The organism is Bifidobacterium sp. UTBIF-78, assembly GCF_006408945.1.
Classification (GTDB): domain Bacteria; phylum Actinomycetota; class Actinomycetes; order Actinomycetales; family Bifidobacteriaceae; genus Bifidobacterium; species Bifidobacterium myosotis.
Genome location: NZ_JFAO01000018.1, coordinates 1 through 57,671, shown reverse-complemented (window position 1 = coordinate 57,671; position 57,671 = coordinate 1). Strand labels below are relative to the sequence as shown.

The window sequence follows — 57,671 nt, the reverse complement described above, 5'->3', positions numbered from 1 at the left end:
TGTCGCTGGCCGCCCGCCGGGATAAGGCTCTGGCACAGGTCAAGGGGCTTGCCTCGCAACTGACCGAGTTGGATGCGCAGGTGACCGATGCGATGTCCGCCTGTGATGAGGCCGCGCGTGTGGTGGACCGGGAATCGGCCAAACGCACGGAAGCCCGGCTGAAGGCCCAGCAGGCGGCGAAATCACTGGAAGCCGCCACGCAGCGGGTCTCCTCTATCGCACGCCAGATCGAGCAGCTGGACGGGCGCATTGCCTCCGTGAAGGAGGAAGGCGACGCGCATCGGCTCAAACTCGACGATCTGACCCGTTCCCTCGACGCGACGCACGGCGGCGAGAACGCCGATGCCGGCTTCGACGAACTGGACGGGCGCGAGCATACGTTGGAACGGGAATTGGGTGAGGCGCGCGACCGTGAGGTCACGGCGAAGATCGCATGGAACGAGGCGAACCGCAAGTCCGAATCGTTGCATCGTCAGGCCGGACTCCTGCGTGACAACGCCAAGGAGGCAGGCGAGAGACGGGCGCGCATCGAAGCGCTCAATGCGCGGCGTCGCGCCGAAATCGATCGATTGCGGCAGGTGCGCGACGATGCCCAGGCGGTGGCGGATATGGTGGGGCGTTCGCTGGCGGCGGTGGAGTCGGAACGCGACCGGTTGCAGGCCGAGGCATCCGGGCATGACGAGGAACTCAGGGCCTTGCGCGCCCGGCGTGACGCCATCGATCCGCAGGTCACCGATCTGACCGGCCGTGAGCATGCGCTGGATGTCAACCGCGAACGATTGGCCACGGAAGCCGGTCAGCTCACCCAGAAGGTGTCCGACGAGTTGGGACTGGGCCTTGATGAGCTGGTTCGCGATTATGGTCCGGATCAGCCGGTGCCCGTGCTGGACGAGAACGGCGAGCCCATGCCTCTGGATGAAGACGGGTCCGCCGCCGAAACCACTGCCGATGGCGCTCCCTCGGCCGGCGTATCAGCGCAGGCTCCCACGCCGCGTATACGGACTGTGCCCTATGACCGCACGGAGCAGAAGAAGCGACTGGAAAAGGCCAAACGTGATCTGGCGGCGCTCGGCAAGGTCAATCCGCTGGCCACCGAGGAGTTCGACGCGCTTGAGGAGCGCAACCGCTACCTCAACGACCAACGCAACGACGTGGCCCAGTCGCGCGATGATCTGATGACCCTCATCAAGGACCTCGATTCCACGATGGTTGAGGTGTTCCGGTCCGCCTTCGAGGACACGGCGGCGGCGTTCGAGCAGGTGTTCGCCACGCTGTTCCCCGGCGGCACAGGGCGGCTGCGTCTTGAGAACCCGGACGATCTGCTCACCACCGGCGTACTGGTGGAGGCCAGCCCCGCCGGCAAGCGGGTCAAGCAGCTGAGCCTGCTGTCCGGCGGCGAACGCTCGCTGACCGCCCTGGCGCTGCTGTTCGCGATCTTCACCGCACGCCCGAGCCCGTTCTATGTGATGGACGAGGTCGAGGCGGCACTGGACGACGTGAACCTCACCCGGCTCATCAATGCGCTCAATGAGCTGCGCGAGCACGCCCAGCTCATCATCATCACCCACCAGCAGCGCACGATGGCCATCGCCGACGCTCTCTATGGCGTGACGATGCGGGCCGACGGCGTCACCGCGGTGATCAGCCAGAAAATGAAGTAGGGACTGGGTTGGCTTGGCGCTTTGCGACGGATTGAGGCCAGTTGTTCGGCGCTTCCTTCGATCAGCTTCTCGGCTCCCCTCAGTCAGCTTCGCTGACAGCTCCCCTCAGAGAAGGGAACCACGGTTGGGGCTTACTTGCGGAGGGCTTTGCGGAGGGACTGGGCGGTGGTCAGCGCCCAGTAGAAGGCCTTCTTGATCGGTACGTCGCGTGCGGGCGGCACCGGGGTGACCTCTTCGGTGAACTTGGTCTTGAACTCGTTGAGACCCTTCAGGGACGGCGCGAAATCGGAGCCGATGCCCATGAGATCGTAGTCGGTGATGCCCTGGGCGCCGAGAATGCAGCACTCGGAATACAGCAGCTTGTCGGTCACATGCAGACGCATCACCTCGTTGCGCATGCCGGCGTAATAGCGCACGGCGCGCGTACCGTTCACCGTCACGATTGACCAGGCCACCACGCGGCCTTCGATGCGCGCGGCGAACACACGGCAATGCTCGGCGCCCAGCGCCTTGATCATATCGGAGTAATCGCTCATCGGCGCCGGACGGAAGCCGTCGCGCTCGCCGGTCTCGACCATCACATCGTAGTATTCGGAGAAGTCGTCGAGCGCCTGCGCGGTCTCGTCGGCCACCTCGGCCGGGCACTCGCGCAGCGACTTGCGCACGTCACGGCGTCCACGCCGCTTCATACGGCCCAGAATCGCCTCGTCGCCGCCGGTCACGTCGATGACCACGGTGAAGTCGTACGGCACGGTGGACAGCACCGGGTGCGTGCCGGCCTCGAACCATGTGTCGATGCGCAGGAACGCCACCTTGCCGTCGGCGCGGCGGACCATGGCGGCAATCGCCTCGATCACCTCGCGCTCCTCGGCCTCGGTGGGCTTGGCCGCCCAGGCGGGGCCATGCACCGAGCGCAGGTAGTGGTAGCCATGGGTCTCGTAATCGGTGAACGAAATCACGGCCACGACCGAGCCGTCGCGCCTGATGAGGAAGTCGCCCCACGGGGTGCGGCCGTCGATGTCCGCTTGGAAATCGGACCAGACCTTGGTCTGCTCGATCGGCAGGGTGATGCCCGCCTCCGCCGCCTCGGCCTCGAGCGTCAGTCCGTCAACTTTGTCCAACGTGATCATTGCAGTTCCTTTATGTTCGTGAAATCCAAGTGTTCGCAATCGCAGGGTGAGTGGTGTCCGGTGTGCCGGGTGCCGGCGGCGTTCCGGGCGCGGACGCCGCCGGGGATCATACGCGGCCACCGCTAGTCATCTCTCAGTTATTGCGGCCGCCAACCCGCAGCCGCCGGCCTTCAACCGTCGGCCCTCAGCCGAAGGGCATGCTGGTGGGGCGGTGCGTCAGCGCGAGGCCGGCTCGCCGATGCCGAGCAGCCGCCGGATGACGTGCCCGTCGCCCTCGTACGGGGCGTGCCGGCCGTCAACCTTGATCCACTGCTCCTCGCCCTTGCCGATGATGAGCAGCACCGTGAGCCGGTCCGCATGGGCGCGGGCGTCCGCGACGGCCTCCTCGATGGCCTTGGCGCGGTCGAGCTCGATGCTGGTGGAGACCTGCGGATTGGTCACGTACCCTTGCATCTCGTGGAGGATGTCGATCATCCGCTCCTTGACCGTGTCCTCCGAGGTCAGGATGATGCGGTCGGCGTACGGCTCGACCCCCCTGATGATGCCTTCGCGCCGGTCGATGGCCTTGTCGCCCACCGACCCGGTGACGACCACGATGCGCGGATCGCGGTCGCGGTACTTGTCCAGCACGAATTCCGACAGCGTCTTCGAACTCACGTAGTTGTGGGCGTAGTCCACGTACGCCACGATGTTACCGGCCTCGAAATGCTCCATGCGGCCGGAGATGCGCACCTGCGCCAACGCCTCGAACGCCGGTTCGCCGACCGTGCCGCCGACCGAGTCGATCAGCGCGATGGCCGCGGCGGCGTTGGCGGCGTTGAACTCGCCCTCCATCGTGAGCCCGCACGCGCCGAGCGTGGTGCCGCGCTTGCTGAAGACGTAACGGGACGGGGCCTCGGGGTCGGCGGTCGCCAGAAAGTCGGCCGTGGCGACCTCGGACACGGACTGGTCCGTCGCGAACGTGACGACCGGCACGCCGGCCAGCGCGGCGTCCTCGCGCAGCAGATCGGCGTGCGCGCAGTCGGCGCCGAGCACCAGCGACTTCGTATGGGCGATGAGCTGACGCTTGCAGTAGAGGTAGTCCTCGAACGTCGGATGCTCGATCGGGCTGATGTGATCGGGGGAGATGTTGAGGAAGGCGGCCGCGTCGAAGTCGAGCCCGTAGACGCGGTCCACCTTGTACGCCTGAGAGGAGACCTCCATGACCAGATACCGCATGCCGTTATCCACGGCCTCGCGCATCATGCGGAAGGCGTCCATCGATTCGGGCGTGGTCAGGTCGGACTCCACGTACGTGCGACCGTCCAGGCAGTTGTCGACCGAGGAGAACAGCGCGGCCCTGCCTCCCGAGATCGCGCCCAGCATCGCCTGCGTGAAGTAGGCGGTGGTGGTCTTGCCCTTGGTGCCGGTGATGCCGATGAGCGTCAGCTCGTCCTGTGGCCGGCCGTAGAATTCGGCGGACAGCAGGCTCATGGCCTTGCGCGAGTCGTTGACGATCAGACCGGGGGCGCGGGTCACCGAGGAGTAATCGGTTTCGGCCATGTAGGCCTGAAGGCCCTTGGCGTCGATGTCGTCCAGATACTCGGCCTTGAACCGGCCCTTGCAGCACAGCAACGTGCCCTCGGCGACCTTGCGGGTGTCGTATGTGATCGCCTCGAACGGGACGTCGGCGGCGTCGATGCGCGAGGCGTCATCGGTCCACATGTCCCCTTGGATGATCTCACGCAGCAGATGGTGTTCCCTGAGCAGCGCGGCGGCGGAAGCCAAAGTCAAAGCCATGAATCGTCTCTCCCTGTTGTTAGCCGATTAGCCATTCTACAGGCGGGGCGACTTATGGCGGGACTCACACGATATCGGCCACGATATGGGCACATGAGCTGGCTAGAATGGGCAGACGTGACGACAAGCGAAACGATCGAGCAATCCGGTGAACCCATGGCGGCCGCCCCCGCGGCGGGGGCAGGCGAGTCCCTGCCGGCCAGGCGCGCCCGGTTCGAGAAGCTCGCCATGCCCGCCGTCAACGCCCTGTACCGGCAGGCGATGAAGCTGACCAACAATCCGGAGGACGCGCAGGACCTCGTGCAGGACACGTTCGAGCGCGGCTTCAAGGCGTTCGACTCGTTCGAGGAGGGGTCCAACTTCGAGGCGTGGATGACCACCATCGAGCGCAACGCCTACTTCAACCAATACGCCAAGGCCAAGCGCCGCCCGCAACGCGCGAACGATTCGACCGGCGAATACGACGACTGGGACATCTACGATGCCGCCGAGCACACCTCCGACGGGCTTAAATCCGCCGAGGAGGAGTATCTTGACGCCTTCGCGCCCGAGGAGATCATGAACGCGCTCGCCAAGCTTTCGCCGGAACGCCGTCAGGTGTTCATCGACGCGGCGATCGACGGCAAGTCCTACCAGCAGGTGGCGGACGAGCAGGGCGTCAAGATCGGCACGGTGATGAGCCGGCTCAACCGCGCCCGCACGCAGCTCAAACGCGAGCTGGCGTCGTACGCACGCGAACGTGGGTATCTGCCGCAGGACGGGGACCGGGCGCGGCAGGGGGAGACCGCGACGCAGCCCGCGCGAAAAGCCTCGGATGTGCCGGGTTCACCATCCGCGAAGTCGGGCGAAAACGGTTCGCGCGGCGAGCGATTCGGCCATAATGGGAATGGTGGGATGGCCGCTGTCGACGACGATGTGCGGTCCGGACAGTCCGGAACGAGCGAATCACAGTCCGCCGCCCCACGACGTGTCGTAGACAATGCCGCGGAACGCACCCATCGCAGGCGAGACCATGCGGGAAAGGAGAACCGATGAACGGTCAGTCCATGGAACATACCCGTCATATCTCCATCACCCGCACCTCGGACGACGGTTCGATTACCAGAACCGAAGTGCATATCACGGAGGTCAGCCATGCGACGGTCGAAGCGGACGGCGGCATGGCGGTGTTTGCGGCCGTGGGCCAAGTGGGTGCCGGTGCTGGCGCTGGTCGCCGTGTTGGTGCCGCGAATGACGGTGCCGAGGAATCCGATATGGGCGGCATGTCCGGCGGAGACGATGCCGGGGATACCGTCGATGCCGCCGATACCGGCAAGTGTTTCGACCCGACCAGCTGTTGCAGTGCACGGGAGCAGGCGATGATCGCCGCATTGCGCGCCTATCTGCGCCCCGAGGTCGCCCCGGAGTGCCTGATGGCCAAGCTCAAGGCCACGCTCGACCACTGCTGCGGCGAGGACGGGAAGAGGTAGACGTTAGGCGGCGCCGCGCTGCGTGGACGTTGGGCCATCGCCATGCGGTGCCTGCCGGTATGGGATGGCCCATGATGTAGGGATTTGCCCACGGTGTAGGGAATTTCACACGATGTAGGGAATCCCCCATGATGTAGGGACGCAAAACGGCGGAATTCCGCCAATCGTACAAATCCGCTCCCTACATGGTGGGGGATTCCCTACATGGTGGGTACTTCCCTACACCGTGGGGCCCGAGGAAAGTGGCCCGGAGATATGAGAAAAGCCCACCCGAATTGAACGGGTGGGCTTTTGACATTCCGAAATACGCCAGGATCAGGTGTTCGGGCGCTTGCCGTGGTTGGCAGCCTTCTTGCGACGATCCCTGCGCTTACGTCCGCGCATGCCCATGATGGACTCCTTTGCTAAATAAAAAATTGAGCATTCGGCATTATGACACAATCCCCGGACCCAGTGCAACACGAGTGTCATTTCCATCTGCAAGAGAGAATGACACCCGTGTGAGGTTGCCGGCATCATGCGGGCTTTCCGCAACGTGGTGGGAAAGGCTCACATGATGCCGGCAACAGAGCATCTGATCCGGGCCGGGGATGAATCTCAGTGCTGCTCGGCCTTGATGAACAGCTTGGTGGTGCTGGAAGCGCCGGGCTTGAGCACGATGAGGTCCTTGCCGGTGTTGAAGGCGTTGGCGTACGCGGTCTGCGGCTCGACGGCGGTGCCTGCCGGGTGCATGAACGCCGGGAAGCCGGTGCCCGTGCACACCTGGAACGAGGTGACGGTCTCGTCGCCGCCGACCTTGATCACCAGACCGTCGGGGCGGGTGAAGGTGGCGGTCACGGAACCGTCGGCATCGCGCTTCAGATCGGTCCAGGCGTCGTCGAACGGCTGCTCGGTGAGCAGCGGGTTGTCGTTGAGATCGTACTTCGTGCCGGCCACCGGTTCGGTGCCGGTCGGGATGAGGTTCTCGTCGACGGTCACATGGGTTTCGGCGGGCACGGTCAGATGGCACTGGGCGTTGTGGCCGTCAATCTCGTCGCCGTAGCCGTTGAAGCCGTTGTCGAGCCACGGGTGGATGGCCAGCGCCCACGGGGCGTCCACGTCGCCGTCGTTCTGGGCGGTCACGGTGATGTGCAGGCCATCCGCGTCCAGCTCGTGCGTGGCGGTCACGGTCACGTCGAACGGGTAGCCGAGCAGGAACGGCGCACGCCAGGACTGGGTCACGGAGGTCTCGGTCAGGGACTCGAGCTTCCAGAACGAGCGGTAGCCGTATCCGTGGATGGCGGTGTTGCGGTCGTGCTCGTCAATCGGCAGCGTGTAGGTCTTGCCTTCGAATTCGTAGGTGCCGCCGGCGATGCGGTTCGGGAACGGCACCAGCAGCTGGCCGTGGCAGCAGGTGACCGGGTCGTCCGGTCCGAGCGGCACGATCACGTTCTTGCCCTGATAGGTGACCTTGCGCATGGTGGCGCCCAGCTCGGTGATCACGGCGGCGTAATCGCCATAGGAAATGCTGTACTGCTGGCCGGTGCGCGGCGTCTTGTTCGTCATAGAATCACTCCCGTAGTGAGATGTGTAATGGGTCGGCAACCGATTGTTACCGCTAACGCACCAGTCTAGCGTGACTTGGGTGCATTTGCGCCGGGTTGCATGGCCGTTTCCCGAATCGGTCTCACGCCGCGTCTTCCGTCCGCGGATTCGTCCGTATGCCATGGATTCACTCCATGGATTCCTGCCATAAGATTCATGCCATAGACTGGAGGCCGGCACGAACGATAAGGAGACCTGATGACCAAATGTGTGGTGCTGGCGGACCCGCGCGGGTTCTGCGCGGGCGTGGACCGGGCGATCCTCACGGTCCGGACGATTCTCAGGGCCGCGGAATCGGCCGGGAAGCTGCATCGCGGCGACGGACTGCCGCCCGTCTACGTGCGCCGTCAGATCGTGCACAACCGGCATGTGGTCGAGGACCTGGCCGCCCAGGGCGCCGTATTCGTGCAGGAGTTGGGGGAGATTCCGGACGAGGCGGCCGCGGCCGGTATTCCGGTGGTGTTTTCCGCCCACGGCGTATCGCCCGAGGTCAAGCGGGAGGCCGACCGCCGGGGCATGTACGTGGTGGATGCCACCTGCCCGCTGGTGGGCAAGGTGCATCGTGAGGTGCTGCGGTTCGTGCGCGAGGGATACGAGATCGTCTACATCGGCCATCGCGGTCACGACGAGGCGGTCGGCGTGGTGGGGGAGAGCCCCGAACATGTGCATCTCATCGAACACGAATCGGATGTGGATTCGCTGGACTTCACCCCGGACACGAAACTGGTGCTGCTTTCCCAGACCACGTTGAGCGTGGACGAGACGGCCGGTACGATCGCCGCGCTCAAGGCCCGGTTCCCCTGGATTGAGGAGCCGCCGAGCTCGGACATCTGCTATGCCACGTCGAACCGTCAGGCCGCGGTCAAGCTGGTGGCGCAGCGGTCGGACTGCGTCGTCATCGTCGGCTCGGCGAACTCGTCGAACTCCGTGCGGCTGATGGAGGTGGCCCAGGAGGGATTGGGCGGTCGTGGCCGCGCCTACCGGGTCGATGACGCCGGTGAGCTGGATCGCGCATGGTTCGAGGGTGTCGAGGCGGTGGGCGTCTCGTCCGGCGCCTCGGTTCCCGACGAATTGGTGTCGGGCGTCATCGAGACGCTGCATGGATGGGGATTCACCGGCGTGGAATCGGTCGAGACCATCAAGGAGACGATGCATTTCGTGCTGCCGCCGCAGGTGCGTGCACTCGCCAAGGCCGAGCGAGGGGACTAATGAAGGCTAATAAGGCTGATCGATAGGCCGGATGCCATATAGGTCGGATGGTTGGCCGGATAATCGCGTTCGTTTCGGTCGTCGCCGCATTTCGGGGTGCCTCCCGCGCTACGATAGTTGATGAGAAGACGGGCGATCATCGGGAGGGATGAGGCGTATGCGATTCTGCACCAATTGCGGGGCGAGGCTTGGCGACGGCGATCGGTTCTGTGTGCAATGCGGGCAGGAGCGTGACGACTGGCCCGTACAGGGTGCCGATCAGGCCGTGCAGCCGGTTCCGGCAACGCAGGCGGCGCAATTCGGACCGTCCGCGCAGGTTGCCGCACCGTCCGTCGCACAGGCAGGAGAGTCCGCACGGTCCGGCTCCGGTGATTTGGCTTCACAGCCCACGATGATTGATGCCTCGGCCATGCAGACGATTGCCCCGCCGGTGGTCCCGCAGACAGCGGTTCCCCAGCCGGCCGTCGCGGCCCTGCCCTCGGCGGTGCAGTCCGGATACGGCGCATCCTCCGCACTTCCGGCACCCCAGCCGATTTCCGGTGCTGCGGGTTCCGGCAATCCGGCTTCCGGGGCCTCAGCTCCGGGCACGAAGGACGGCAAAGGCAACAAGGGACTCATCATCGCAATCATCGTCGCCGCAGTTGTTGCCGTGGCGCTCATCGGCGCATTGCTGTGGGTGCTGGTGATTCATCCGCGTACGGCTACCGGCGTCGGCGGCGAGGTGCAATCCTCCGCGCAGACGCAGGCCGGCGCGGACGGCCAGCAGGGTGACACGGAGGAATCCAAGGTCTGCGACAAGGTGCCTGATTTCGCCATCACATCGCATACCATGCATGACACTGATCTGGTGGTCAAACTCACGGTCACGGCATCTTGCGGGACCGACAGCGCGCTCAAGCTCGACAACGACGCCGTGCGTATCACCGTGAAGGACGGCGATGACACCTACGCCGATGCGGTCTACGATTTCTCGAGCGATCCGGTGAGCGCGAAGGCGGGGGAGGATGGCGAGGCCACAATCACCTTCGTCAAGTCCCAATACTGGTTCATACCGGATCAGGCCAGCTGGTCCGATCTGACCGTGACCGGCGAGCTCGACGCCGAAGCACAGGGCGGCAAGGCCAGCGCCGGGAACGCTGATGATGTCACCGGTGCGGACGCCATGGACCAGAACGACCGCGAACAGGTCGCCAAGGCCGCCATCGACCGGCAGATCGCGCACGACAAGTCGGCGGTGAGCGATCTGGGCAGCTCCTACACCACGCAGCTGTCCAGTAAGCAGCTCAACATGCAGGCGGACGGCAAGACCTGGACCTATCAGGACATCTGGCAGCAGTTCGCCGATCTCAAGGCCAAGTGGTCCAACGCGTTGTTCCTGTGGTCTGGCGACTGGTCCAAGTACCAGAGCAGCGGCACCGCCGACTACTACGTGATTCTCTCCGGCGAACGCTTTGGCAGCGTGGACGACGGCTGGAACTGGTGCAGCGCCAACAACTTCGGCAAGAACGACTGCATGCCCATCAGCGTGCAGTGACTTTGCGGATGTGCGAGCCGCATCCATAGAGATCGATAACAGTGGTGGTCTGTTTCGTAATTGGTTGAGTGGTGCTGGACCTTCTCTGACGAGGGGTTGTCAGCGGAAGTTGACTGGGGGAGAGACAGGAGCGGAGACCCCAATTATTTATGAGACGGACCACTAAGCGCCGGACCGGTCGACATGGGGCCGCTACCGACCAAAACCGACCCCTTAGTTCTACATTCTCCTTGGCAGGAACCTCTCGCACCTCACCACGTACCGATCGGGGCGGCGACGGCGTTCAACACCTTGAGCAGATCCTGCGGGTGCACGCCGACGGACAGGCCGCGCTTGCCGCCGGAGACCAGGATCTCGTCGAACTGCAGCGCGCTCTCGTCCAGCACGGTCTTATGCCTGGTCTTCTGGCCGAGCGGCGAGATGCCGCCCACCACGTACCCGGATTCGCGCATGGCCACCTTCGGATCGGCCATCGCGGCCTTTTTGGCGCCTACCGCGGCCGCCAAGGCCTTGAGGTCCATGTGTCCGCTCACCGGGACCACGCCCACCACGCGCTCCGAGCCGGTGTCCGCCATCAGCGTCTTGAACACCTGATGCTCGTCGAAGCCGAGCTTGGTGGCGGCCTCCACGCCGTAGCCGTCATCCATGTGATCGTTCGAGTGCTCGTACTCGTAGACGTGGAATTCCACGCCGGCCTTCTCCAACTGCACGGTCGCCGGAGTGGAACCCGCGCCCTTGTCATGCTTGCTTTTCTTTGCCATGGTCTCTGTTCTACTACGAAACGGTCATAACGGGCGAATAACGGCACGGTTGGTGGATGCCGCGCGCGGCGCATCCGTACGTGCAGAACGAGCTGACGCGTGAAGCGAGTAAATTCGTCAACGAAATTCTGATGCGGCGTACTACCTGGTCCGTGAAGCGGGCCTAAGGGATAGTCGTTTTGTCAACACGAATACCGGGGCAGGCCGCCGGAAACGTCCACATACGAGGAAACCCCCGCACGAGGCGGGGGTTTCATGCATTTCAGGGTTCGTCAGGAACCTTCAGCACTGCCGTTCGGCGAGGCTCACTCGGAGATCTCGGCGAAGTACAGCAGGGTACGGATCATGTTGGAGGTGAAGCCGTACTCGTTGTCGTAGAAGGAGACGGTGCGAGCCAGGGTCAGGCCGTCGATGTTGTTCACGTCGGTCTGGGTCGGGTCGAACACGCCACCGTGGGTGTCGCCGAGGATGTCGGAGGACACGATGCCCTCATCGTTGTAGCCGTAGTAGTCGGTGTTGGAGAAGGCTTCCTTGAAGGCGGCGTTGATCTCGTCAGCGGTGACTTCCTTCTCGAGGACGGTGGTCAGCTCGGTGACGGAGCCATCCGGAACCTGAACGCGCTGGGCGTGGCCCTGCAGCTTGCCGTTCACGGACGGAACGACCTTGCCGATGGCCTTGGCGGCGCCGGTGGAGTGGGCGATGGTGTTGATGCCAGCGGCGCGCAGGTTGCGGCCGGACTTGGTGCCACGCGGGCCATCCAGCAGCATCTGGGTGCCGGTGTAGGCGTGGATGGTGGTCATGAAGCCGGCGCGGATGCCGAACTTTTCGTCCAGCAGCTTGACCATGGCAGCCATGGAGTTGGTGGTGCAGGAGCCGGCGGACACGATGTTGTCGGAGGCCTTGAGAATGTCGTGGTTCACACCGAACACGACGGTCGGGGTGGTGTCGTCCTTGGCCGGGGCGGAGATGAGGACCTTCTTGGCGCCGGCGTTCAGGTGGGCCTGGGACTTCTCGGCGGAGGTGTAGAAGCCGGTGCACTCGAGCACGAACTCGACACCGTCGTTCTTGACCCACGGGATGTTGTTGGCGTCCTTCTCGGCGTAGACCTTGTATTCCTTGCCGTCAACCACGATGGAGTCCTCGGTGGCCTTGACGTCGACCGGGGTGCCGTCGTCGTGGCGGAAGGTGCCGTGGGTGGAGTCGTACTTCAGCAGGTAAGCCAGGGTGGCCGGGGTGGTCAGATCGTTGATGGCGGCAACCTCGATGTCACCAGCCTGGCCGCCGCGAGCCTGCAGCTCGAAGATGCGACGGAAGGCGAGACGACCAATGCGACCGAAGCCGTTGATACCAATCTTAACTGTCATGTAATTCTCCCTTGTAGGGTGGCCATGGTGCATTCGCACACACCGGGCCATTGTTTACCAACGCTTGTTACTTTAATGCCTTGTCTGTACACAAGGCAACGTTTTCACCTGCGTTTTGGGTAAAAATGTCCGATTTTCTGTGAGCGTTCACAATCCGTTACTCCGAAGGCCGAATGATGGTCGCCTTCGCAGCGGTCTCACCTCACCAGCAGTGCTGACACCTCGGTGTCCAGTTCGCCGATGCCCTCGGCCTCCTCGCGCGTGAAGGAGCGGAACCGACTCATCTGCGGCGCCGGGACCTCGGAGGGGAAGGTGACGACCAGCGTGCCGTCTCCCACCGACACCGAGGACGCCACGCCGTCGCGGAACTCGTTGCTGAGGCCCAGCGCCATCGCGTTGGTGAGCGTGCCGTGCAGGAGCTCGTACTTGAGTCCCGGTTCGTTCACGTCGCGGGAGACGTCGGAATGGGAGAAGACCGAAATCATATGGCCGGCCTCCGGCACCGGGTGCGCCGCGAACGACAGCTCGCCGTCGCAGATCGCGGTGATGACCGTGCCGTCGCCGTGCAGGTAGCCGATGGCGCCGTGCCGTGCCAGCAGGGCCATGAGCTGGATGTTCGCCAGCGTATGGTCCATGCGTCCGCCGAGCCCGCCCCAGATGTGGAATTCGCGGTATCCCGCCGCCCAGCCGATCTTCAGGGCGGAGAGCATGTCCGGGTCGTCCTTGAGCGGCGGCAGCGTCACCGTGCGCGTGCCGGCGTCGGGCCGTCCGCCTTCGAGCGAGTCGAAATCGCCCACCACCACGTCGGGCGTGAGGCCCAACGCACGGACATGGTCCAAGCCGCCGTCCGCTGCCACCACATACGCGCCGGCCGATACCGCCAACGCTCGGGCCACGTCGCCGTAGTATTCGCCGGCGCCGAACACGGCGCAGACCTTCCCATTGCCACTTGCTGCTGTTTCGTTCGATGTTTCGCTCATACGGCCACTGTAGCCGTCGGTGGTGCGAATCGAATACCTCCCGGTGGCCTGTTTCGTGCCTTCATGGGCCGCTACGGCGTTTTCTCGTTGTCGGAAGTCGGGAAAATAACCGGCTAGGCCGGTTGAGGGATTTCTCATGCAAGCCGTCGAGACAAGAGCGTGGCGGGAGGAATGCTGATAGGCTTTCCCCTCAGAACAGTTGTCGTGAGGCAGGGGGGGAGCGGAGTATGGCGCACATCACCGAGGCAAGCGAGAGGCCGATTCTCAAGTCGAAGGTCTTCCTGTATGTCACCGAGTTCTTCTCCGGCATGTCCGTGATGGCCGCCGAACTGGGCGCCTCGCGCCTGCTCGCGCCATATTTCTCCAGCTCGCAGATCGTCTGGACCATCATCATCGGCACCATCATGATCGCGCTCGCCCTAGGCGCGGTGTTCGGCGGCCGTTGGGCGGATCGCGACCCGAACCCGGACAAGCTCTACATGCGCATCATGGTGGCGGCCGTGTGGATCGCGCTGATCCCACTGGTGGGCAAGTACCTGATCCTGCTGATCTCCGGCCTACTCATCGTCACGGTCTCCACGAACTTCCTCATCATCGCCGCGTTCATCTCCTGCGCCATCATCTTCGTGCCGCCGCTGTTCCTGCTGGGCACGGTGACCGCCGGGCTCAACAAGTTCGCCACGACCTCGCTCGAGGACAACGCCTCCGTGGTGGGCAGACTGTCCGCGTGCAACACCATCGGCTCGATCCTGGGCACCTTCCTGCCGACCTTCGTGACGATTCCCGCCGTGGGCACGTTCGTGAGCTTCCTCATCTTCTCCGGCGTGCTGCTGGTCATCCCGATCGTGTACTTCATCTCCATCCGGGCCCGCCGCGTGGCGTGCGCGGTGTCGGCCGTGATTTTCGTGGCCACGAGCTGCGTCTCGCCGCTGACCGGCTTCGCGTTCTGGGAGACCAACCTCGCTTATGAGGGAGAGTCCATCTACAACTACCTGCAGGTCAAGAACCTTTCCGACCGCACCATCCTGTCCACCAACGTGCTGTTCGGCGTGCAATCCGTCACGATGAAGGACAAGGGGCTGACCGGCATGTACTACGACACCGCGCTCGCCGCGCCGGCGCTCGCGGACAAAGCCGATTCCGCGCTGATCCTCGGCATGGGCACAGGCACCTACGCACGGCAGCTGAGGCAGTACTACCCCGATATGAAGGTCACCGGGGTGGAGATTGACCAGAAGATCACCGACCTGGCGGTCCGCTATTTCGACGAGCCGGGCGATGTGCCCGTCTCCACCTATGACGGTCGCGCATGGCTCGCCGCCTCGCGCGAGAAGTACGACGTGATCATGGTCGATGCATATCAGGACATCACTATCCCCTTCCAGATGAGTTCGGACGAGTTCTTCTCGATGGTGCGCGAGCACCTCAATCCGGGCGGTGTGATGGTGGTCAACATGAACATGGTCTCGGACGGCGCGGGTTCAATCAATGAGTCGTTGCAGACCACGATCGCCAACACGTTCAATGGCGACTGCAGGGTCGGCACCACGTATACGGCTGACGTGCCGAACACCACGAACCGCGAGCTGTTCGCCAAGGCGCCCACCGCCAACGAGCTTGCGCAGTATGGGGATTGCAGCGATGCGTCGCGCGGGACGGGAGCGATCGGCGGCTCCTCCAAGCCGATCCGCAGCACCATGCACGAGGACATGAGCGCCGATTCGCTGCGGGCAGCCACATGGAACCGCACGAACGATGGCGCGCTCGCCGCCTACATGTCCGAAGTGGCGGGCCGGATGACGCCGGTGGCCGATCCGGTGGCCGGCAGTACCGATGGCTCGCTGATTCTCACGGACGACAAGGCGCCCGTCGAGGTGCTGGGCATGCGCGCCATCGACCAGATCATCGCCGAGGAGGCCGGTCCGTACCGCGAGATTCTGCGCACAGAAGGCTTGGGCGGTCTGCTGCGCGCGGTGCAGTGAGCCGTCGAGACGGACTGCGATTTCATGCGCCTGTCGGGCTATCGCGGGCTACGGCGAGTTACTATCGTGCATTGAGGATGGATGGGATGCGGATTGCGACACGCGGCATACAACAGTCCGGCCTTATGGTAGACTTCTCATTTGGCTTGAGAAATCAAGAAAGCGGGGCAACCCCACCTGGAAGCCTTTCACGGCTTCGGGTTCAAGGCAACAGCCTACCGATTGCTAGTGATGTCTTGCGATATCGCAGTCGGATGTGATTCATGATGAATCGCGAATGACATGAAGCGGACGCCGATGGCGTTGGCTTGCGTTTGCCGTGAACCTGATGCATGGAAGACTCCCACTGGAAGCCTCGTGAGGAACAGTAGAGGATTGGAGTCATCATCAGCGACGAACCACGCATTAACGACGAGATTCGCGTCCCGCAGGTACGCCTGATCGGCCCTAAGGGTGAGCAGGTTGGCGTCATCGCGACCACCGTCGCGCTGAACCTGGCCAAGGAGGCAAACCTCGATCTCGTCGAGGTGGCCCCGAACGCGAAGCCTCCGGTCGCCAAGCTCATCGATTACGGCAAGTTCAAGTACAACGAGAAGATCAAGGCTCGCGAAGCCCGCCGCAACCAGAGCACCGCGGAAATCAAGGAGATTCGTTTCCGCCTCAAGATCGACGACCACGATTTCGACGTGAAGAAGGGTCATGTGACCCGATTCCTCAGCGGCGGAGACAAGGTCAAGGTCACTATCATGCTGCGAGGCCGCGAGATCTCCCGCCCGATCGGCGGTGTGGAACTGCTGCAGCGTCTGGCCGACGATGTGGCGGAATTCGGCACCATCGAGTCCAAGCCGAAGCAGGAGGGTCGCAACATCATCATGACCCTCGCGCCGAAGGGCAAGAAGGTGCACACCCAGTCCGAGCAGCGCCGTCGCGGTGCGGAATCCCGCGCCGAACGTCAGGCCCGCCAGGCCGCGCGCCTGGCCGCCAAGCAGGAGGCGCAGGCCCAAGCCCAGGCCGCGGCCAAGGCCTCGGTTTCCCCGAACACTTCCGATTTGAAGAAGCAAACCAGCAAGGAGGGCAGCAATGCCGAAGATGAAAACTAATTCCGCCGCTTCCAAGCGCGCCAAGATCACCGGCACCGGCAAGGTGAAGCACGTCGGTTCCGCCATGCGCCACAACCTTGAGCACAAGTCCGCTCGCCAGCGTCGCGCCCTGTCCGCCGACGACGTCCTGCGCGGTGGCCAGACCAAGAAGATCAAGACGCTGCTGGCCAAGTGAGCTTAGGGCCCACACGGAAACAACAAGACTTTAGAAAGCTGAGGAAATAGATTATGGCACGTGTCAAGCGCGCAGTGAACGCCCACAAGAAGCGTCGCGTCGTTCTCGAGAGGGCTTCCGGTTACCGCGGCCAGCGCTCCCGTCTGTACCGCAAGGCCAAGGAGCAGCTGCTTCACTCCTTTAACTACAACTTCCGCGACCGCAAGGCTCGCAAGGGCGACTTCCGCAAGCTGTGGATCCAGCGTATCAACGCCGCCGTCCGCGCTGAGGGCATCACCTACAACCGCTTCATCCAGGGCCTGAAGCTGGCCGGCATCGAGCTGGACCGCCGCGCTCTCGCCGAGCTGGCCGTCTCCGATCCGGACACCTTCAAGACCATCGTGGACGCCGCCAAGGCCGCCCTGCCTGAGGACGTCAACGCTCCTGCCGAGGCGTGAAACGAACAGTCCAGTGGACTGCATCTTTGACAGAAACCCCGTCATTTGGCGGGGTTTCGTCGTATGTATTCCCATATACCATTAAGCATCATGACCGCCAGCTTCGACAGACTCACCGAACAGTTCCTCGTCCACATCGGTGTGGAACGCGGGCTCGCTGCAGCCACGGTGGCGGCGTACAAGGCCGATATCGCCAGATACGTGGCATGGCTGGAGGCGAGCGGAGTCGAGGAGCCGGATGCCATCACCACGCAGGATGTGGAGGACTATGTCGCCACGTTGGATGCGGCGGGGGAGTCGGCCCGCTCGAAGGCGCGTCGGCTTGCATCGCTGCACGAGTTCCACAGGTTCGCGCTGACGCAGCATATGGTCTCGGATGACGTATCCGCATCGGTCAAGGCCCCCAAAGGAGCATCCACGCTGCCGGATGTACTGAGCGTCGATGAGGTGGCGCGGCTGCTGGACGCGGTCACGCCACCTGAAGGCACCGACGATCCGGTGCAGTTGCGCGACAAGGCGCTGCTCGAGTTCATGTACGCCACCGGATGCCGTGTCTCCGAGGCGGCCGGCGCGAATCTCGACGACATCGATCTGGACGCCCGTGTGGTCCGGCTCATGGGCAAAGGCTCCAAACAACGACTCGTACCCGTCGGCAGCTACGCCTGCGAAGCCCTGAACCGCTATCTCAGCATGGGCCGCGGTGAGCTGGAGCGCCGCTCGAGCGCCAAAGCCCCCGAACGCCGGGCCCTGTTCCTCAACAAACGCGGCCGTCGCATCTCCCGCCAATCGATATGGGAGGTGGTCAAGGCGGCGGGGGGGCGCGCCGGCATCACCCGGCCGCTTCATCCGCATACGTTGCGTCATTCGTTCGCCACGCACCTGATTCAGGGTGGCGCGGACGTCCGCACCGTGCAGGAACTGCTCGGCCATGCCAGTGTGACCACCACGCAGATCTACACGCATGTGAGCCCGGAGCATCTCATCGAGGCGTACATCATGGCCCACCCCCGGGCGCGGTAGCGCGATAGCGGGACGGCGGGCGAGCCCGGCGAGTAGGCTAGGAGAGGCTGAGGTTCTTCCGGTGAAGGGGACAGTGACGATGGGCGATTGGCGTGACGATCGGGGCAGGGATTTCCGTCAGGGCACGCTGCCGATGGCTGGAACGTATGTCGTTGCCAGACAAGATGAGGAGGATATTGATAAGGTGGACGATATGCCTACCGATCTGCTTGGACGTGAATACGAGACCTTCCCCGCACCCCTACCGCTGCAGCAGCATGGCCCGGCCAGGGTCATCGCCATGTGCAACCAGAAGGGCGGCGTAGGCAAAACCACCAGCTCCATCAACATCGCCGGCGCGTTGGCCCAGTACGGCCGCCGCGTGCTCATCGTCGACTTCGACCCGCAGGGCGCCGCCACCGTGGGCCTCGGCATCAACGCGAACACCGTGGAGAACACCATCTACACCGCCCTGTTCGACATCTCCGTGGACCCGCACGATGTGATCCAGCACACCGCCTTCGAGAACATCGACATCATCCCGGCGAACATCGACCTGTCCGCCGCCGAGGTACAGCTGGTCACCGAGGTCGGGCGCGAGCAGATCCTCAACGGCGTGCTGCGTAAGGTCAAGGCCGAATACGACCTCATCATCGTGGATTGCCAGCCGTCGCTCGGCCTGCTTACGGTCAACGCGCTGACCGCCGCGGACGGGGTGATCATCCCCGTGGCCGCCGAGTTCTTCGCCCTGCGCGGCGTGGCCCTGCTCATGCAGTCCATCGAAAAGGTGCAGAGCCGCATCAACCCCGCACTCGAGGTGTACGGGGTACTGGTGACCATGTACACCAAGACCCTCCACTGCGAGGAGGTCTGCCAGCGCATCTACGAGGCGTTCAAGGACAAGGTCTTCCACACGTTCATCTCCCGGTCCATCAAGCTGCCGGATTCCAACGTGGCCGCCGCCCCGGTGACCGTGTACGCGCCCGAGCATAAGACCGCCAAGGAATACCGGGCCGTGGCGCGGGAACTGGTCGCGCGCGGTATCGTGGCGTGAACGTCGCCGTGGATTCCCCAGACGTCCGCTCTTCCGATACCGCCTCCATGGCGTTCGCGAATGCCGAGGGCCAGAATGCCGCGGGTCATGTGGAGGCTTCGGGCGTAACAAGTGAGGTGGGTATGACGGCTCGGCGGGAATCCACGGATGACTCGGATTCCCCGGCACCCGGGATTCTGCCTGCGGCCGGCTTCCAAGTGAATCTGGCCGTCTACTCCGGTCCGTTCGACGCGTTGCTCGGCATGATCGCGAACAATCGGCTCGAATTGACGGAGGTCTCGCTTTCGGCCATCACCGAGGAATTTCTCGCCTACGTGCGCGGACTCGACTTCGCCAGTAACATGGACGAGGCCAGCGCCTTTCTGGACGTCGCCTCGATTCTGGTGGAGGCCAAAAGCGCCGCACTGCTGCCATCCGACGATGAGGGACACCGAGACGAACAGAGTCTCGAGGCACTGCGTGAACGGGATCTGCTGTTCGCCAGACTGCTGCAATACCGGGCCTACAAACAGGCGGCCGCAGACTTCCGCGCGCATCTGGCCGCCAATGCGGGCCGGTTCCCCCATCCAGCCTCGGTGAACGAACATATCGCGGCCCTGCTGCCTGAACTGGTCTGGACGGTCACGCTGGACGATCTGGCGCGTCTCGCCGCGCGGGTGATCGCCAACGCGCCCGCCGATGAGGTGTCCGTGCACCAGCTGCATGTGCCGTTGGTCGATTTGCGTGCGCAATCGATGCTGGTGCGAGACCGTCTCCGTGCGGCACTGCGGCGGGGGAGCGACGATGATGACGCCGACGCCGGTTCGCTCTCCTTCCGCGAACTCATTGCGGACTGCGCCACGCGCATCGAAGTGGTGGCCCGGTTCATGGCTGTGCTGCTGTTCTTCAAACAAGGGTCGTTGCAATATCGACAGGACGGGCCGTTCGCGGAGCTGCATCTGCGCTGGGTGCCCGGTGCAGACGACGATGACGGCAGCGGCACGACGATAAGCGAAAGGGATTTCATCTGATGGCAATGGCGACAACGGCTTTTGACGGTTTCGCCCGCGACTTTCCGGGCGGCCTGCCGGCCTGCTTGGAGGCGATACTGATGGCTGCTGACCAGCCGCAGACCGCCGCCGATCTGGCCCGTGTGCTCGAAGCCGATGAGGACTCAGTGACGAGGGCACTCGAGTCTCTTCAGACGGAATACGAGGGCGACCCTTCCCGTGGAATTCGTCCGCGCGGGTTCGAGCTGCGTCGCAGCGCGCGCGGGTGGTGGTTCGCCAGTCGAGGTGAGTATGAGCCGGTGGTCTCCGCCTTCGTCACCGACGGACAGACCGCGCGGCTGAGCCAGGCGGCGTTGGAGGCGCTCGCCATCGTGGCCTACCGCCAGCCGGTCACTCGAGCCCAGGTGGCGGCCATCCGTGGTGTCAATTCGGATGGCGTAATCCGTTCGCTCACCGTGCGCGGCCTGATTCGCGAGGAGGGCGTCGATCCGGAATCCCGCGCTGCGCTGCTCGTCACCTCCGCGATGTTCTTGGAGAAGATGGGTCTTGATTCGCTGGATGACCTGCCATCTCTCGCCCCGTTCCTGCCGTCGGAGGGTGAAGCGGCCACGCTTGCCGAGCAGTGATAGCTCGAGTGTCGCGGCGTGGCGAGAGCGTCAGCAGCCGTGTTGAATCATGCCGAAACGGGTTCTGATTCGTCGTATACTCACATCTCGAACTATTTATAGTCACAACGACTATAAATAGTGCTATGCTGATGGGCAAGCGATTCGTTCCTCCATCGTAAGACGGGTCCGATTCCCCGCGGAAGGGGACCGGCCATTTCTTCGATGACGGGATGAATCGGGCAATCATCCATCAGGGAAGCGAGGCGTGATATGGGATTCGGCAATGTTTCCGAGCGTCGCAGCGCGCCGCCGCAGGTCGGCGTGTCCGTGGTGATTCTCGCGCTCGGCCCCCATGACCGGGCGGGCGGTCCGTCACGTCTGTGGCTGCCGCTCGTCAGGCGTGTCCGTCAGCCGTTCCTCGGCGCATGGGCGCTGCCCGGCGGCGACCTGCGGGCCGACCGGTCGCTGGAACAGTCGGCCTATGCCGCGCTTGACTCCACCACCTCGCTGCATCCGCGCTATCTCGAGCAGCTGTACACCTTCGGCGACCCCGCTCGGTCGCGCGGCGGCCTGCCGATGGTATCCATCGTGTACTGGGCGCTCGTGGGCCACAGCGAAGCGGCCGTTTTCGGCAACGGCGACGCCGATGATATCGACGGCGACGCTGAGGCGGTCGACAACGTGCGCTGGTTCCCCGAAGATGATCTGCCTCCACTTGCCTTCGACCATCGCGCGATCATCGAGTACGCGATGACGCGCCTGCGCTCCAAGGTCGAATACTCCGACGTCGCCACCCGGTTGCTCGGCCCCACGTTCACCCTGCGCCAACTGCACAGCGTCTACGAGGCCCTCGCCGGCCAGAGCATCGATCTGGCGAACTTCCGTCGCAAGATGCTTGCCTCCGGTGATCTCGAGGACACCGGTGAGAAGGTGCGGGAGGGCCGCCAGCGGCCTGCGACCATCTACCGCTACGTGCCGCATGATTCCGGCAATGCGGGCGTGCCGGCCCACGAGGGTAGCGCAGCGTCTGTGGCGTCGGAATCGGCGGTTTCGGTGGGTGTTCCGGATTCGGCGAATTCAGTGGCGTCGTCGGGGTTGCTGGCAGTGCCGGCCGCCTCCGAAACCGGAAGCGCATTGTCCTTCGTAGACGATGCGCTCTCTCCGCTGGTCCCTTCTGCCCACGGGTGAGCCCGTCATACCGGCGCCCCTCTGGGATGGGAGCTGTCCGCAAAGCGGACTGAGGGGAGTGGCCGGAACAGTCCGGTCCGTGAAGTCTCCCCTCAGTCCTACCTCGTTCGACGGTTCCCCTCGGGGAGGAGAGCCGGAACAACTCAAAGAACAACACACAAGATAAGAAGAAGGTTCACATATGAGTGACGCCAAGGAGAAGGGCTCCGCGCTTTCCGTGGAGGAACAGGGCATCGACACCATCGCCGAGTCCGACCGTCACGGCAGCCCGAAGGATCTGTTCTGGCCATGGTTCGCCGCCAACATCTCGGTGCTGGCCATGTCCTACGGCGCATGGGCGCTCGGCTTCGGCATCTCGTTCTGGCAGGCGACCCTCGCCGCCATCATCGGCATCGTGGTCTCGTTCCTGCTCGTGGGCGTGGTCTCGATCGCCGGCAAGCGCGCCAACGCGCCGACCATGGTCATTACCCGAGCCACCTTCGGCGTCGAAGGCGCCAAGGTGCCATCCGTGCTGAGCTGGATCGCCACGCTTGGCTGGGAGATTTCGCTGACCACCACCGCCGTGCTCGCGCTCGCTTCCACGCTGCAGCGCCTCGGCTGGGGGTCCGGTGCCGCGCCGAAGATCATCTCCACGATCGTCGTGGTCGGTCTTGTGGTGGTCGCCGGCATCTTCGGCTATGACCTCATCATGAAGGCCCAACAGGCCATCACCGTCATCAGCGGCATCGTGACCGTCGGCTTCCTCATCCTCGGCTGGTCTCACATCGATTTCTCCGCCGTTGGCTCCGCGCAGAACGGCTCGCTGCCGGCCATGCTCGGTGCGCTCCTGTTCGTCATGTCCGGCTTCGGTCTGGGCTGGGTGAACCTGGCCGCCGACTACTCCCGGTACCTGCCGCGCAAGGCCTCCAACTCCGGCGTGGTGTTCTGGACCACGTTTGGCGCCTCACTGGCCCCGGTGCTGCTCGTCGTCTACGGCGGACTGCTGGCCGTATCCAACAAGGACCTCGCCGACGCCGTGGGCAACGACCCGATCGGCGCCATGGGCTCCATCCTGCCCACCTGGTACCTCGTGCCGTTCACCATCGTGGCCGTGCTCGGCCTCATGTCCGGCGCCATCATGGACAACTACTCCAACGGCTTGGCGCTGCTGAGCTTCGGCATCAAGCTGCCGCGCGTGGCCGCCGCCGCCCTGACCGCAGCGCTCACCGTGCTTGGTGTGGTGTACGTGACGTTCTTCTCCGACACCTTCATCGGCCCGTTCCAGGGCTTCCTCATCACCCTCGGCGTGCCGATGGCCGTGTGGACCGGACTGTTCGTGGCCGACGTGCTGCTGCGCCGCAAGGACTACGACACCGACGACCTCTACAAGCCCGCCGGACGCTACGGTGCATGGAACGTCAAATCGCTGGTGATCCTCGCCGTCGGCACGCTGGTCGGCTGGGGCCTTGTGGTCAACTCCTACGCCAGCTGGCTGGAGTGGCAAGGCTACTTCCTCGCGCCCTTCGGCGGCAAGGAGGGTGCCTGGGCGTCTGCCAACCTCGGCGTGATCGTGGCGCTCGTCATTGGCTTCGTCGGCGCGCTCCTCTTCCAGCGCGGCGACATCGCCAAGCAGGAGCAGGACTGAATCAACGGATTGACAATCCAAGGAGCATCGCATATGACTATCCCATCTGATGAGTGGCTGGTCGTCATCGACCGCCAGAAGGTGTTCGCCGAATCCGACTGGTCCGACTGGGCCTGCCCGGACGGTTCGTTCCACACCACCGACGCCGCATTCGAGGCCCTCGCCAAGGCCTACGGTGACCGGGTCGTCTACACCCGTTACATCGCACCCACGCCCGCCAAGGACGCCTGGGTGGAGTACTTCAAGGACTGGCCGCAGTTCCTCGTGCCGCCGGACGACCCTATGTACGACCTGACCGAAGACACCGCGGCGCTCGCCGCCGGGCACCCGGTGGTCAGCCGTGACACCTTCGGCAAGTGGGGGAGCGAACTGGCCGAGGCAATCGGCGGTGCCAGGAAGATCGCCCTGTGCGGCGTGGCCACCGACTGCTGCGTGATCACCACGGCGCTTGCCGCCGCCGACGCCGGCGTGGCGGTACGTGTGGCCACCGACGCCTGCGCCGGCTCCAGCACGGAGAATCACCAGCGCGCCCTCGACACGATGGCCTTGTTCGCGCCGCTCATCACCATCACCGACTCCGCCGCCATCCTCGGCTGAGCGGTCTCTCGCCTGATCTGCGCCCGAGTTCGTTCCTACTGATTCGGCGTGCCCGCCGCTGTCCTCCAGAGTTTGGTTTATCCCATCCGCCCCTTCCCATCCGCTTCCCCTCCCAACGTCCGTTGTCTGTCGGCGTCAGTTCCTTGCTGACAGACAACGGACGCTATTGAGTGTTGTAGCGTCCGGATTCTATCAGTCCGGGTTAGTGGCGGCCGTGCTCTGGCACTAAGCGGACGCGCCTCCCGGCTCTTAGCGTCCGGACTCTGTCAGGAATCCGTTGGTTCTGACCATAAACGGACGCTAAGAGGAGGTTTTGCGTCCGATTATGGTCAGTAGGCACTCGCTCCTGACCAAAACCGGACGCAATTTACCGGTTTTGCGTCCGATTATGGTCAGTAGCGGATGCCTGCTGACAGAAACCGGACGCTGAAGGACGGTGGAAGAGGGGGCATCGCCTTTCGGAGACGATGCCCGATGGCGGATGGCAGCCGGAGACGGACTTCGTATGGGTCGGACCGGCGGCATGGTCAAGGTATGTCGGTAATATCGTTGCGGTTTGTGTGTAAGTACAGGTAAAACCCAATAAACAAGTACCGAACGGTTACGCAAAAGAATCGATATTAAGAGAGGTTTCGATGGCGGTTCGTGGAGATATCCGTAATGTGGCGATCGTGGCACACGTTGACCACGGCAAGACCACGCTGGTCAATGCCATGCTTCAGCAGTCCCATGTGTTCAACGAGCGCGAGGAAGTGCCGGATCGTGTGATGGATTCCAACGATCTCGAGCGCGAGAAGGGCATCACCATCCTCGCCAAGAACACGGCCGTCGAGTACACCGGCCCGCTGGCCGCCAAGTACGGCCACCCGGAAGGCATCACCCTTAACATCATCGACACCCCTGGCCACGCCGACTTCGGCGGCGAGGTGGAGCGCGGCATCTCCATGGTCGACGGCGTCGTCCTGCTCGTGGACGCCTCCGAAGGCCCGCTGCCGCAGACTCGTTTCGTGCTGCGCAAGGCCCTCGAGGCCAAGCTGCCGGTCATCCTGTGCGTGAACAAGGTGGACCGCCCCGATGCCCGCATCGAGGAGGTCGTCGGCGAGACTTCCGACCTGCTGCTCGGTCTCGCGGATGACGTCCAGCACGAAGGCATCGACCTGAACCTCGACCAGCTGCTCGAAATGCCGGTCATCTACTGCGCCGCCAAGGCGGGCTACGCCTCCACCAACCAGCCGGCGGACGGCGGCATGCCGGACAACGACAACCTCGAGCCGCTCTTCGAGGCCATCATCTCCAACATCCCGGCCCCCGAATACGAGGAGGGCGCCCCGTTGCAGGCCCATGTGGCCAACATCGACTCCTCCGACTTCCTCGGACGACTCGGTCTGGTCCGCATCTACAACGGCACCTTGGAGAAGGGCAAGACCTACGGCCTGTCCCGTGTGGATGGCTCCCTGGAGAACTTCCGCGTCTCCGAGCTGCTGCGCACCCAGGGCCTTGAGCGTATCCCGGTGGCCTCGGCAGGCCCCGGCGACATCGTGGCCGTCGCCGGCGTCAACGACATCATGATCGGTGAGACCATCGTCGATCCGAACGATCCAAAGCCGCTGCCGCTCATCCATGTGGATGACCCGGCCATCTCCATGACCTTCGGCGTCAACGACTCCCCGCTGGCCGGCACCGAAGGCAAGGACCACAAGCTCACCGCCCGCATGATCAAGGACCGTCTTGACCGCGAGCTCATCGGCAACGTGTCCATCAAGGTGCTGCCCACCGACCGTCCGGACGCCTGGGAGGTGCAGGGCCGTGGCGAGCTGGCGCTGGCCGTCCTCGCCGAGCAGATGCGCCGCGAAGGCTACGAGCTGACCGTCGGCCGCCCGCAGGTGGTCACCAAGAAGATTGACGGCGTGATCAACGAGCCGATGGAGAACACCACCATCGACGTGCCCGAGGAGTACATGGGCACCGTCACTCAGCTCATGGCCGACCGCAAGGGCCGTATGGACGGCATGACCAACCACGGCTCCGGCTGGGTGCGTCTGCAGTTCACTGTGCCGTCCCGCGGCCTCATCGGCTTCCGCACCGCGCTGCTGTCCGCCACGCGCGGTACCGGCATCTCCTCGTCCATCTCTGCCGGCTACGCGCCGTGGGCCGGTGAAATCACCATCCGCCAGAACGGCTCCATGGTCTCCGACCGTCAGGGCGTGGCCACCCCGTACGCCATGCAGCGTCTGCAGGCCCGTGGCAACTTCTTCGTCGAACCGCAGTCCCCGGTGTACGAGGGCCAGGTCGTCGGCGTGAACAACAAGCCGGATGAGCTGGACGTGAACATCACGCTCGCCAAGCACATGACCAACATGCGTTCCTCCACCGCCGACGTGCTCGAGACCCTGACCCCGCCGATCAAGATGAGCCTCGAGGAGTCCCTGGACTTCGCCAACGAGGACGAGTGCGTGGAGGTCACCCCGGAATCCATCCGCGTGCGCAAGATCATCCTCGGCCGCGAGGATTGGTACAAGTGGCGCGCCAAGCAGCGCCGTCAGAACGCCGCTACCAAGTAGCGTCATTCTGACAACGCTGCCTTCGCGGGGTGCCTATGATGCACCCCGCTCACCTCGGCTACAGACAGTCCACCGGACTGTCTGTTTAACGCCTCGGCATCGTCAGAACGCTGCTACTAAGTAGCGTCGTTCTGACGACCTTCGCAGACGCTTGTGGTGCGCCTGCTCACTTCGCCTACGGGAAGCACACTGTGCTTCCCGTTTTACGGCTCAGCAGAATGCCGCTACCAAGTAGCGCCATCAAATAGTGCCATTCAGTGAGGCTCCCTTCTGGTTGAGGGGAGCCTCACTGGTATGGACGCACCTATACTGAAACGCATGGATATGAGGAATCGCAGTACCGCATCGTTGCCGTGGTCGCACCGGCAGAACGCATTGGTCAAAGGACTCGTGACGCTACTGGCCGGCGCGTTCGCCGCGTTCGTCGGCACGTTCTCGCACCGGATGGGAGCCTCGGCCAACATCCCCTATGGATTGGCGCTGGCGTTCCTTCTCATCATCCTGTCCACTTGGTGCGCCCGCTCCCGGCTTGGCGTGGTCGGTCTCGCCCTCCATCTCATCGCCTCGTCAGGCACGGCCTGGGGACTCGCATTGACCACCAGCTCGGGCAACGCCCTGATCGTGGCGGGCTTCCAAGGCGACATGCCGTATTTCTCGCAGCATGCCGGCTATATCTGGCTATACGGCATCGTGCTCGTGCAGGTGGTGATGCTCGTCCTTCCCGCCCGTTGGTTCGCCATTCCAGTGCAATCGATGCCGTCGAACTGACGCACTGCGGGTCTGCCGCTGGCATGGCGCTGCCGTTGACACGCCGCCGACACTGACATGACGTCGGCTCGATAGCGACATACTGACATTTCGCATGTCGCGCGCCCCTGCCCCCACTACGATGGAACGTTATGGCGCGAATGAAACTTTTCTATCTGGGGCCCGAAGGCACCTTCACCCATCAGGCGGCGATGATGGCCGCCGAACGATTCACCCCGCTCGGCGATTTCGACCTTGTGGCCTTGCCGGACGTGCCCGCCATCATGCAGGCGGTGCAGCATGGCGACGGCTGGGGCGTCATCGCATGGGAGAACAACGTGGAAGGCTACGTTGTGCCGAACCTCGACGCGCTCATCGATGCCGACGACGCGGCCGGATTCGCCCGGGTCAGCGTCGATGTGGCCTTCAACGCCTTTACCGTGCACGGTCAGGATGTCCGAGACCTCGACGGTGCGCAGGTCAGCGCCCACCCGCACGGCCTCGCACAGTGCAAACGGTTCATTGCCGACCATGGGCTCAGGCCCACGCCGGCCTCCTCGAACGCCGCCGCCTGTCGCGACCTCAAGCCCGGTCAGGTGGCGCTCGGCCCCGGCATCTGCGGCGAACTGTACGGTCTGGATGTGCTGGATGAACATGTACAGGACTTCGAGGGGGCACATACCGAATTCCTCATCATCGCGCCCCGCCACGAGGTGCAGGACCTCAGCGCGATGGCGCGTCGCGACTCGGACGGCGAATTCGAGACCATCGTCATTTTCATCCTGCTCGCCACAGGCCCAGGCGTGCTCGCCGACATGCTCGACGTCCTGCGCGACGCCGGCCTCAACATGACCAGTTTCATCTCCCGCCCCGTCAAAGGTCATGACGGCACCTACAGCTTCATCGCCACCTTCGACGCCGCGCCGTGGGAGCCTCGATTCCGCGACGCGTTGAGCCAGATCATCGGCAACGGCGACTGGATCAAGACGCTGGCCGTCTATCCGCGCCGCGAACGACCGAACCCGCCGGTGGATGCATGGATGCTGCCGAAGGGCGGCGTGCACATCGACCCCCGATTGGCAGACGACCGTAACGGGCTCGATACCGGTGACGATTATGACAATCCCGGGAATTCCGCCGCGCACGCGGATAATGGTGCATCGGATCATGATTCCTCGGACAACGGCCAGGATTGGCGTCAGAGGGAATGCGTCAGGAGGGAACTGCTGTGGTAGGAACAATTGGCATCGTCGGACTTGGTCTGATCGGCGGGTCGCTGGCCCGTCGTCTGGCGGGACGCGGGGTGCGTGTGGTGGCGTGGAACCATCGCCCGCACCCGTACGCCCAAGCGGAGGCCGACGGCATCTCCTGCAAGGCCACGCTGGCCGAACTGGTGGACGCGGCACCGGATGCACTGGTGCTGTGCAACCCGCTCAAGGCCATGCCCGACATCCTCGCCGGACTCAGGCCATTGCTCGAGCATCGGCCCGACATCACGCTTACGGACGTCGGTTCGGTCAAGGGCATGGTCCGCGATCAGGTCAAGGCCGCCGGACTGGGGGATAGGTACGTGGGAGCCCACCCGATGGCCGGCAACGAACTGTCCGGCTGGCAGGCCGCCGACCCCACCCTGTATGACGACGCCCTATGGGCCGTGACCGTGGACGAATCGACCGATTACCGCCGGTTCCTCACCGTGGCCTCGCTCATCACCGATGGCGTGGGCAACCGAATCATCGTGCTGGACGACGAGACGCACGACAAGGCCGCGGCCATGATCTCCCACATGCCGCATGTGGTCTCCACCGCGCTCATCAACGAGCTGACGGCCAACCCCGACCGTAATGTGGCTGCGGCGCTCGCGGCCGGATGCTGGCGCGACATGACCCGCGTATCACTCACCGATCCGGACCGCACGCGCGCGATGGTCGAGGAGGACGCGCTGAACGTGGAGGTGCTGCTGAGGCGCATGGCCGCACGCCTGACGGACGTGGCGGATTACCTGCACGACGGCGACGCGTCCGCGGTCAGGGCGTTTTTCGCCGCCGGCAATCCGTTCCGGACGTATCGGGCGGAGACGAAGGCCGCGACCGGATTCACGCGCGCCGAACTGGAGATTCCCGAAACTGGCTGGCAGCAGACGCTACTGTTCTCCGCGCGTAGGGGTGAGGCCATCACTGCTTTCATCCATCCGCGTCAGGCCGTCATCGAGCTGCGCCCTGCCATGTAACACAGCCCCTCATCAGTGAGAGGGCCAACCTACTCAAATAATTACAGGACAAATCACTATAGCCTCCCTCTGATGAGGGAGGTGTCAGCGCGCCAGCGATGACGGAGGGAGAGACAGCCAGCCTGATGCGTGGCCTCCCCATCAATGGGGGAGGACCACATCACGCCAACGCTGGCAAGGGCACTACGGCCGTGCCGGAGCCTTCGGACGCTCGGGAACGGGCTTGAGCGTGGCGATCTGCTCCTGATGGATGGTGATGTTCTGGGCCGGCCGCGAGCCGTTGGCGGCGGCGTCGCGCACCATCTCCAACGTGTAGCCGTCCCACGCCGTCACATGCCCCACGTAGTCGCGGAACTTCATACGGCCGTCCGCGGGGTCGACGCCTTCGGTCACACGCACCACGACGCGGGCACCCACTGGAATCTGCCGTGGCAATGTCATGATCGTTCATCCCCTTCGCTATCGCCGTGGCGTCAACCTCGACGCCACGGCACCAATCGGCAATACCAACAATTCCAGAGTACTCCCTTGCTGGGCCGTCGCCGGGCTTTCGCAGGAGCGTCGCCGACGGATGCCGGAGCTACTCCGAAGCCACCGCGTCCAGCACCGGCTGCCGCAGCGCCCGCGTGGCGGGGGAGATGGACGCCGCAAGCCCCACCAGAATCGAAAGCACCAGGAACACACCCAGTTGACTCCACGGCACGCTCAGCGTGGACAGGCCGTTCGATTCGTACACCGCGCGGATCACCGCACCGGCGGCCACGCCGACCACCATGCCCATCACCGTGCCGAACACGGCGATGATCGCCGCCTCGATGCCCAGCATGCCGCGGATCTGCGCCCGCGAGGTGCCGATGGCGCGCAACAGGCCGATCTCCTTCGTCCGCTCGGATACGGACAGTGCCAACGTGTTCACGATGCCGAAGACCGCGATCACGATGGACAGGGCCAGCAGCGCGTACAACACCAGCAGGATCTGATCGACCATCGTGCTCATCGTGGACTTGAACTCCTCGCGGGTCTGCACGTTCACCACGTAGTACGGCTTCACCGCATCGACAAGCCGCGTCTTCAGCTCGCCGAGATCCTGACCGTGCGCCGCATTGACGAACAGCATGATGGTGAACATCGTGTACTGGTTCGCGATCTTGCCTGCCGTTTCGTCGTTCATCAGCACCATCGACCGGTAGACCGAGTTCTCGATGATCGCACCGATGCGCACCTTGACATGCGTGGTTTCGGTCTTCGTCTTCACCAGCGTTGTCGGGTCCACCTTCTTGGCGTCCTCGCCCGCCTGCTGCGCCTCGGCCATCTTCGCCTGCGCGCCCGCCGCATCCCCGGCGGCAAGCAGCTGCTGGGCCTCGGTGCTCAGACCATCGACCTTTGCCTTCACCTGATCCTGGTATTCCTGCTGCGCCTTGGCGGTGGCCTCCTCATCGACCACGACCTGACGTCCGTTGACGGTGACCGTGTCGCCCACCTTCCAGCCGTTGTCCTTCGCCACGGTGATGCCGACGACCAGTTCGCCGTCGCGCAACGCCCGATCGGCGTCGCCCTCATGCGTGACCGGCGCGAACACGTCGGTGAACAACGACGGCTGCTCGGCGAACGTCATGGCCGCTGTCTCATCGTCGCCGGAACCGTAGGTGACGCCCATGAGCATGCGGCTTTGCGAGACCGAGCCGACGCCGTCCGTCTTCCTGATCGCCTCAATCGCATCGTCGGGGATGCGCCCGTCGGACGCGGACATGGCCGAAAAGTCGGATTTGAGCCCCGAATCCACGATGCCGGCGACCGAGGCTTTCGCCGAGGACGCCACCACGCCAAGGCACGAGACGATGGCCACGCCCACGAACAGGGCGGCCGCCGTATTGGACGTGCGGCGCTTCTGCCGCTGGAGGTTGCGTGAGGCGAGACGGCCGGTGACCCGGAAGACATGCGCCGGAATCCATCCCAGCACCGTGCCGGCCGGCGCCACCCACGCAGGCCCGGCCACGATGACGCCGAGCACGATCAACGCCGCGCCGATACCGAGCGGCCAGCCCGTCCCCAACGCCGAGGACCAGTCGTTCAGCCAATCCCAGGAGGACACCGCCACACCCTCGCCGTTCGCGACGGCGATACGCCAGCACCACAGCCATGAGACCGCGCCGAGCGCGATCATGGCCGTACCCGCAAGGCCGCGCGGCCACACCGGCTTCTCCGGGTTGACGGTCTCGTTCATCGCCTGGATTGGCGGGGCCATCGCCGCGCGTCGGGCCGGAAGCGCCGCACCCAGCAGCGTGACCAACAGTCCCACGACGAGGCCGATGAGCATGTCCGTGGCGCTGGGATCGGAGGAGCCCGTCATCGGCGTGCCCATCTGCGCCATCAGCGCCACGATGCCCTTGACCATCGCCCAGCCGAGCCCGATGCCGATGACCGAGCCCACCAGACCCAATACGATGGCCTGCACCACCACGGTGACGAACACCTGCGCGGGAGAGGCGCCGATAGAGCGGAGCAGCGCATACCCGCGCATCGACTCGCGAACGATCATCGAGAAGGTGTTCGCGATGATGAACGAACCGACGAACAGGGCGATCACCGCGAAGATGAGAATCAGCGGCTGTACGAAGCCGAGCGCCTTCTTGGTGGATTCGGCATTGTCGTCACGCACGCTCTGACCGGTCACGGCCTTCGCCTTGGAGTCCTTCGGCAGCGCCGCATTGATGCGGTCGGCAAGGGCCTGCTGCTGTTCGACGCTCAGCGGCCGCCCGCCGTTGGCCGAACCGTAGACGCTCAGATACCGCGCCGTGCCGACCTGCCCGGATTGCTGCTGGAAATAGTCCTTGGCCACCTCCGGTGCGAGACCGATGATGATGGCCCCGGCCTGCGACGAGGACGTGTCGAACAGGCCGACGACCTTCACATCCGTCACCCCGTCCGGGTAGACGAGCTTCGTGGTGTCGCCGACCGTGAGACCGGCGGTTTCGGCTGCAAACGCATGCAGCGCGATTTCCTGCTTGTTCTCGGCCCAATGGCCCTTGGTGAGTGTGGCCGAACGCCAGGTGCCGTCGGCGAGGCCGAGGCTCGTGGTGGTGCCGCCCATCGTGGAGACGGCATTGCCGTCCTTGTTCACCAGCACCAGTCCGGAGACCTGATAGACGGCTTCGGCGGTCTTGACGCCATCCACTTTGCCGATGGTATCGGTCAGATCGACGTCGATACGGTTGTAGGTCTTCGATGAGGAGTCCGAGCCGGACGATGAGCCCGATGAGCCGGACGAATCCGAGCCTGAGGAGCCTGACGAGCCCGAGCCCGATGAGCCCGAGGCGCCGAACGCCATCGACCCGTCCTTCTGCTCCTGGCTGCCGCGCACGTACACGTCGGCGTCGGAGTTCGAGGCCATCATCTGATCGACCTGATTGTTCATCATCTCGCGGAAGCAGAACGAGCCGACCACGAAGCTCACGCCGAGCGCGATGGCGATGATGGACATGACGAACCGCCCGAAATGCGCGCGGGCGTCGCGCAGCCCGATGCGGATCATGCCCTGTGCTCCTGCTCGTCGCGGGGCTTGCCGGCTTCGGCGGCCGTGGCGGGAGCGACTGTCTCAGCCGTGGCGCCCGACGCCTCACTCGACGCCTCGCCCGCCACATCGGCGAACTCATCGGTTGCATCGGTCGCGCCTTCGTCGGCGAACACCTCGAGGATCTCCTCATAGCTCGGCCGGTCGAGATCCTGCGTGATACGGCCGTCGGCGAGCACCAGCACACGGTCGGCGTAGGAGGCCGCACGCGGGTCGTGCGTGACCATCACAATCGACTGTCCGTAGTCCCGAACGGATTTCTTGAGGAATCCCAGCACCTCGCGGCTGGAATGCGAGTCGAGATTGCCGGTCGGCTCGTCGGCGAAGATCACGGACGGACGCGCCATCATCGCACGCGCGCAGGCCACGCGCTGCTGCTGTCCGCCGGACAGCTGGCTGGGGCGATGGGTCAGGCGCTTCTCGAGCCCCACCACGCGGACCACCTGATCGAACCAATCGCGGTCTATAGGCTTCTTGGCGATCTGCAACGGCAGCAGGATGTTCTCCTCGGCGCTCAACGTGGGCACCAGATTGAACGACTGGAAGATGAACCCGATCTGCTGTCGGCGCAGACGGGTCAGCTGCCTCTGGTTCATGGCCGAGACCTCGAGCCCCTCCACGAACACCTGACCGGACGACGGCTGGTCAAGACCGGCCATGCAGTGCATCAGGGTGGATTTGCCCGATCCGGATGGGCCCATGATGGCCGTCATCCGGCCTCGCTCGAACTCCACATCGACATGGTCCAGCGCCACCACCCGGTTGTCCGCGTCGCCGTAGGTCTTCACCAGATCGATGGCGCGCGCCACCACATGATCCCGCTCGTCGAGTTCCCTTTCCACCGTTTGTGTATCGTGCCGTGCCATCTGCATTCCCAATCATGTTCCGAAAAATCGTCGGACCCGCCCGCTCGGCAGTCGAATCGTCCTAGTCACCACTGTGCGTTCGCATGCGCAGGGCGGCGGGAAGACGCGGTCGGGCCCGGCCGTTGAATACGCCTATAGTCTATCGGAGAGGGGTTCAACGGAAATTGGACCGGTTGAGGACAGTTGAGGACAGGGGAGGCACGGCACATGCGGTTCGACGGGCAGATCGATGCGTTCGTTGCCTATCTCAAGGCCAATCGAGGGCTGTTGGTGAATACGCTGAGGGCGTACCACACCGATCTTGAGTCGTGTCTGGGCTTGTTCGAGCAACGCGGTGTGACCGATCTCAACGAGATCACGCTCGACGATCTGCGCGGCTGGATGGCCAGCGAGTCGCCTTCCCACGCCCGCAGCAGCATGGCCCGCAAAACCGTGTCCGTACGCGCGTTCTTCGCATGGGCGCACCTGCATGGCGTCACCCGCACCGACCCGGCCTCCGCTCTGATGACGCCCTCCATCCCCGAGACGCTGCCCGTTGTGCTCACCGAATCGCAGGCCGGGCATCTGATGGATGTCGTCGGTGATGATGCGTGGCGTACGCCAACAGATCATGTGCCAACAGATAGGGGAGACGACCCGCGCCGCACACGCCTCCGGCGTGCGGCGGGCCAGCGCGACGCCGCGATGCTGGAGCTGCTGTACGCCACCGGCATCCGCGTGGCCGAGCTGGTCTCGCTTGACCTCACGGACATCGATTGGACCAGTCGCACCATCCGCGTGACCGGCAAGGGCAACAAGCAGCGGGTGGTGCCCTTCGGCGTGCCGGCTATGCGCGCGCTGCGCACATGGGTCGAACAGGGGCGGCCGGTCATCGTCGATGCGGCGGACCATATGCGTGCAGGCCGTATGCAGACAGGCAGTATGCATGCGGATCGTGTGCCGGACGACGTGCATACGGGCGGCCGTGCGAATATGACTTCTGTGCACACGGCTTCTGTGCACATGGATCCTGCGCATCCGTCGGAAGACAGTCAGGCTGTGTTCCTGGGCAACCGCGGCGGCCGTATCAACCAGCGTGTGGTGCGCGAGACGGTCCACCGGGCGGCGGATGAGGCGGGCGTGCCCGATATCGGTCCCCATGCCTTGCGCCATTCCGCGGCGACCCACATGCTCGACGGCGGTGCCGACCTGAGGGAGGTCCAGGAGATGCTGGGACATTCCTCGCTCAGAACCACCCAGCGGTACACGCACGTCTCCATCGAACAGTTGAAGGACCGGTACGCTCAGGCGTTCCCCCGCGCGTGATCGTCATGAATCATCGTGACGCCGACGTCGGGGCGGTGCGCGAGCGGGAAAAGCAATGCATCGAGAAGGCCCCGGACGGAAAACCGGTCGGGGCGGCACGCGAATGGGCAAAAGACCGGGATGGGCGTGCGGCCGTGCGCGGCATCGCATGGCAACGGAGTTGACGGCCCCTCGCCTCGACTGGATGACGGGTTCGTCGCACCTCTCCTGACCACTATGCGGACATAGCCCATGAAGTTGTGACTTGGCTGAATACCGCCAAAAAACGAGCATCGATTTTACATGGATGTAACATGACGTTTGCTTGTTGTCTTCAAATTGAGCCACAATTGCAGGTAATCAGCAACGGGGTTGGTTTCCTGCGAGCCGCGGCAGCGGTGCGAGGGGGCCAACCCCGTTCGCGTGAGGCGGGGCTGCAAGGCTCCGCAATCCAATGAATAGGAGAACAACATGAAGAAGAAAGCACTTGCTTTCGCGGCTCTGGCCTGCTCCGTGGCCATGCTGCTCAGCGCCTGCGGCGGCTCCACCAACAACAACGCCGCCAGCGGCGACACCGCCGGCGCCAACATCATCTACGCCTACAACTCCGAGCCGCAGAACCCGCTCATCCCGTCCAATACCAACGAGACCGGTGGCGGCAAGCCGGGCGACCTGCTCTTCGCCCGTCTCGTCTCCTTCGACAAGGACGGCAAGGCCTCCAACGAAGTGGCCGAGTCCATCACCCCGAACGATGACGCCACCCAGTACACCATCAAGCTGAAGTCCGGCTGGAAGTTCACCGACGGCACCGATGTCACCGCCGAGTCCTTCACCAAGGCCTGGTCCTACGCGGCCAACGCCAAGAACGCCCAGAAGGCCTCCTCCTTCTTCTCCACCATCAAGGGCTACGACGACCTGCAGGCCGACGGCCTCAAGGGTGACGAGCAGCTCTCTGGCCTCAAGGTCGTGGACGACACCACCTTCACCGTGGATCTGAACCAGTCCGATTCCGTGTTCCCGGTCAAGGTCGGCTACCTGGCCTTCGCCCCGCTGCCCGAGTCCTTCTACAAGGACCCGAAGGCCTTCGGCGAGAAGCCGGTCGGCAACGGTCCGTACAAGCTGGATCACTGGGATCACAACAAGGAGATTGCCCTCGTCAAGAACCCTGACTACAAGGGCAACGAGAACGTTAAGAACGACGGCGTGACCTTCAAGGTCTACACCGACGACCAGGCCGCCTACCGTGACATCCAGTCCAACAACGGCTCCCTCGACGTGATGGAGTCCGTGCCGGCCGCCTTCACCAAGACCTTCAAGTCCGACAAGAAGATTCAGCCGTACTCCGAGGCCGGCTCCGTCATCCAGACCTTCACCATCCCGTCCTCCCTTGACCACTTCAAGAACGACGAGGAAGGCCAGCTGCGTCGTCAGGCCATCTCCATGGCTATCAACCGCGAGCAGATCATCGACAAGGTGCTCAACGGCAACGCCACCCCGGCCACTGAATTCACCTCCCCGAAGACCCCGGGTTACTCCGACTCCCTCAAGGGCTCCGAGAACCTCAAGTTCGACGCTGCCAAGGCCAAGGAACTGTGGGCCAAGGCCGACGCCATCTCCAAGTACGACGGCCAGCTCACCTTCTCCTACAACGCCGACGGTGGTGCCAAGCCGCTCTACGACGCTGTCGTGAACCAGCTCAAGAACAACCTAGGCATCGACGCGGCCACCAACCCGATCCCGACCTTCCAGGAGTTCCGTGACGGCGTGACCAACCGCCAGATCAAGGGTGCCTTCCGTACTGGTTGGCAGCCGGATTACCCGTCCGCCGAGAACTACCTGTGGCAGCTGTACTCCACCGCCGCCGCTGACGGCAAGGGCTCCAACGATGGCGACTACAAGAACCCGGAGTTCGACGCCCTGTGCCTGCAGGCCGCCGCCGCCAAGACCACCGACGAGGCCAACAAGCTGTACCAGCAGGCCGAGGAGATCCTCCTCAATGATCTGCCGGCCATCCCGCTGTACTACTCCAACGCCAACGGCGTGGCTTCCCTCTCCGTCAAGTCCGGCTTCGGCATGGATTGGCAGAACCTCCCGACCTACACCGAGATGTCCAAGAAGTGAGTTGAAACTCACCTGACATCGAACGAGTAGTTCGGTAAATCAAGGGGCGAGGATCGTTCATGATCCCCGCCCCTTTCGCATATTCTCGCGCTTCGTGAATGCCGAGGTGGGCTGGGCGGATGGATGGTCTTCTGCGTTGGAAGTTCGTTAATGAATTTCTGCCGCAGATCGCAAGGAAGGACGTAGCGAACCGGCCAAAGCCATACCACATACCGGACAAATCCGGTGCGACAGTCCATAATGGCCGATAAGTTAACGAAAGTTTACAAACCTCCGTCAGCGCTTGCGGTAGACTGTCGGAGTATTTGGCGATCGGCAAGGGTGTACTGCGCCTACAAGCCGGTCCATGAAAAAGGAGCAACCGTATGGGTAAGTATCTTCTGCGACGTATTCTGCAGATGATCCCCGTGGTTCTCGGCACAACGTTCCTCGTGTATGCGCTGGTCTTCCTGCTGCCTGGCGATCCCGTCAAGGCCATGTTCGGTGACAAGCCCATCAATCAGGCCGTTGCTGCCCAGATTCGCGCGGAATACCACCTCGATCAGCCGTTCATCATTCAGTACTTCATCTACCTGAAGAACGCACTGACCCTTGACTTCGGCAACACCTTTGCCGGCCAGCCCGTTATCGACGAGATCACCCGCGCCTTCCCGGTCACCATCAAGCTCGGCCTGATGGCGTTCTGCTTCGAGGCCGTCTTCGGCGTGGTCTTCGGCATCATCTCGGGCCTCAAGAAGGGCAAGTGGTACGACACGGTCATTCTGATCGTCTCCCTGCTCCTCATCTCCGTGCCGACCTTCGTCACCGGTTTCGTGATGCAGTACCTGCTCGGCATCCAGTGGTCCATCCTGCCGGTGACCGCCGGCGCCGACCCGACGGTCCTCGACCTGCTCATGCCGGCCATGGTGCTTGGATCGGTGTCGATGGCGTACATCATCCGACTGACCCGTTCCGAAATCTCTTCCAACATCGCCGAGGACTACGTGCGTACCGCACGCGCCAAGGGCATGTCGAACGGGCAGGTCATGCTACGCCATGTGCTGCGCAACTCCCTGATCCCGGTCGTCACCTACCTCGGCCAGGACATCGGCGCCCTCATGGGTGGCGCCATGATTACCGAGCAGATCTTCAACATCCACGGCATCGGCTTCCTCACCTACCAGTCCATCCTGAAGGGCGAGGCCAATCTGGTGGTGTCCATCGTCACGCTGCTCATGCTGATCTTCGTGGTGTGCAACCTGATCGTCGACATGCTCTACGCGGCCCTCGACCCGCGTATCCGTTACGCGTGATAGGAGGGGAGTGAACGATATGGCAAACGACAACAACATCACGACCACCGAGGCTGAGCTCAACCAGAGCGGTGAGCCCGGTACCGAATACTTCATGGAGACCCTGCCCGGCCAGGACCGCTATGTGGCACCTATCGACGAGACGCCGCTTCAGGACGTCGACTCCGTGGACGAATCCGCGCCGGCCACCAGCATGTGGGCTGACGCCTGGCGCACGCTGCGCCGCAACCCGCTGTTCATCATCTCCGGGCTCGTCATCCTCTTCATCATCATTGTGGCCATCGCGCCGGGCCTGTTCACCAAGCAGGACCCGAACAGCTGCGACCTCGCCAACTCGCTGAGCCCGTCCTCCTCCGGCCACCCGTTCGGCTTCGACCTGCAGGGTTGCGACGTGTACACCCGCGTGGTGTACGGCACCCGTACATCCCTGTCCGTGGGCGTGCTCTCCACGCTGCTCGTCGTGCTCCTCGGCACCCTGATCGGCGCCGTCGCCGGCTTCTTCGGCGGCTGGGTGGACGCGGTTCTGAGCCGCATCACCGACATCTTCTTCGCCCTGCCGATGCTGCTCGGCGCCATCGTGGTCCTCCAGATGTTCAAGACTTCCAAGTCCATCTGGAAGATCGTGCTGGTGCTGGCCCTGTTCGGCTGGGTGGGCGTGTGCCGCATCGCCCGAAGCGCCGTGCTCGAGGCCAAGAACCTCGAATTCAACACCGCTTCCACGGCCTTGGGTTCGACTCCTACGCGCAACCTGTTCCGCCACATCCTGCCGAACTCGCTGGCCCCGATCATCGTCATCGGCACCACGTCGCTGGCCTCCTACATCGTGGCCGAGGCCACGCTGAGCTTCCTGGGCGTCGGCCTGCCGACCACCACCGTGAGCTGGGGCGGCGACATCTCCAGCGCCCAGACCAACCTGCAGACCGATCCGCTCGTGCTGTTCTACCCGTCCGCCGCACTGGCCATCACCGTGCTCGCGTTCATCATGATGGGCGACGCCGTCAAGGACGCCCTTGATCCGAAGAGCCGTACGGCCTGAGCCAAGGGAGTAGAGGAAACATTATGACTGACAAGTCCACCGCCGATTCCCAGGCGCAGAATGCTCAGGCGCAGATGCTGGCCATGCAGAAGGCCCACGGCCCCCTGCTCGAGGTCAAGGATCTCGCCGTCGATTTCACCACGGACACCGGCAAGCCGGTGCACGCCGTGCGCAACTCCTCCTTCACCGTCTATCCCGGCCAGTGGGTGGCCATCGTGGGCGAGTCCGGTTCCGGCAAGTCCACGTCGGCCATGGCCGTGCTGGGCCTGCTGCCCGGTACCGGTCATGTGGTCGGCGGCTCCATCAAGCTCGACGGTCAGGAGATCGCGAACGCCAAGCAGAAGGAATTCGACAAGCTGCGCGGCACCAAGATGGGCCTCGTGCCCCAGGACCCGATGAGCAACCTCAACCCGGTGTGGCGCATCGGCTCGCAGGTCAAGGAGGCCCTCAAGGCCAACAACATGGACGTGAACCACGAGAAGCGTTCCGCCTTGGCCAAGGCGTTGGCCGGCGAGGACGCCGCCGTGAAGCTCAAGGGCAACGACGACGAGACCTTCCTCGGCTCCAAGGAATTGCCCGAGCTGCTTGAGGCCGCCAAGAAGGCCCTGACCGACGCCGGTGTGACCGGCGAGGCGTTCGACAAGGCCGTGGCCCGCTTCCAGAGCGAATGGGTGCCGGGTTCCGAGACCCGTTGGCGTGTGGCCGACGACCTCATCAAGGCCGGCGTGAACGACGATCAGGCCTGGTACCTCGCCAAGAAGTACGTGATTGGCTCCACGATGGACGACCGTATCGCGGGCCTGCTGTCCGAGGCCGGTCTGCCGGACGCCGCCACGCGCGCCCGGCAGTTCCCGCACGAGTTCTCCGGCGGCATGCGCCAGCGCGCGCTCATCGCCATCGGTCTGGCCTGCCGCCCTGATCTGCTCATCGCCGACGAGCCGACCTCCGCGCTCGACGTGACCGTGCAGAAGCGCATCCTCGACCACCTGCACTACCTCACCGACTCGCTCGGCACGGCCGTGCTGTTCATCACCCACGATCTGGGCCTTGCCGCCGAGCGTGCCCAGCACATCGTCGTGATGTACAAGGGTCAGGTCGTTGAATCCGGCCCGTCCCTTGAGGTGCTCCAGCACCCGCAGCACCCGTACACCAAGCGACTGGTGGCCGCGGCGCCGTCGCTGGCCTCCCAGCGCATCATCTCCGCCCGCCAGCGCGGCGAGAACGCGGACGCGCTGCTGGACCACAAGATCGCCGATGAGAACGAGCTCGAGAAGAGCGAGCACATCATCACCGTCGAGCACCTCACGAAGGAGTTCAAGCTCCCGCGCAAGAAGGAGATGTTCAAGGCCGTCGACGACGTGTCCTTCTCCGTCAAGCGCGGCACCACTCTGGCCATTGTGGGCGAGTCCGGTTCCGGTAAGTCCACCGTGGCGAACATGGTGCTCCACCTGCTCGAGCCCACCTCCGGCAAGGTCTTCTACGAAGGCCGCGACACCTCCACGTTCAAGGCGAAGGACCTGCTGGGCTTCCGCCGCCATGTGCAGCCGGTGTTCCAGAACCCGTACGGCTCGCTCGACCCGATGTACTCCATCTACCGCTCCATCGAAGAACCGTTGCGCATCCACAAGATCGGCGACCAGAAGTGGCGTGCCAACCGTGTCAAGGAACTGCTTGACATGGTCGAAATGCCGCAGTCGGTCATGGGCCGTTACCCGAACGAGCTCTCCGGCGGCCAGCGCCAGCGCATCGCCATCGCGCGTGCCATGGCCCTGGACCCGGATGTCATCGTGTGCGATGAGGCCGTCTCCGCCCTTGACGTGCTCGTGCAGGACCAGGTGCTGCACCTGCTCAACGATCTGCAGGCCGAAAAGGGCCTGAGCTACCTGTTCATCACCCACGATCTGGCCGTGGTCCGCCAGATCGCCGACGAGGTCGTGGTGATGCAGCACGGCAAGCTCGTGGAGCACGCCACCACCGACGAGGTGTTCGACCACCCGAAGATGCAGTACACCCGCGACCTGCTCGACGCCATCCCCGGCGGCAAGCTCAAGCTCGGTCTGGACTGATCGGACGTTTGTAGCAGTCCAGTTCATAGTGACTGTCGGTGAAGCCCGGCGGATGCAGTATTTCGACACTGCATCCGCCGGGCTTCACTTTTTCGTACTACGTGGATTCCAGTGGCCTGCGCCAGTGGTCCGTCTCGTAATTGTCTGAGTGGTATTGACCCCCTCTGATGAAGGGGCTGTCAGCGAAGCTGACTGGGGAGAAACAGAAGTTGAGACCCTCAATTATTTAGAGACGGACCACTAGTATGCCGCGGATTATATGAATTCGTACTAATCGTAAGGTGCGGGGTTGGGGGACGTGCTGCGCGACCGTAAGCTTGGCCGAACGGCCTTGAGTGTGTCGCGCAGCACGTCCCCCAACCCCACACCGCCAAAGCCAGTAGTCAGCCCAAACGCAATAATCGGAAATACAAGGCTCTGTTCAACCTAAATTGGCATGCGCTAATCGCTTGAGGTTCAGAGTGCGTTGGTTCAGAGTGCGTTGGTTCCTTAAGGAAATCAACACACTCGACTCAACGGGAATGTCAAAGTTGGTGGGACAGAGCCACATACCAACGTCTCACACGTCGTATGTGATCGTCAGCGGTGCATGGTCGGACCAGCGCAGATCGTAGGTCGGCGCCTTGTCGATGACGAATCCGCGGGCGGTCTCCGCGAGCTCCGGCGTGGCGAACTGGTAGTCGATCCTCCAGCCCACGTTGTTGTCGAACGCGCGGCCGCGCTGGCTCCACCACGTATAGGGGCCCTGAATATCACCGGCCAGATCGCGCATCACATCCACGAACTCGTATTCATCCAGCCACCGGTCCACATACGCCCGCTCCTCGGGCAGGAAGCCGGCGTGCTTCTCGTTCGCCTTGGCGTTCTTGATGTCCAACGGCGTGTGCGCGATGTTGAAATCACCGCACAGCACCGCCTGACGGCCGCCGCGGGCCGCCTCATCGCGCAACTCGCCCATGCGTGTGAGCATCGCGTCGAGGAAACGGAACTTCTGGCTCATCTTCACCGGGTCGTCGGCGTTGCCGGCATGCACGTAGACGCTCGCCACGGTGATCACATAGCCCTGCGGCGTGCGGATGTCGTTCTCGATCCAACGGCCGGAATCCACATCCTCGTCCAATCCCGGCAGACCATAGCGCCGTTCGAGCACCGGCAGATCGGAAAGCAGTGCCACTCCGGCGCGGCCCTTGACCCGACAGATCTCGTTGGTCGTCTCCAGATCGCCGGCGGCCTCCTGACGTTCGGACCGGGAGTATTCGAAGGCGAAACCGCCGAAGATGCGGTCGATGTCCGGCTGGGGCGCACGCACCTCCTGCAGGCACCAGATGTCCGGCGTGTGCCGGCCGGCCCAGTCGCTGATGCCCTTGCGCTCGGCCGCACGGATGCCATTGACGTTGGAAGTGGTGATGCTGATGGTCATGTGGCCATCGTATTGTGGCCTCCCTACGAAACCCGATGCGGGGCCGGATGCCAGGCCGGATGAGGGGACAACAGCGGAACCTGGGGCGGAAGCGGAGGCGCGGCCGGTCGCCGTGCGGGCCCGAAGCACAGCGCGAGGCATGGCCGCAATCAGCTTTCTCTAAGCCGGGGTGCTAGTGTTAGCAAGGTTGCAACCGTCATACGAAATGAGGAATCATGGGACTGTTCGGATTCGGCAAGAAGAAGGCCAAGAAGGAGGCCGAAGCGGCCGCTGAGGCGGTGGACGAGGACAAGGTGGCCGCCGAGGCCGCCAACGCCGCCGCCAAGGCCGAAAGCGCGGAGACCGTGCTGGCCGCGCCGTCGAGCGAATACGCCGGCCGTGGCGAGGAGCGCGGCCCGTGGGACGTCAACGATGAGGACGTGCCCGACTACGACGACTATCTGGATCTTGGTGCCTACTACCTGCCGTTCCTGCAGGGTATCGAGCTGCGCATCAAGGCCAACCGCGCCACCCAGCAGATTCTCGGCTCCACCATCACCTTCGGCGCCTCCAGCCTCGAGATCGAGGCGTTCGCCGCCCCCAAGACCCTGGGTCTGTGGGACGATGTGCGCGCCGACCTGCTCGAAGCCAACAAGAACGCCTCCGAGGTCGAAGGCGTGTTCGGCACCGAACTCAAGCTGCCGGTGAGCGTCAAGGGCGGTAAGACCGTGAACACGCGCATCGTGGGCGTGGACGGCCCGCGTTGGATGCTCCGCGGCATCTTCTCCGGTAAGGCCGCCACCGATCCGGACAGCCCGGAGACCGAGGCCCTCAACAAGTTCTTCGCGGACATCGTGGTGGAGCGCGGCGAGGAGCCGCTCGCCCCGCGCGATCTCATCCCGATGCATCCGCCGGTCGCCCCCGCTGAGCGCAAGGCCGCCAAGGAGGCCGCCGCCCAGGCCGAGGAAGGCGGCAAGGAGCACTTCAAGGACATTCCGGATAACAAGCCGAAGGGCCCGCTGAGCCAGGACCAGACCACCGAGGTCAAGACCACGCTGTCCCGCGGCCCGATGTTCTCCGAAGTCCGCTAACGGCTTGTGGCCTGTCGGCGGTTCGCCGGCGGGCCACCACTTCCGCCGCGGCACGCAGGAGAAAGAGCAGGGGATTGCTGAACCATGACTGATCAGAAGAAACGCACGGGTCTGGGCGCCTTGGCCGATGCCGGCGAGGGGGACGACTTCTCCATCATCGACGCCATCGGCGGGCCTCGCGGTGTGGTGGAATCCATGCTGCCGGGCGTGGTGTTCGTGGTGCTGTTCGTCGCCACGAGCAACCTCAATCTCACCATCGTGGTTTCCGCGGTGCTGGCCGTCGTGCAGGTGCTGGCCCGGCTCATCCAGCGGCAGTCGCTGATGGGCGCGCTCTCCGGACTCGTCGCTGTGGGCATCTGCCTGATTTGGGCGTGGAAGAGCCATGAGGCCCGCAACTACTACATGCTCGGCTTCCTCACCAACGCCGGGTACGCGGCGTTGCTGTCGGTCTCGCTGATCGCCCGCGTGCCCGGCTTGGGTCTGGTGGTGGAGTTCATCCGTCAGATGCCCACTGAGCATTTCAAGGCGTGGTTCCACGACTGGATGGATGACCCCGAGCTTAAACGCGCCTACATGATCGTCACCGGCCTGTGGGTGGGGCTGTTCGGCCTGCGACTGCTCGTGCAGGTGCCCCTGTACCTCACCGATCACGTCGCCGCGCTCGGCGTGGCGCGTCTGCTCATGGGCATCCCGTTCTGGGCGCTGGCCATCTGGGTGAGCTACCTCATCATCGCCACCCCGCTTCACCGACACAAGACAGTACGAAAGGACGAGAACGAGGATGCAAGCTGAGGTCCGCATCGAACGATACGCCGACCAGGGCCGTTGCGTGGCCCATATCGATGGCCGCGTGGTCTTCGTTCGGTTTGCCCTTCCCGGCGAACTCGACCGCATCGAGTTGGACGAGCCGCACGACCGTGACGACCGGTTCTGGACCGGCGAGGTCGTCGAGGTGATTGAGCCGTCCGAGGACCGCGTCGAGCCCGCATGGCCGCTCGCCGGTCCGCTCGCCATGGGCGGGGGAGTGGGCGGCGCCGACCTCGTGCACGTCTCACTGCCCGGACAGCTGCGTTGGAAGGCGGTCACCGTATCCGAGCAGATGAGCCGCCTCGGTCATATCGACGTGGCCGTACCCATCGACCGTATGCCCGGTGACGAGGAGCTCGGTGGTCTCCACTGGCGCACCCGCATCGAAATGATCGCCGATGAGGACGGTCGTCCCTCGATGCGCCGCCGTGGCACCCACACCCGCGTGCCCATCGACACCATGCCCCTCGCCTCGCGCGCGCTGCTTGAGGTGGCGTCGCGGGAGCATGTCTGGGACGGTGGCTTCGAGCCCGGCTCGCAGATTCGTCTGGCCGTGCCCGAACCGCGTTCCGACGACTGGCCCAGCGACGATTTCGCCGTGCTCGTGGACGGCGATCTCAAGGCAGGCTCCCAGCTCCTCACCGAACAGGTGAGCGTCAGCGGTCGTGTCTTCACGTATCAGGTCGATGCCGGCGGATTCTGGCAGATGCATCGTCAGGCGCCGATTGCGTTGGTCACGCACATCATCAACCTGGTCAACGATCGCGTGCAGGGCGCTGCGGCACCGGTGATCTGGGACCTGTACTCCGGCTCCGGCCTCTTCACCTTGCCGCTGGCCACACTGACCGGCGAACGTACCCGTATGCTCAGCGTGGAGGGCGCGCGTGTGGCGGTCGCCAACGCGCAGCGCAACCTACGCGCCATGGATCTCGGCAACGTGGACGCCCGTGCGGGCGACGTGTCGCGCACGCTGGCCCATGTACCGGCGCATCTGGCCAAGCCTGACGTCGTGGTGCTCGACCCGCCGCGAGCCGGCGCCCGCACCAAGGTATGCCGTCAAATCGCCGCAGCCGGGGCCTCGTCCGTGGTCTACATTGCTTGCGACCCCACCTCGCTCGCTCGTGACACCGCCACGCTGGTCGCGGAGGGCTACGAGCTGACCGACATCCGTGCTTTCGATATCTATCCGATGACCCATCACGTCGAGACGGTCGCGCTGTTCACTCGCTGAGGTGAGTGGATGCGGCTGTTGCCGTTTATCGCCGGGGAGCCACTATCATGCGCCATATGAACATGCACCGTATGCAGCGGATACTGGCCGTGTTCGCCGGTGCGGCCGCCGTCCTGTCCCTGGCCGCGTGCACGCCGGTCGGCCGGGCCGTGGGCGATACGCAGGACAATCCGCCGGCAGTCGCCCATGATTCCGTCCATACGTCGGACGTCACGGTCGGATTCGTCGGTTCCTTGGATGCCGCGGCGGACAAGATGGCCATCGATGTGATGGCCGATGGCGGCGTCAACGTCTTCTACGCCTCGCTTGACGGCACGAACGGTCCGGTCGAGGACGCGAAGACTGGTGACGAGAGGGCACAATCCGATGCGGCATCGCCGGCTGGCGGTTCAGGCGGTGAGTCGGCGACCGGCGCCGCATCATCCGGCTCCGATGCCGGGGCAGGCTCCTCTCGGACGCCGGTATCGAACACCGCTGCAACGGCCGCGCAGCAGGCCGTCGATGATTTCGTGGCCCGCACGGTCAAGATCATCGTCATCAGCGGCATCAACGTCACCGACGGCAACCGGCAGGGCTGGGACAGTGCGCTGACCAACGCGCGCGAGGCCGGCATCCCTGTCGCCCTGCTCAACCCGACCGCCGTTCCCGGCGACGATCTGCTGTATGCGGCCACCCTCACCGTCAACGACCGCGCCACCGACGCCACGCCGCTGACCGATGCCGTGCTCTCCATCCTGCGCGACGAGCCGCACGACCGCGCCATCATCGTGAGTACCACCGGGGGCGCGAAATTCGAGAGCGGCGGGTCGACGCTGTAGGCGGTTACGTTGTCGGCGGCTATAGGTTGCGGATAGCCCGGCGACGCGGCAGGTTGCGGTAGTCCGGTGATTCGATGGTGTTGGCGTGGTACCGAGTGCGCGATAGGACGATGGCGGTAGTCTTGACACCATGAATACAACGACGGTCGATACGATGCCGGATGTCCGCGAGCCGGGACTGACAGCTGCCGAGGTGGAGCAACGGGTCGAACGCGGGCAGGCCAACGAGGTGAAGACCTCCACCTCGCGATCGGTCGCGGATATCGTGCGCGCCAACGTGTTCACCCTGTTCAACGGCATCATCTTCGCCGCCATGGTGCTTGTGCTCATCACCGGTTCCTGGAAGGACTCGGTGTTCGGCTTCGTCATTATCATCAACACCGGCATCGGCATCGTCACCGAGCTCAAGGCCAAGCGCACGCTTGACCGGCTTTCCATCCTCGTGGCCTCCGATGTTCTGGTCCGGCGCGACGGCGTGAACGTGCCGGTGCCCCACAACGGCATCGTCATGGACGACCTGCTGTGGGTGCGGTCGGGCGAACAGGTCCCGGCGGACGGCCTGATCGTCGAGACCTGGGGACTCGAGTTGGACGAATCCATGCTCACCGGCGAATCCCGCACCGTGCGGCACAAGGTGGGCGAGCAGATCTACTCCGGCGCCACCGCGGTCTCCGGCATGGCGCTGATTCGGGTGAACGCGGTGGGGGAGCATTCGTACGCCGCCACGCTCACCGCCCAGGCCAAGGTCTACAAGAAGACCGTCTCCGACCTCAACAAGGGCATCAACACCATTCTGAAGTTCATGACCTTCCTGGTGGTGCCGCTGTGTGTGCTGCTCATCCTTTCGCAGATTCGGACCGTGGGAGGATGGTCCGAGGCCCTCGCTACCGGTGAATGGCGGCAGGCCGTGGTCTCCGCGGTAGCCGGCGTGGTCGGCATGATTCCCGAAGGCCTCGTGCTGCTCACGTCGCTCAACTTCGCGCTCGCCGCCATCCGGCTGGCGCGAAAGAACACGCTTGTGCAGGAACTCGAATCGGTGGAGACGCTGGCCCGTGTGGACGCGCTTAACCTCGACAAGACCGGCACAATCACCGACGGCGGCATCGCCTTCGACCGGCTCATCATGCTGGGGGATGAGGATGGTAGCGCCGGGGGAGCGACTGGCGGCGGGTGTGGCGCGGCCGATGTTGGCGGACATGACGCAGCGACCGGACATGATGCGGCGGATGGACATGATGCCGCGGCCGAGCGGATTGTCGCACAGGCCCTGTACGACTGCTGCAACGAGGAACAGCCCAACGGCACCGGCAGGGCGGTCCTCGCTGGACTCACCGCACAGGGTTATGGGGCGTGCGACGTCAACGCCCGCATCCCGTTCTCCTCGGCCCGCAAATGGAGCGCCGTGGTGGAAGGCGATGGCAGCCTATGGTACATGGGCGCCCCCGAGGTGATTCTCGCCGCGCTCGACCGTGACACCACAGACCTGCTCAAACGGGTCAACGACTACGCCGGCGACGGCAACCGCGTGCTGCTCATGGCCAGAGCGAGCGAAGACGTCGCGCGCGCTGGGAAAGGGCACTGCGATTGCGAGGATACCGGCAACCAGGACGGCCATGAGGACCGTGAAAGCCACGAGGGCCAGGCCGGTGACCATGAGGGCCGTAATGATTACGAAGCCCTGGATAGTAAGGGATGTGAGTGCAAGCACCGTAAGGTCGTAGGCGACACCTCCTCCGACATCCGGAGCGAATGGTGCCGTCTCCTTGACGATCCGACGCTCGACCCGCACGCCGAACCGGTCGCCCTCGTCCTGTGCGCCGAACGTATCCGTTCCGATGCCGAGCCGACCCTTGCATGGTTCCGCGAACAGGGCGTGCGCTGCCGTGTCATTTCCGGCGACAATCCCGTCACCGTGGGGGCGATCGCCCGCAAGGTGCGGCTCACCGGAGACCGCGAACCGGTCGCGATGGACGCGCGCGAGTTGCCTGAGGACCTCAACGAACTCGCCCGCACGCTCGAAGGCGTGGACGTGCTCGGCCGCGTGCTGCCGGATCAGAAGAAGGCCATCGTCAAGGCCCTTCACCTCCAGGGGCATGTGGTGGCCATGACCGGCGACGGCGTCAACGATGCGCTGGCGCTGAAGGAGGCCGACCTCGGCATCGCGATGGGCAACGCCGCGCCCGCCACCAAGGCCGTGGCGCAGGTCGTGCTCGTGGACTCCAAGTTCTCCCACCTGCCGGATGTGGTGGCGCGTGGGCGTCAGGTCATGGCCAACATGGAACGCGTGGCCAGCCTGTTCCTCGTCAAAACCGTGTATTCGGCGCTGATTTCGCTCGGCGTGGTATTGACGCAGATTCCGTACCCGTACCTGCCCCGCCACATCACGTACATCGGCGCGCTCACCATCGGCATGCCGGCGTTCATCCTTGCGCTTGCGCCGAACACGCGCCGGTACATCCCCGGTTTCCTGGGGCGTGTGGTCAGGTTCGCGTTGCCCGGCGGCGTGGCCACCGCGCTGTCCGTGCTGCTCGCCTCGTGGTTCCTGCCCGGCATCATGGGCTGGGACGTGGCCGACAGCCCCGCTGATCTTTCCTCGCTGCGCGCTACGAGTGCCATCATCCTGTTCGTGATGGGCGTGTTCGTGCTCGCCCGCGTGGCCCGTCCGCTCAACGGCTGGCGCGGTGGGCTGGTGGCGTTCTTCGCCGCCGCTGGCGTCATCGGCGCGTTCATCCCCTTCGTGGCGCGGTTCTTCGCGCTCATCCTGCCCACCGGCGCCACGCTGACCGCCACGCTCATCGCCCTCGCCGGCGCAGCGGTCATTTTTGTGCTGTGCCTATGGCTGGTGCCGCGGGCCGGCAGCATCCTGACCCGGTTCCTACGCCGCCGCGGAATCAATATCTAGGCGTTTCGTCTCTCGCCGGCGCAAATTCGGTTCCCTCTCTGAGAGAATCAGTCGTCAATCTTTCGCCCGCAAGCGTGTGCCTAGTCGGCTCCCCTCTCTGAGGGGAGCTGTCAGCGTAGCTGACTGAAGGGAGCTGGCTCCCTTTCGCCGGCCCTCACCGCAACCAGCCGGAATAAAGTCGCCGCATTGTCTCACGTTTCAATCCGACACGCCAGAGGCAAAGTAACGTACCCGTACCATAACAAGCGGATAATCTACGGCAATAAGAGCCGATTCACGATTCGGAGGAAGCATGTCCTTACGTGACGCCCAACTGGCCACACTGCACGCGGCCGGCAAGGACTTCGATTACTACAACATCGCCAATCTCGATGGCGTCGACCACTTGCCGTACTCACTCAAGGTGCTGGTCGAGAACCTCGTGCGCAACATCGACGGCGCCAACATCACCGACGAGCACGTCAAGGCCCTGCTCGACTGGGACCCCGACGCGCAGCCCAGCCATGAAATCCAGTTCACCCCGAGCCGCGTGGTCATGCAGGACTTCACCGGCGTGCCGTGCATCGTGGATCTCGCCACCATGCGCGACGCGGTCAAAGACCTCGGCGGCGACCCGGAGGTCATCAACCCGCAGGTCCAGTCGGACATGGTCATCGACCATTCCGTGCAGATCGACAAGTACGGCATCGCCGACGCGGTCGAGCAGAACATGGATATCGAATACCAGCGCAACGGCGAACGCTACCAGTTCCTGCGCTGGGGCCAGCAGGCGTTCCGCAACTTCCGCGTCGTGCCGCCGGGAACCGGCATCATCCACCAGGTCAACATCGAATACCTGGCCAAGGTCGTCATGACCAAGACCGCCGAGGCATCCGGCCTGAACGACGGCCGTGAGCTCGCCTACCTCGACTCCTGCGTCGGCACCGACTCGCACACCACCACCGAAAACGGTCTCGGCGTGCTCGGCTGGGGCGTGGGCGGCATCGAGGCCGAGGCCGCCATGCTCGGTCAGCCCATCTCCATGCTCGTGCCGCGCGTGGTGGGCTTCAAGCTTACCGGCTCCATCCCCGAGGGCGTCACCGCCACCGATGTGGTGCTCACCATCACCGACATGCTGCGCAAGCACGGCGTGGTCGGCAAGTTCGTGGAGTTCTACGGCGAGGGTATCGCCTCCGTGCCGCTGGCCAACCGCGCCACCATCGGTAACATGAGCCCGGAGTTCGGCTCCACCTGCGGCATCTTCCCGATTGATGACGTCACGCTCGACTACCTGCGCCTGACCGGCCGCTCGGACGAGCAGGTCGCACTCGTCGAGGCGTACGCCAAGGCCAACAAGCTGTGGGGCGACGCCAACGATCCGGACTACGTCGAACCGAAGTACTCCGAATACATGGAGCTGGACCTCGGTACCGTGGTGCCGTCCATCGCCGGCCCGAAGCGCCCGCAGGACCGCATCACGCTCGCCACTGCCAAGTCCACGTTCGAAGACACGCTGCCCGCGTACGAGACCGAGAAGACCGCCCACGAGCCGATCGCCGTCTCCACCGACTTCCGCGGCGACTTCGACATCACCAACGGCGACGTGGCCATCGCCTCGATCACCTCCTGCACCAACACCTCCAACCCATCCGTCATGGTGGCCGCCGGCCTGATCGCCCGCAACGCGCACGCGCTGGGCCTCAAGCCCAAGCCGTGGGTCAAGACCTCGCTCGCCCCAGGCTCCCAGGTGGTGGCCGACTATCTCAAGGCCGCCGGCCTGCAGGACGACCTCGACGCGCTCGGCTACGAGCTCGTCGGCTTCGGCTGCGCCACCTGCATCGGCAACTCCGGCCCGCTACTGCCCGAGATTTCCGAGGCCATCAACGCCAACGACCTGACCGTCACCGCAGTGCTCTCCGGCAACCGCAACTTCGAGGGCCGCATCAGCCCCGACGTCAAGATGAACTACCTCGCCTCGCCGCCGCTCGTGATCGCCTACGCGCTCGCCGGCACGATGGACTTCGACTTCGAGACCCAGCCGCTCGGCGTCGATAAGGATGGCAACGACGTGTTCCTCAAGGACATCTGGCCCACCAACGAAGAGGTGGCCGCCGTGGTGAACGGCACGGTCAGCCGTGAGATGTTCCTCAAGGACTACGCCTCCGTGTTCGAGGGCGACCGTCGCTGGAAGGGCCTCGACGTGCCCGAAGGCGAGCTGTTCGCCTGGGATCCGAAGTCCACCTACGTGCGCAAGCAGACGTTCTTCGACGGCATGAAGGCCGTGCCGGACCCGGTCGAGGACATCCACGGTGCCCGCGTGCTCGCACTGCTCGGCGACTCCGTGACCACCGACCACATCTCCCCAGCCGGTGCGTTCAAGGCGTCCAGCCCGGCCGGCAAGTACCTCACCGATCGTGGCGTGGCTCCGAAGAACTTCAACTCCTACGGCTCCCGTCGAGGCAACCACGAGGTGATGGTGCGCGGCACGTTCGGCAACATCCGACTGCGCAACCAGCTGCTCGCTTCGATGGGCGAGGAGGTCACGCCCGGCGGCTTCACCTACGACTTCACGACTGGCAAGCCGTCCACGATTTTCGATGCATCGCTCAACTACAAGGCTGCGGGCACGCCGCTCGTGGTGCTGGCCGGTAAGGAGTACGGCACCGGCTCCTCGCGCGACTGGGCCGCCAAGGGCACGCTGATGCTCGGCGTTCGTGCCGTCATCACTGAGAGCTTCGAGCGCATCCACCGTTCCAACCTCATTGGCATGGGCGTGCTGCCCCTGCAGTTCCCTGAAGGCGAGTCCTACAAGTCGCTGGGGCTTGATGGCACCGAGACGTATGACATCGCCGGCGTGGAGGAGCTCAACTCCGGCACGACGCCGAAGACCGTGCATGTCACCGCCACGCACAAGGACGGCTCCACGACCGAGTTCGACGCGGTGGTCCGCATCGACACCCCCGGCGAGGCCGACTACTACCGCAACGGCGGCATCCTCCAGTACGTGCTGCGGAACCTTATGAAGTAAGGCTGAAGAAATGCGGTGCCCCAGCGGCGCTGTGATGTGTCGTCGCAATGCGGGTGTCGCAATGCGACGACACAATGCGGGTGCCGTGATGCGGTGCCGTAATCGCAGAGGCGGAGACCAATTTGCCTCGATGGTTCCGCCAAAAGGAGGCGTGTGCCCCCGGGCGTGTGCCCCCGGGCGTGTGCCCCCGGGTGTGTGCCCCCGGGCGTGTGCCCCCGGGCGTGTGCCCCCGGGCGTGTGCCCCCGGGCGTGTGCCCCCGGGCGTGTGCCCCCGGGCGTGTGCCCCCGCAGCTGGAAATCGTATGGATTTCAGCTGCGGGGGCACACCCATATTTGCGGCGGAATTGCCTGTTTCGGCAAAAATAGCGGAATCATGCGGTTTTCCGCTTACTTCGGCGTGCCCCCGCAGGCGAAAAAGACCCATAAAACCGCTAGCGGGGCACAGGCCGTGCCCCCGGAAGCCAAATTGCCGCTCAAATCGTCTGCGGGGGCACACTTCTGTGCCACGCAAGCCGAAAATCGGGGTATTGAAGGCTGCGGGGGCACAGCACTTGGCTGGAAGTGGGTGATCATTGTGGGAGAGCCATATCTTGGATGCGACATTGCCCAGAACGTAATCTGGTATCCTGCGTCGCAAATTTGTTTCGGCGAATAAAGGCACACGAGAACAAGACACGGCATCAGTCCCAACTGCAATCCCACGCTGGAGTACGGTGCCGTCGAATCCGTGCCAGAGTGCCAGCCAGAGCATAATTGCTGTCGAACCAACCGGTTGCAACGACTTCAGCGCATGCGATTGAGACGATTGAGACGATTGAGGTAATCTAGGCGATTGCGGCAATCGGGCAATGCGTAATCAAGCAATGCGCTGTCACCCTGAACCCGACTTTCGATACTGCTTGGCCACCTCCTCAATGGAACGCGGCAGCACCGAGAAATCGAAAGTCGCGCCGCGCAAGGCGAGATGACGTGCAACATTGAACGCATATTCGGCCTTGGACACGTCGTCCTTGACATCAGCGCCGGTCGCGATGATGACGGTCCATCCGCGATTACGCAGCCATTCGCGTTTCTCTTGGTCCCGTCGCCATTGCGCTTTGTCGGTGCGATGATGGTCTCCGTCGTATTCGACGGCCATCTGGTATTCCGGCCATGCCATATCCAAAGTCATCGTCGCTCCTGAGACGAATCGTGCATCAGGCACCGTGTATCCTGTTGATGGCGAGGGGATGCCGTGCTTCAGCAAGACCATCCGCGACTTGCTTTCCATAGGCGAGGCGACGTTTGCCCGTATCAGGGTCAGCGCAAGCAGGCATTGAGGTTTGGCCCGGAAGCGTGGCAGCGAAGTGATGGTGGTGATGAATCTCCGCCGCACGGAGTCATGGTCGCCATCGCTTCCGGGAAATGATCGGGAGCTCGTGATGCTCTGGGCGTGCAGGATGGAATCGCCGAGCGAAACAAGGGATTCGAGCGGAACATGCGGGGCGAGCTGAGCCCATGTGTGGATGAGGTCAAGAGCATATACGTGCCGATTGATGCGCACATTGTCGGCTTGGACGAGTGGTTTCCAAGTGTGCGCTTGCATAGATGGCCGTCGGGTTCTGAGGCGTTTGTCCTTGACGCTTGAAACGGTGTGCAGGACGTCGAGGTCAAGTGCGCAATGCGATGGGACAGGTATTGATTGGAGCGTAAGCGAGGTGGTCATGCCGAACATCAGCCGGTGACCGAAGTCCTGTGCGGCTTCAGTACAGCGATGGATCATGTCCTTCCGGACTTGGGCCAGGTTTTCGCTCATCGTTGGAGTCGGCTGTGCAGGCGGGGTGTCGAGTGGGACGTCGTGTGGGGAGATGGCGGGGTAGTGGTATGCATTCAAGTCATCATTGATTATCATGCCGCAACCGTAGCGGCGAGTTCGCGGACATGGCAAGCGAATCCGACCTATGTGGTTCCAGCTTGCTGTTTTCGGCGTGTTGTGGATAACTCGCAGTGGATGTTTTTCAACTAACCAATAATGAGGATCTGCTCAACAAGGCTCTGCACAACCGGATGAGGCGGTTGCGCAGAGCTCCACAATGCTGTCTGAACGAGACTGATTACTGCGAAATGCGTAGATTCGAGTACCCGTGCGACTGGATATCGCATCCGGGCGCAATTGGTACGTGCCCGCGTCGGAGTGTTGCCGGGCGACTTGACGGACGGCGAAATCCCCGCGGTGCATGATTCCGACAGGAGCCACTGGTAGGCTGAAGGGGACCGGATGGCGTCGGCGGTCGCGGGCGCTCGGTGACGAAGGGGTGGAAGGGGATTGACACATGGGAATCAAAGCAACGGAACTGCCGCTGGGGAAGGTGTTCACCCCGGATTTCCGGTTCACGATTCCGTCCTTCCAGCGGGCCTACATCTGGAAGCCGGAGAATATTCTGCAGCTGGTCGCCGATCTGAGGGACGCCGCCGCCACGCCATCCACACCGTACTTCCTCGGTTCGTTGATTCTGGTGCGTGAACCGGACGGACGGTTCATGGTGATCGATGGACAGCAGCGTCTCGTGTCGCTGTCCATCATCATCGCCGTGTTGCGCGATCTCGAACGTGATCCCGATCTCATGCGCCAATTGGACGCGCTGCTCGTCGAACCGGGGGACAAGCTGCGCGGCATCGCCAACGAGCCCCGACTCACCCTGCGCGAGCGTGACGCCGCGTTCTTCCGCGAGCATGTGCAGGAGGACAACCTCGAGTCGGTGTTCGATATGAACGACGACGATTTGGCCACCGCGGCCCAGCGCAACATGGTGACCAACATCAAGAAGACCTACGACGAGCTTGATTCGTGGACCGCCGACGAACGCAGCCGCTTCGCGAAGTATCTGGTCAATCAGGTGACGCTGGTGATCGTCATCACCGACGACCTTGACGGCGCCCACCGCATCTTCGACGTGATGAACATGCGCGGCCTGCCGCTCACCCCGTCCGACGTGTTCAAGGCGCGGGCCACCTCCGGCCTGTCGATGGCGGAACTGGACGTCTATGCCGCGCGTTGGGACGACATCGTCGATCCCATCGGCGACGATCCGCATGTCATCGAGGAGTTCTTCTCCTACCTGCACCTCATCCTCACCCACCTGCCCGACACGGACAAGCTCATCGAGGAGTTCCTGACCGGCGTGCTGCAGCCGTACCTCAATACGGGCACGGTCGCCTCGTTCATCAACGACGTGCTCGCCCCGTACGCGATGGCGTGGCGCATCATCGAACGTCCGGGGGACACGGTCCTGCCGGTTGAGGTGCGGCATCGTCTGGAGGCGCTCAACGACTACCACATCCACGAGTGGAAGCCCGTGGCCATGTGGGCGCTGGTGCATTCCTACCGCGAACTGGGCAATCCGGATGTGACGCCGTTCACCCAGCGTGGTGCCCGCGCGGCGCGGCGTTCCTCCACGCTCGACGCCCTCGGCGCGCACGACGACCGGCGGTTGCTCGCGATTCTCACCGCGTTGGAACAGGTGACCGGCGTGCGCACGCTGAACCGTACCGGAACATTGGACCGCCGCGGACTCGCGAACGCCGCCATCCGCGACCTCGACAAGGGCTATCTCGTGGAACGCATCAACGCCCTGCGCGTGGGGGATGCCGACCGCGAAGGCGCGCTGGTCCGGCTGCACGGCGAGATGCAGGGCGACGGCGACCTGATCCGTCTCCTGCTGATTCGCGCCAACGAGCAGAAGGCCGGCGTGGCGCTGACCCGCCCGCGCAAGTTCAGCGCGCTGCCCATCATGCCGCTGGACATCGAGCGTGCCGAATCGTTCGCGGATTGGACTCAGGAGAACCACGACTTCTGGATGTACCGGCTCGGCAACATGGCCCTGGTCCAAGGGACCGAGGATCAGCTCGACAAGATCGCGGAATACGTGCCACGCCGTGACCGCATGCTGCTGCGCGCCGCATCATGCCGCTTCCCACTGACCGACGAGCTCAGGAACTTCGGTGCCTGCACGCCCACCATGCTCGAGCGGCGGCAAGAGGAGACCATCCGTCTCGTCGTCGAATACTGGGGCATCCGGTACGACAAGAACAACCATGATCTGACTTCGCAGAACATAGAGGAGCTGGCGGAGACCGTGCGACGCCCGGTCCGCGGGTCCAAGCGCGTGACCATTCTCCAGGTCATCAAGGCCGGACTGCTCACACCGGGGGAGCGTCTGGTGTGGGACAGACCACGCAAGGGCGAACGCTGGTATGCCACGGTCACCGAAAACGGCAAGTTGCGGTTGGATGACGGCTCCGAATACCCCACGCCGACAGCAGCCGCACGTGCAGCGGCGGGCGGCCGTCGCGGCGGCAGTCTGGACGTGTGGAAGCGCACCTCCAATGGCCAGGGACTGAGCGAGATCTGGCAGCAGGTCCGCCAGTCGCAGTAAACG

The 57,671-nt window shown here is 64.0% G+C and carries 44 protein-coding genes and 1 pseudogene (1 of these 45 running past the window's edge); 33 read left to right on the top strand and 12 right to left on the bottom strand.

The annotated features are described in order from the left end of the window. Positions 1-1,661, top strand: the 3' end of a protein-coding gene (locus tag BG22_RS04945; protein ID WP_140493780.1) for a chromosome segregation SMC family protein. The gene continues 2,128 nt to the left of window position 1, outside the view; only the last 1,661 of its 3,789 coding nucleotides appear in the window; its start codon lies off the left edge, out of view; it ends in the stop codon at positions 1,659-1,661. A gap of 131 nt (positions 1,662-1,792) precedes the next feature. Here BG22_RS04945 and BG22_RS04940 read toward each other — a convergent pair whose 3' ends face one another. Then, positions 1,793-2,791, bottom strand: a complete 999-nt coding sequence (locus BG22_RS04940; protein WP_140493778.1) for a GNAT family N-acetyltransferase — start codon at positions 2,789-2,791, stop codon at positions 1,793-1,795. 216 nt (positions 2,792-3,007) lie between these two features. Continuing rightward, positions 3,008-4,570 carry a UDP-N-acetylmuramoyl-L-alanyl-D-glutamate--2,6-diaminopimelate ligase gene (locus BG22_RS04935; RefSeq protein ID WP_140493776.1) on the bottom strand — a complete coding sequence of 521 codons (1,563 nt, stop codon included), beginning with the start codon at positions 4,568-4,570 and terminating at the stop codon, positions 3,008-3,010. A 156-nt stretch (positions 4,571-4,726) separates the two neighbouring features. On the opposite strand from BG22_RS04935, the gene BG22_RS04930 reads away from it, so the two are divergent. After that, complete coding sequence (locus BG22_RS04930) at positions 4,727-5,605, top strand: sigma-70 family RNA polymerase sigma factor (protein WP_375137697.1); 879 nt, start codon at positions 4,727-4,729, stop codon at positions 5,603-5,605. A 227-nt stretch (positions 5,606-5,832) separates the two neighbouring features. Next, the gene (locus BG22_RS11440) at positions 5,833-6,039 is read left to right on the top strand and encodes a hypothetical protein (protein WP_375137696.1); all 207 of its coding nucleotides are present in this window, start codon (positions 5,833-5,835) and stop codon (positions 6,037-6,039) included. A 315-nt stretch (positions 6,040-6,354) separates the two neighbouring features. Here BG22_RS11440 and BG22_RS11435 read toward each other — a convergent pair whose 3' ends face one another. Next, on the bottom strand, positions 6,355-6,429 hold the full coding sequence (locus BG22_RS11435; RefSeq protein WP_099327425.1) for a 50S ribosomal protein bL37: 75 nt from the start codon (positions 6,427-6,429) through the stop codon (positions 6,355-6,357). A gap of 207 nt (positions 6,430-6,636) precedes the next feature. Beyond that, a complete protein-coding gene (locus BG22_RS04920; RefSeq protein ID WP_094667470.1) occupies positions 6,637-7,584 on the bottom strand; it encodes an aldose 1-epimerase family protein in 948 nt (315 codons plus the stop codon). A gap of 237 nt (positions 7,585-7,821) precedes the next feature. Here BG22_RS04920 and BG22_RS04915 point away from each other — a divergent pair, with 237 nt between their 5' ends. Together BG22_RS04915 and BG22_RS04910 are read left to right on the top strand one after the other, a co-directional pair. Next, positions 7,822-8,832: a 4-hydroxy-3-methylbut-2-enyl diphosphate reductase gene (locus BG22_RS04915; protein ID WP_140493774.1), complete on the top strand. Its 1,011-nt coding sequence runs from the start codon at positions 7,822-7,824 to the stop codon at positions 8,830-8,832. 157 nt (positions 8,833-8,989) lie between these two features. Then, complete coding sequence (locus BG22_RS04910; RefSeq protein WP_158216951.1) at positions 8,990-10,366, top strand: zinc ribbon domain-containing protein; 1,377 nt, start codon at positions 8,990-8,992, stop codon at positions 10,364-10,366. Between the two features lie 251 nt (positions 10,367-10,617). Here BG22_RS04910 and ybaK read toward each other — a convergent pair whose 3' ends face one another. The 3 genes from ybaK to BG22_RS04895 all read right to left on the bottom strand — a co-directional run bounded on the left by ybaK (position 10,618) and on the right by BG22_RS04895 (position 13,471). After that, entirely contained in the window at positions 10,618-11,127 is a 510-nt protein-coding gene (gene ybaK / locus BG22_RS04905) for a Cys-tRNA(Pro) deacylase (protein WP_094667472.1), read from the bottom strand. Positions 11,128-11,432: 305 nt separating this feature from the next. Continuing rightward, on the bottom strand, positions 11,433-12,491 hold the full coding sequence (gene gap, locus BG22_RS04900; protein WP_140493770.1) for a type I glyceraldehyde-3-phosphate dehydrogenase: 1,059 nt from the start codon (positions 12,489-12,491) through the stop codon (positions 11,433-11,435). Between the two features lie 197 nt (positions 12,492-12,688). After that, a complete protein-coding gene (locus BG22_RS04895; RefSeq protein WP_140493768.1) occupies positions 12,689-13,471 on the bottom strand; it encodes a thiamine diphosphokinase in 783 nt (260 codons plus the stop codon). A gap of 227 nt (positions 13,472-13,698) precedes the next feature. On the opposite strand from BG22_RS04895, the gene BG22_RS10830 reads away from it, so the two are divergent. The 15 genes and pseudogenes from BG22_RS10830 to BG22_RS04820 all read left to right on the top strand — a co-directional run bounded on the left by BG22_RS10830 (position 13,699) and on the right by BG22_RS04820 (position 29,762). Then, positions 13,699-15,453, top strand: coding sequence for a spermidine synthase (locus BG22_RS10830; RefSeq protein ID WP_258186209.1), 1,755 nt, complete (start codon positions 13,699-13,701; stop codon positions 15,451-15,453). 374 nt (positions 15,454-15,827) lie between these two features. Beyond that, complete coding sequence (gene infC, locus BG22_RS04885; RefSeq protein WP_094667476.1) at positions 15,828-16,553, top strand: translation initiation factor IF-3; 726 nt, start codon at positions 15,828-15,830, stop codon at positions 16,551-16,553. Continuing rightward, positions 16,534-16,728 (top strand): 50S ribosomal protein L35, encoded by a 195-nt coding sequence (gene rpmI / locus BG22_RS04880; RefSeq protein WP_094667477.1) that lies wholly within the window; start codon positions 16,534-16,536, stop codon positions 16,726-16,728. The genes infC and rpmI overlap by 20 nt, the downstream gene beginning before the upstream one ends. A 53-nt stretch (positions 16,729-16,781) precedes the next feature. After that, a complete protein-coding gene (gene rplT / locus BG22_RS04875; protein WP_094667478.1) occupies positions 16,782-17,165 on the top strand; it encodes a 50S ribosomal protein L20 in 384 nt (127 codons plus the stop codon). A 90-nt stretch (positions 17,166-17,255) separates the two neighbouring features. Then, positions 17,256-18,185, top strand: a complete 930-nt coding sequence (gene xerD / locus BG22_RS04870; protein WP_094667479.1) for a site-specific tyrosine recombinase XerD — start codon at positions 17,256-17,258, stop codon at positions 18,183-18,185. 193 nt (positions 18,186-18,378) lie between these two features. Next, a complete protein-coding gene (locus BG22_RS04865) occupies positions 18,379-19,218 on the top strand; it encodes a ParA family protein (RefSeq protein ID WP_094667503.1) in 840 nt (279 codons plus the stop codon). Positions 19,219-19,265: 47 nt separating this feature from the next. Beyond that, positions 19,266-20,228 carry a ScpA family protein gene (locus BG22_RS04860; RefSeq protein ID WP_181163385.1) on the top strand — a complete coding sequence of 321 codons (963 nt, stop codon included), beginning with the start codon at positions 19,266-19,268 and terminating at the stop codon, positions 20,226-20,228. Then, a complete protein-coding gene (gene scpB / locus BG22_RS04855) occupies positions 20,228-20,833 on the top strand; it encodes an SMC-Scp complex subunit ScpB (protein WP_140493766.1) in 606 nt (201 codons plus the stop codon). The genes BG22_RS04860 and scpB overlap by 1 nt, the downstream gene beginning before the upstream one ends. 252 nt (positions 20,834-21,085) lie before the next feature. Beyond that, positions 21,086-21,859, top strand: a pseudogene (locus BG22_RS04850) (NUDIX domain-containing protein); the annotation flags it as partial. Between the two features lie 325 nt (positions 21,860-22,184). Next, on the top strand, positions 22,185-23,627 hold the full coding sequence (locus tag BG22_RS04845) for a cytosine permease (RefSeq protein ID WP_094667480.1): 1,443 nt from the start codon (positions 22,185-22,187) through the stop codon (positions 23,625-23,627). Positions 23,628-23,660: 33 nt separating this feature from the next. Further along, positions 23,661-24,224 carry an isochorismatase family protein gene (locus tag BG22_RS04840; RefSeq protein WP_094667481.1) on the top strand — a complete coding sequence of 188 codons (564 nt, stop codon included), beginning with the start codon at positions 23,661-23,663 and terminating at the stop codon, positions 24,222-24,224. Positions 24,225-24,859: 635 nt separating this feature from the next. Further along, positions 24,860-26,785: a translational GTPase TypA gene (gene typA / locus BG22_RS04835; protein ID WP_094667482.1), complete on the top strand. Its 1,926-nt coding sequence runs from the start codon at positions 24,860-24,862 to the stop codon at positions 26,783-26,785. 324 nt (positions 26,786-27,109) lie between these two features. Then, positions 27,110-27,553 carry an alcohol dehydrogenase gene (locus tag BG22_RS04830; protein WP_094667506.1) on the top strand — a complete coding sequence of 148 codons (444 nt, stop codon included), beginning with the start codon at positions 27,110-27,112 and terminating at the stop codon, positions 27,551-27,553. A 131-nt stretch (positions 27,554-27,684) separates the two neighbouring features. Next, a complete protein-coding gene (locus tag BG22_RS04825) occupies positions 27,685-28,767 on the top strand; it encodes a prephenate dehydratase domain-containing protein (protein ID WP_140493764.1) in 1,083 nt (360 codons plus the stop codon). Next, complete coding sequence (locus BG22_RS04820; RefSeq protein ID WP_140493762.1) at positions 28,761-29,762, top strand: prephenate dehydrogenase/arogenate dehydrogenase family protein; 1,002 nt, start codon at positions 28,761-28,763, stop codon at positions 29,760-29,762. Before BG22_RS04825 ends, BG22_RS04820 begins: the two co-directional genes overlap by 7 nt. 183 nt (positions 29,763-29,945) lie before the next feature. On the opposite strand, the gene BG22_RS04815 is transcribed toward BG22_RS04820, so the two are convergent. From BG22_RS04815 to BG22_RS04805, 3 genes are all read right to left on the bottom strand, one after another. Then, positions 29,946-30,203: a DUF6725 family protein gene (locus tag BG22_RS04815; protein ID WP_140493760.1), complete on the bottom strand. Its 258-nt coding sequence runs from the start codon at positions 30,201-30,203 to the stop codon at positions 29,946-29,948. A 139-nt stretch (positions 30,204-30,342) separates the two neighbouring features. Further along, complete coding sequence (locus BG22_RS04810; protein ID WP_140493758.1) at positions 30,343-33,294, bottom strand: ABC transporter permease; 2,952 nt, start codon at positions 33,292-33,294, stop codon at positions 30,343-30,345. After that, entirely contained in the window at positions 33,291-34,199 is a 909-nt protein-coding gene (locus BG22_RS04805; protein WP_140493756.1) for an ABC transporter ATP-binding protein, read from the bottom strand. Before BG22_RS04805 ends, BG22_RS04810 begins: the two co-directional genes overlap by 4 nt. Before the next feature lie 207 nt (positions 34,200-34,406). On the opposite strand from BG22_RS04805, the gene BG22_RS04800 reads away from it, so the two are divergent. From BG22_RS04800 to BG22_RS04780, 6 genes are all read left to right on the top strand, one after another. Further along, the gene (locus BG22_RS04800; protein WP_140493754.1) at positions 34,407-35,504 is read left to right on the top strand and encodes a tyrosine recombinase XerC; all 1,098 of its coding nucleotides are present in this window, start codon (positions 34,407-34,409) and stop codon (positions 35,502-35,504) included. Then, positions 35,501-35,668, top strand: coding sequence for a hypothetical protein (locus BG22_RS10825; RefSeq protein ID WP_181163384.1), 168 nt, complete (start codon positions 35,501-35,503; stop codon positions 35,666-35,668). Before BG22_RS04800 ends, BG22_RS10825 begins: the two co-directional genes overlap by 4 nt. Before the next feature lie 286 nt (positions 35,669-35,954). Beyond that, positions 35,955-37,604, top strand: a complete 1,650-nt coding sequence (locus tag BG22_RS04795) for an ABC transporter substrate-binding protein (RefSeq protein ID WP_140493752.1) — start codon at positions 35,955-35,957, stop codon at positions 37,602-37,604. Positions 37,605-37,969: 365 nt separating this feature from the next. Continuing rightward, complete coding sequence (locus BG22_RS04790) at positions 37,970-38,896, top strand: ABC transporter permease (RefSeq protein WP_094667490.1); 927 nt, start codon at positions 37,970-37,972, stop codon at positions 38,894-38,896. Positions 38,897-38,990: 94 nt separating this feature from the next. Further along, on the top strand, positions 38,991-39,932 hold the full coding sequence (locus BG22_RS04785; RefSeq protein WP_169834060.1) for an ABC transporter permease: 942 nt from the start codon (positions 38,991-38,993) through the stop codon (positions 39,930-39,932). 23 nt (positions 39,933-39,955) lie between these two features. Next, a complete protein-coding gene (locus BG22_RS04780) occupies positions 39,956-41,998 on the top strand; it encodes an ABC transporter ATP-binding protein (protein WP_094667491.1) in 2,043 nt (680 codons plus the stop codon). Positions 41,999-42,557: 559 nt separating this feature from the next. On the opposite strand, the gene BG22_RS04775 is transcribed toward BG22_RS04780, so the two are convergent. After that, positions 42,558-43,418: an exodeoxyribonuclease III gene (locus BG22_RS04775; RefSeq protein ID WP_140493750.1), complete on the bottom strand. Its 861-nt coding sequence runs from the start codon at positions 43,416-43,418 to the stop codon at positions 42,558-42,560. Positions 43,419-43,633: 215 nt separating this feature from the next. Between BG22_RS04775 and BG22_RS04770 the strand changes: the two genes are divergently transcribed. The 6 genes from BG22_RS04770 to acnA all read left to right on the top strand — a co-directional run bounded on the left by BG22_RS04770 (position 43,634) and on the right by acnA (position 53,253). After that, positions 43,634-44,488: a DUF3710 domain-containing protein gene (locus tag BG22_RS04770; RefSeq protein WP_140493748.1), complete on the top strand. Its 855-nt coding sequence runs from the start codon at positions 43,634-43,636 to the stop codon at positions 44,486-44,488. An 84-nt stretch (positions 44,489-44,572) separates the two neighbouring features. Next, the gene (locus tag BG22_RS04765; RefSeq protein ID WP_140493746.1) at positions 44,573-45,280 is read left to right on the top strand and encodes a DUF3159 domain-containing protein; all 708 of its coding nucleotides are present in this window, start codon (positions 44,573-44,575) and stop codon (positions 45,278-45,280) included. Next, positions 45,270-46,526 carry a class I SAM-dependent RNA methyltransferase gene (locus tag BG22_RS04760; RefSeq protein ID WP_140493744.1) on the top strand — a complete coding sequence of 419 codons (1,257 nt, stop codon included), beginning with the start codon at positions 45,270-45,272 and terminating at the stop codon, positions 46,524-46,526. Before BG22_RS04765 ends, BG22_RS04760 begins: the two co-directional genes overlap by 11 nt. Positions 46,527-46,597: 71 nt before the next feature. Beyond that, positions 46,598-47,344 carry a hypothetical protein gene (locus BG22_RS04755; RefSeq protein ID WP_094667496.1) on the top strand — a complete coding sequence of 249 codons (747 nt, stop codon included), beginning with the start codon at positions 46,598-46,600 and terminating at the stop codon, positions 47,342-47,344. A gap of 130 nt (positions 47,345-47,474) precedes the next feature. After that, the gene (locus BG22_RS04750; protein WP_094667497.1) at positions 47,475-50,246 is read left to right on the top strand and encodes a cation-translocating P-type ATPase; all 2,772 of its coding nucleotides are present in this window, start codon (positions 47,475-47,477) and stop codon (positions 50,244-50,246) included. A 292-nt stretch (positions 50,247-50,538) separates the two neighbouring features. Further along, complete coding sequence (acnA, locus tag BG22_RS04745; RefSeq protein ID WP_140493742.1) at positions 50,539-53,253, top strand: aconitate hydratase AcnA; 2,715 nt, start codon at positions 50,539-50,541, stop codon at positions 53,251-53,253. Positions 53,254-54,124: 871 nt separating this feature from the next. On the opposite strand, the gene BG22_RS04740 is transcribed toward acnA, so the two are convergent. Beyond that, complete coding sequence (locus tag BG22_RS04740; protein WP_140493740.1) at positions 54,125-55,048, bottom strand: endonuclease domain-containing protein; 924 nt, start codon at positions 55,046-55,048, stop codon at positions 54,125-54,127. 517 nt (positions 55,049-55,565) lie between these two features. On the opposite strand from BG22_RS04740, the gene BG22_RS04735 reads away from it, so the two are divergent. Then, positions 55,566-57,668 carry a DUF262 domain-containing protein gene (locus BG22_RS04735; protein ID WP_140493738.1) on the top strand — a complete coding sequence of 701 codons (2,103 nt, stop codon included), beginning with the start codon at positions 55,566-55,568 and terminating at the stop codon, positions 57,666-57,668. Positions 57,669-57,671 lie beyond the last annotated feature (3 nt).

What these genes read in the sequence shown, in the direction of transcription:
- rpmI (WP_094667477.1), top strand. Translation starts at nt 16,534, where the DNA reads ATGCCGAAGATGAAAACTAATTCCGCCGCTTCCAAGCGCGCCAAGATC.
- BG22_RS04760 (WP_140493744.1), top strand. Translation starts at nt 45,270, where the DNA reads ATGCAAGCTGAGGTCCGCATCGAACGATACGCCGACCAGGGCCGTTGC.
- BG22_RS04860 (WP_181163385.1), top strand. Translation starts at nt 19,266, where the DNA reads ATGGCGTTCGCGAATGCCGAGGGCCAGAATGCCGCGGGTCATGTGGAG.
- BG22_RS04805 (WP_140493756.1), bottom strand. Translation starts at nt 34,199, where the DNA reads ATGGCACGGCACGATACACAAACGGTGGAAAGGGAACTCGACGAGCGG.
- BG22_RS04750 (WP_094667497.1), top strand. Translation starts at nt 47,475, where the DNA reads ATGAATACAACGACGGTCGATACGATGCCGGATGTCCGCGAGCCGGGA.
- BG22_RS04765 (WP_140493746.1), top strand. Translation starts at nt 44,573, where the DNA reads ATGACTGATCAGAAGAAACGCACGGGTCTGGGCGCCTTGGCCGATGCC.
- BG22_RS04775 (WP_140493750.1), bottom strand. Translation starts at nt 43,418, where the DNA reads ATGACCATCAGCATCACCACTTCCAACGTCAATGGCATCCGTGCGGCC.
- BG22_RS04790 (WP_094667490.1), top strand. Translation starts at nt 37,970, where the DNA reads ATGGGTAAGTATCTTCTGCGACGTATTCTGCAGATGATCCCCGTGGTT.
- BG22_RS04735 (WP_140493738.1), top strand. Translation starts at nt 55,566, where the DNA reads ATGGGAATCAAAGCAACGGAACTGCCGCTGGGGAAGGTGTTCACCCCG.
- BG22_RS04785 (WP_169834060.1), top strand. Translation starts at nt 38,991, where the DNA reads ATGGAGACCCTGCCCGGCCAGGACCGCTATGTGGCACCTATCGACGAG.
- BG22_RS04815 (WP_140493760.1), bottom strand. Translation starts at nt 30,203, where the DNA reads ATGACATTGCCACGGCAGATTCCAGTGGGTGCCCGCGTCGTGGTGCGT.
- BG22_RS04780 (WP_094667491.1), top strand. Translation starts at nt 39,956, where the DNA reads ATGACTGACAAGTCCACCGCCGATTCCCAGGCGCAGAATGCTCAGGCG.
- BG22_RS04800 (WP_140493754.1), top strand. Translation starts at nt 34,407, where the DNA reads ATGCGGTTCGACGGGCAGATCGATGCGTTCGTTGCCTATCTCAAGGCC.
- BG22_RS04845 (WP_094667480.1), top strand. Translation starts at nt 22,185, where the DNA reads ATGAGTGACGCCAAGGAGAAGGGCTCCGCGCTTTCCGTGGAGGAACAG.
- acnA (WP_140493742.1), top strand. Translation starts at nt 50,539, where the DNA reads ATGTCCTTACGTGACGCCCAACTGGCCACACTGCACGCGGCCGGCAAG.
- typA (WP_094667482.1), top strand. Translation starts at nt 24,860, where the DNA reads ATGGCGGTTCGTGGAGATATCCGTAATGTGGCGATCGTGGCACACGTT.
- BG22_RS04770 (WP_140493748.1), top strand. Translation starts at nt 43,634, where the DNA reads ATGGGACTGTTCGGATTCGGCAAGAAGAAGGCCAAGAAGGAGGCCGAA.
- BG22_RS04895 (WP_140493768.1), bottom strand. Translation starts at nt 13,471, where the DNA reads ATGAGCGAAACATCGAACGAAACAGCAGCAAGTGGCAATGGGAAGGTC.
- xerD (WP_094667479.1), top strand. Translation starts at nt 17,256, where the DNA reads ATGACCGCCAGCTTCGACAGACTCACCGAACAGTTCCTCGTCCACATC.
- BG22_RS11440 (WP_375137696.1), top strand. Translation starts at nt 5,833, where the DNA reads ATGTCCGGCGGAGACGATGCCGGGGATACCGTCGATGCCGCCGATACC.
- BG22_RS04740 (WP_140493740.1), bottom strand. Translation starts at nt 55,048, where the DNA reads ATGAGCGAAAACCTGGCCCAAGTCCGGAAGGACATGATCCATCGCTGT.
- gap (WP_140493770.1), bottom strand. Translation starts at nt 12,491, where the DNA reads ATGACAGTTAAGATTGGTATCAACGGCTTCGGTCGCATTGGTCGTCTC.
- BG22_RS04865 (WP_094667503.1), top strand. Translation starts at nt 18,379, where the DNA reads ATGCCTACCGATCTGCTTGGACGTGAATACGAGACCTTCCCCGCACCC.
- rplT (WP_094667478.1), top strand. Translation starts at nt 16,782, where the DNA reads ATGGCACGTGTCAAGCGCGCAGTGAACGCCCACAAGAAGCGTCGCGTC.
- BG22_RS04915 (WP_140493774.1), top strand. Translation starts at nt 7,822, where the DNA reads ATGACCAAATGTGTGGTGCTGGCGGACCCGCGCGGGTTCTGCGCGGGC.
- BG22_RS04910 (WP_158216951.1), top strand. Translation starts at nt 8,990, where the DNA reads ATGCGATTCTGCACCAATTGCGGGGCGAGGCTTGGCGACGGCGATCGG.
- BG22_RS04795 (WP_140493752.1), top strand. Translation starts at nt 35,955, where the DNA reads ATGAAGAAGAAAGCACTTGCTTTCGCGGCTCTGGCCTGCTCCGTGGCC.
- ybaK (WP_094667472.1), bottom strand. Translation starts at nt 11,127, where the DNA reads ATGGCAAAGAAAAGCAAGCATGACAAGGGCGCGGGTTCCACTCCGGCG.
- BG22_RS04825 (WP_140493764.1), top strand. Translation starts at nt 27,685, where the DNA reads ATGGCGCGAATGAAACTTTTCTATCTGGGGCCCGAAGGCACCTTCACC.
- BG22_RS04930 (WP_375137697.1), top strand. Translation starts at nt 4,727, where the DNA reads ATGGCGGCCGCCCCCGCGGCGGGGGCAGGCGAGTCCCTGCCGGCCAGG.
- BG22_RS04755 (WP_094667496.1), top strand. Translation starts at nt 46,598, where the DNA reads ATGCAGCGGATACTGGCCGTGTTCGCCGGTGCGGCCGCCGTCCTGTCC.
- BG22_RS04810 (WP_140493758.1), bottom strand. Translation starts at nt 33,294, where the DNA reads ATGATCCGCATCGGGCTGCGCGACGCCCGCGCGCATTTCGGGCGGTTC.
- BG22_RS04920 (WP_094667470.1), bottom strand. Translation starts at nt 7,584, where the DNA reads ATGACGAACAAGACGCCGCGCACCGGCCAGCAGTACAGCATTTCCTAT.
- scpB (WP_140493766.1), top strand. Translation starts at nt 20,228, where the DNA reads ATGGCAATGGCGACAACGGCTTTTGACGGTTTCGCCCGCGACTTTCCG.
- BG22_RS04935 (WP_140493776.1), bottom strand. Translation starts at nt 4,570, where the DNA reads ATGGCTTTGACTTTGGCTTCCGCCGCCGCGCTGCTCAGGGAACACCAT.
- BG22_RS10830 (WP_258186209.1), top strand. Translation starts at nt 13,699, where the DNA reads ATGGCGCACATCACCGAGGCAAGCGAGAGGCCGATTCTCAAGTCGAAG.
- BG22_RS04940 (WP_140493778.1), bottom strand. Translation starts at nt 2,791, where the DNA reads ATGATCACGTTGGACAAAGTTGACGGACTGACGCTCGAGGCCGAGGCG.
- BG22_RS04830 (WP_094667506.1), top strand. Translation starts at nt 27,110, where the DNA reads ATGAGGAATCGCAGTACCGCATCGTTGCCGTGGTCGCACCGGCAGAAC.
- BG22_RS04840 (WP_094667481.1), top strand. Translation starts at nt 23,661, where the DNA reads ATGACTATCCCATCTGATGAGTGGCTGGTCGTCATCGACCGCCAGAAG.